The organism is Pedobacter sp. SYSU D00535 (genome assembly GCF_017355855.1).
Classification (GTDB): domain Bacteria; phylum Bacteroidota; class Bacteroidia; order Sphingobacteriales; family Sphingobacteriaceae; genus Desertivirga.
Genome location: NZ_JAFEWD010000019.1, coordinates 1 through 48105, shown reverse-complemented (window position 1 = coordinate 48105; position 48105 = coordinate 1). Strand labels below are relative to the sequence as shown.

37 protein-coding genes are annotated in these 48105 nt (G+C 47.0%); 18 read left to right on the top strand and 19 right to left on the bottom strand.

The annotated features are described in order from the left end of the window. Window positions 1-934: 934 nt before the first annotated feature. Together J4N23_RS20810 and J4N23_RS20805 are read right to left on the bottom strand one after the other, a co-directional pair. Window positions 935-1189, bottom strand: coding sequence for an endonuclease domain-containing protein (locus J4N23_RS20810; protein WP_242689316.1), 255 nt, complete (start codon window positions 1187-1189; stop codon window positions 935-937). A 425-nt stretch (window positions 1190-1614) separates the two neighbouring features. Then, window positions 1615-4860, bottom strand: a complete 3246-nt coding sequence (locus tag J4N23_RS20805) for an amidohydrolase family protein (protein WP_207429782.1) — start codon at window positions 4858-4860, stop codon at window positions 1615-1617. Between the two features lie 95 nt (window positions 4861-4955). On the opposite strand from J4N23_RS20805, the gene J4N23_RS20800 reads away from it, so the two are divergent. Next, the gene (locus J4N23_RS20800) at window positions 4956-6848 is read left to right on the top strand and encodes an ATP-dependent DNA helicase RecQ (RefSeq protein WP_207429781.1); all 1893 of its coding nucleotides are present in this window, start codon (window positions 4956-4958) and stop codon (window positions 6846-6848) included. Window positions 6849-6871: 23 nt separating this feature from the next. On the opposite strand, the gene J4N23_RS20795 is transcribed toward J4N23_RS20800, so the two are convergent. Next, the gene (locus J4N23_RS20795; protein ID WP_207429780.1) at window positions 6872-7090 is read right to left on the bottom strand and encodes a hypothetical protein; all 219 of its coding nucleotides are present in this window, start codon (window positions 7088-7090) and stop codon (window positions 6872-6874) included. Window positions 7091-7115: 25 nt separating this feature from the next. Then, on the bottom strand, window positions 7116-7244 hold the full coding sequence (locus J4N23_RS21160; RefSeq protein ID WP_255534872.1) for a hypothetical protein: 129 nt from the start codon (window positions 7242-7244) through the stop codon (window positions 7116-7118). 196 nt (window positions 7245-7440) lie between these two features. Here J4N23_RS21160 and J4N23_RS20790 point away from each other — a divergent pair, with 196 nt between their 5' ends. From J4N23_RS20790 to J4N23_RS20765, 6 genes are all read left to right on the top strand, one after another. Then, window positions 7441-8778 (top strand): deoxyguanosinetriphosphate triphosphohydrolase, encoded by a 1338-nt coding sequence (locus tag J4N23_RS20790; RefSeq protein ID WP_207429779.1) that lies wholly within the window; start codon window positions 7441-7443, stop codon window positions 8776-8778. Between the two features lie 72 nt (window positions 8779-8850). Further along, window positions 8851-9600, top strand: a complete 750-nt coding sequence (locus tag J4N23_RS20785; protein ID WP_207429778.1) for a hypothetical protein — start codon at window positions 8851-8853, stop codon at window positions 9598-9600. A gap of 1 nt (window position 9601) precedes the next feature. Then, window positions 9602-12370, top strand: coding sequence for a TonB-dependent receptor (locus J4N23_RS20780; RefSeq protein ID WP_207429777.1), 2769 nt, complete (start codon window positions 9602-9604; stop codon window positions 12368-12370). Continuing rightward, entirely contained in the window at window positions 12371-13498 is a 1128-nt protein-coding gene (locus J4N23_RS20775) for a DUF4249 domain-containing protein (protein WP_207429776.1), read from the top strand. Window positions 13499-13507: 9 nt separating this feature from the next. Beyond that, window positions 13508-15874, top strand: coding sequence for a hypothetical protein (locus J4N23_RS20770; protein ID WP_207429775.1), 2367 nt, complete (start codon window positions 13508-13510; stop codon window positions 15872-15874). 95 nt (window positions 15875-15969) lie between these two features. Further along, entirely contained in the window at window positions 15970-16359 is a 390-nt protein-coding gene (locus tag J4N23_RS20765; RefSeq protein ID WP_207429774.1) for a hypothetical protein, read from the top strand. A gap of 4 nt (window positions 16360-16363) precedes the next feature. Here J4N23_RS20765 and J4N23_RS20760 read toward each other — a convergent pair whose 3' ends face one another. The 3 genes from J4N23_RS20760 to J4N23_RS20750 all read right to left on the bottom strand — a co-directional run bounded on the left by J4N23_RS20760 (window position 16364) and on the right by J4N23_RS20750 (window position 18614). Continuing rightward, window positions 16364-16879, bottom strand: a complete 516-nt coding sequence (locus J4N23_RS20760) for an alpha/beta hydrolase-fold protein (RefSeq protein WP_242689315.1) — start codon at window positions 16877-16879, stop codon at window positions 16364-16366. A 277-nt stretch (window positions 16880-17156) separates the two neighbouring features. Next, entirely contained in the window at window positions 17157-17843 is a 687-nt protein-coding gene (locus J4N23_RS20755) for a hypothetical protein (protein ID WP_207429773.1), read from the bottom strand. A 219-nt stretch (window positions 17844-18062) separates the two neighbouring features. After that, entirely contained in the window at window positions 18063-18614 is a 552-nt protein-coding gene (locus J4N23_RS20750) for a sugar O-acetyltransferase (protein ID WP_207429772.1), read from the bottom strand. Window positions 18615-18793: 179 nt separating this feature from the next. Between J4N23_RS20750 and J4N23_RS20745 the strand changes: the two genes are divergently transcribed. From J4N23_RS20745 to J4N23_RS20735, 3 genes are all read left to right on the top strand, one after another. Beyond that, window positions 18794-19348 carry a carboxymuconolactone decarboxylase family protein gene (locus tag J4N23_RS20745; RefSeq protein WP_207429771.1) on the top strand — a complete coding sequence of 185 codons (555 nt, stop codon included), beginning with the start codon at window positions 18794-18796 and terminating at the stop codon, window positions 19346-19348. 61 nt (window positions 19349-19409) lie between these two features. Next, window positions 19410-19820: a nuclear transport factor 2 family protein gene (locus J4N23_RS20740; RefSeq protein ID WP_207429770.1), complete on the top strand. Its 411-nt coding sequence runs from the start codon at window positions 19410-19412 to the stop codon at window positions 19818-19820. 42 nt (window positions 19821-19862) lie between these two features. Beyond that, window positions 19863-20741, top strand: coding sequence for a helix-turn-helix domain-containing protein (locus J4N23_RS20735; protein ID WP_207429769.1), 879 nt, complete (start codon window positions 19863-19865; stop codon window positions 20739-20741). A 5-nt stretch (window positions 20742-20746) separates the two neighbouring features. Here the strand turns inward: J4N23_RS20735 and J4N23_RS20730 are convergent, their stop codons facing one another. From J4N23_RS20730 to J4N23_RS20695, 8 genes are read right to left on the bottom strand one after another with little or no spacing between them, the layout of a single operon-like run. Next, window positions 20747-22039: a PAS domain-containing sensor histidine kinase gene (locus J4N23_RS20730; RefSeq protein WP_207429768.1), complete on the bottom strand. Its 1293-nt coding sequence runs from the start codon at window positions 22037-22039 to the stop codon at window positions 20747-20749. Beyond that, complete coding sequence (locus J4N23_RS20725; RefSeq protein WP_207429767.1) at window positions 22023-23396, bottom strand: sigma-54 dependent transcriptional regulator; 1374 nt, start codon at window positions 23394-23396, stop codon at window positions 22023-22025. The genes J4N23_RS20730 and J4N23_RS20725 overlap by 17 nt, the downstream gene beginning before the upstream one ends. A gap of 6 nt (window positions 23397-23402) precedes the next feature. Then, a complete protein-coding gene (locus J4N23_RS20720; protein WP_207429766.1) occupies window positions 23403-24569 on the bottom strand; it encodes an ABC transporter permease in 1167 nt (388 codons plus the stop codon). Further along, entirely contained in the window at window positions 24562-25818 is a 1257-nt protein-coding gene (locus J4N23_RS20715; protein WP_207429765.1) for an ABC transporter permease, read from the bottom strand. Before J4N23_RS20715 ends, J4N23_RS20720 begins: the two co-directional genes overlap by 8 nt. A gap of 18 nt (window positions 25819-25836) precedes the next feature. After that, window positions 25837-26505: an ABC transporter ATP-binding protein gene (locus J4N23_RS20710; protein WP_207429764.1), complete on the bottom strand. Its 669-nt coding sequence runs from the start codon at window positions 26503-26505 to the stop codon at window positions 25837-25839. A gap of 11 nt (window positions 26506-26516) precedes the next feature. Then, a complete protein-coding gene (locus J4N23_RS20705; protein WP_207429763.1) occupies window positions 26517-26933 on the bottom strand; it encodes a hypothetical protein in 417 nt (138 codons plus the stop codon). Window positions 26934-26951: 18 nt separating this feature from the next. Continuing rightward, window positions 26952-28406 carry a TolC family protein gene (locus J4N23_RS20700; protein ID WP_207429762.1) on the bottom strand — a complete coding sequence of 485 codons (1455 nt, stop codon included), beginning with the start codon at window positions 28404-28406 and terminating at the stop codon, window positions 26952-26954. Window positions 28407-28430: 24 nt separating this feature from the next. Beyond that, a complete protein-coding gene (locus J4N23_RS20695) occupies window positions 28431-29675 on the bottom strand; it encodes an efflux RND transporter periplasmic adaptor subunit (RefSeq protein ID WP_207429761.1) in 1245 nt (414 codons plus the stop codon). A gap of 252 nt (window positions 29676-29927) precedes the next feature. On the opposite strand from J4N23_RS20695, the gene J4N23_RS20690 reads away from it, so the two are divergent. The 3 genes from J4N23_RS20690 (at window position 29928) to J4N23_RS20680 (ending at window position 33105) form a co-directional block, all read left to right on the top strand. Then, window positions 29928-30881: a tartrate-resistant acid phosphatase type 5 family protein gene (locus J4N23_RS20690; RefSeq protein ID WP_207429760.1), complete on the top strand. Its 954-nt coding sequence runs from the start codon at window positions 29928-29930 to the stop codon at window positions 30879-30881. Window positions 30882-31043: 162 nt separating this feature from the next. Further along, entirely contained in the window at window positions 31044-31760 is a 717-nt protein-coding gene (locus tag J4N23_RS20685) for a GDSL-type esterase/lipase family protein (RefSeq protein WP_207429759.1), read from the top strand. 40 nt (window positions 31761-31800) lie between these two features. Beyond that, the gene (locus J4N23_RS20680) at window positions 31801-33105 is read left to right on the top strand and encodes an acetylxylan esterase (RefSeq protein WP_207429758.1); all 1305 of its coding nucleotides are present in this window, start codon (window positions 31801-31803) and stop codon (window positions 33103-33105) included. 18 nt (window positions 33106-33123) lie between these two features. On the opposite strand, the gene J4N23_RS20675 is transcribed toward J4N23_RS20680, so the two are convergent. Further along, window positions 33124-34245 carry an acyltransferase family protein gene (locus J4N23_RS20675; RefSeq protein WP_207429757.1) on the bottom strand — a complete coding sequence of 374 codons (1122 nt, stop codon included), beginning with the start codon at window positions 34243-34245 and terminating at the stop codon, window positions 33124-33126. Between the two features lie 236 nt (window positions 34246-34481). Here J4N23_RS20675 and J4N23_RS20670 point away from each other — a divergent pair, with 236 nt between their 5' ends. After that, window positions 34482-35276, top strand: a complete 795-nt coding sequence (locus tag J4N23_RS20670) for a methyltransferase domain-containing protein (protein WP_207429756.1) — start codon at window positions 34482-34484, stop codon at window positions 35274-35276. A gap of 16 nt (window positions 35277-35292) precedes the next feature. Here J4N23_RS20670 and J4N23_RS20665 read toward each other — a convergent pair whose 3' ends face one another. Together J4N23_RS20665 and J4N23_RS20660 are read right to left on the bottom strand one after the other, a co-directional pair. Continuing rightward, window positions 35293-36354, bottom strand: coding sequence for an acyl-CoA desaturase (locus J4N23_RS20665; protein WP_207429755.1), 1062 nt, complete (start codon window positions 36352-36354; stop codon window positions 35293-35295). Window positions 36355-36525: 171 nt separating this feature from the next. Next, window positions 36526-36774 (bottom strand): hypothetical protein, encoded by a 249-nt coding sequence (locus J4N23_RS20660; protein WP_207429754.1) that lies wholly within the window; start codon window positions 36772-36774, stop codon window positions 36526-36528. Window positions 36775-36913: 139 nt separating this feature from the next. Here J4N23_RS20660 and J4N23_RS20655 point away from each other — a divergent pair, with 139 nt between their 5' ends. Genes J4N23_RS20655 through J4N23_RS20645 form a run of 3 tightly spaced genes read left to right on the top strand, consistent with a single transcriptional unit; the run spans window position 36914 to window position 39508 of the window. After that, window positions 36914-37777, top strand: coding sequence for a chromate resistance protein ChrB domain-containing protein (locus tag J4N23_RS20655; protein WP_207429753.1), 864 nt, complete (start codon window positions 36914-36916; stop codon window positions 37775-37777). A gap of 45 nt (window positions 37778-37822) precedes the next feature. Continuing rightward, on the top strand, window positions 37823-38332 hold the full coding sequence (locus J4N23_RS20650; protein ID WP_207429752.1) for a hypothetical protein: 510 nt from the start codon (window positions 37823-37825) through the stop codon (window positions 38330-38332). A 9-nt stretch (window positions 38333-38341) separates the two neighbouring features. Continuing rightward, a complete protein-coding gene (locus J4N23_RS20645; protein WP_207429751.1) occupies window positions 38342-39508 on the top strand; it encodes a chromate transporter in 1167 nt (388 codons plus the stop codon). A gap of 215 nt (window positions 39509-39723) precedes the next feature. On the opposite strand, the gene J4N23_RS20640 is transcribed toward J4N23_RS20645, so the two are convergent. Then, window positions 39724-41907 carry a histidine kinase N-terminal 7TM domain-containing protein gene (locus tag J4N23_RS20640; RefSeq protein WP_207429750.1) on the bottom strand — a complete coding sequence of 728 codons (2184 nt, stop codon included), beginning with the start codon at window positions 41905-41907 and terminating at the stop codon, window positions 39724-39726. A 263-nt stretch (window positions 41908-42170) separates the two neighbouring features. On the opposite strand from J4N23_RS20640, the gene J4N23_RS20635 reads away from it, so the two are divergent. After that, a partial coding sequence (locus J4N23_RS20635; RefSeq protein ID WP_207429749.1) for a SprB repeat-containing protein occupies window positions 42171-48105 on the top strand: 5935 nt, incomplete at its 3' end.

Here is a 48105-nt window from a genome sequence, read left to right as displayed (position 1 = left end):
ACATATGAGCAACGGTATGCTAACTCCTGCTGTAGTACATTCCGAAATGATCAGTACAAACAAACTATGGAAAAACTATTATCAGAAAAATCGTAAGCTTGTAAAGCTATCTTAGGACTAGTGGAAACCCGTAAAGCTATCCTAGGATTATATCTTTAACCTGTAAACTTTTTTTAGGACGAGACAACTCTTTTCGGGACGGTACAACTTGTACCCTCATCCCTAACCCTTCTCCCTCAGGAGAAGGGGACTATGAAGTGCAAGATCAGACTGTCTGAAGTAGTATACCCGGCTTTTTTAAAATAGCTCTGACTTGTAATAGCGGCCCAAAGTTCCAGTTTCGTTGATCCTGGGACATCCCCTCTCCTTGAGGAGAGGGTTAGGGTGAGGTGATCGCTTACCTTTGTATTGTCCTGAAATAGGTTTATACAAAATGTAGACAAATGGACAAACAGACATACAGTGAAACCTTCAAAAGAATGGTGGTGGAGCAGATAGCTCAGGGAAAAGTAACAAGGAGGAAGTCCGACGCTTTTCGAACATTAGAGCCCTAGTGCTATACAGCGCTGGCAGGAAAATTTGCTTAAGTATGGCAGATGTTCTTTACTCTTGGTAGCAGAAACACAAAGCAACGGTATGCTAACTCCCGCTGGAGCACATCCCGAAATGATCAGTGCAAACAAATTATGGAAAAACTATTAGCAGAAAAATCGCAAGCTTGTAAAGCTATCTTAGGACTACTGGAAACCCGTAAAGCTATCCTAGGATTATATCTTTAACCTGTAAACTTTTTTTAGGACGAGACAGACTGTCTGAAGTAGTATACCTCGCTTTTTTGAATTCGCTCTGACTTGCAATGGCGGCCAGACCTCCAGTTTCGTTGATCCTGGGATATCCCCTCTCCTTGAGGAGAGGGTTAGGGTGAGGAGATCGCTTACCTTCGCCTTAATGAATCCGTAGTTTCCTTTAGATTTTCCAACACCACGGGACAATAGTATATCACCGAATCATTATCCACCCTATACATAAAGTACCCCAACAACTTCAGATATTCATCTCTCTCATGATCATAATTCGCCTGGCCCAAATTCTCGTGAACGCTTCCGTCAACCTCTTTTATTAACTTAAGTTCATCGCAGTAAAAATCGACTATAAATTTTTCAATAGAATGTTGCCTTTTGAACTTCAGGCCGCAAAACTTTCGATCTCGCAGGTGAAACCATAAAAATTTTTCAGCTGTCGTAGCTTCGTAGCTTCTTTCCGGAGTAGGCGGCGAAATGGCTTAGGTTGCATTAGATAAAGTTAGAAATCTATCTGGTAAACACCTCATCCCTAACCCTGCTCCTCAAGGAGAAGGGAACCAGGACACTAGCATTATTCAACAATTGTGTTCTGATTTGCCTTTATACTCTTTATAGCGGCGGCAAAACTTCCACATTGTAAGCCTCTCAGAGTACTCGTCGCCTATTGATGAGCTTTTCTCCCCATCCTGATGAGGTAATTCACCTGCAGTAGGAGTAAGACTATTTTTTCTGTTTGTGTTATCGCCTATTTCTGGTTCATCCTTCATGTCTTAGCAGCTCCCTAAAGCTCTTTTTCGCGTGGACCTCAATATTAATCACACTCAGGATGTGTAAAGATATGCGTCTCTGCTTCGGTGTGCAGGTTGAAGCTCTCGGCCCGGCCGCTTTGCCACCAGAACTTGTCTCTTGGTTTTTCACGGCTTCCGAGTTCGTTCATGGTCTCAGCGTCGTAAAGGCGACCGTTTAACATCACGTACTTTATTTTCTCCGTATTGCGGATGTCATCCAAAGGGTTTTCATCCAGAACGATGAGGTCTGCCAGTTTTCCTACTTCCAATGATCCGATCTCTTTCGACATTCCCAGGTATTCTGCTCCGTTCAGGGTTGCCGAGCGGATCGCCTGCAGGTTGCTCATCCCTCCCTGTGCCAGCATCCAAAGCTCCCAATGTGCGCCCAGGCCCTGTAATTGCCCGTGTGCACCCAGGTTTACTTTTGTGCCTCCATCTGCCAGCGATTTTGCTGCCTTGGAGATCTCGATATGACCATAATCGCCGAACTCGGAAGTATTCCGGCGGCGGGAGCGGCTATCTACTACTGCACGGGGAGTGAAGTTTAGCAGTCGCTCATTTTCCCATACGTTGGTACGGTCGTACCAAAAGTTTTCGCCCGACTGGCTACCGTAGCTGACAATCAAGGTTGGCGTGTAGGCGGTTTTGCTGGCATTCCACAAGCTCTTCACATCCTTGTAGACAGGAACCACCGGGATGTTATGCTCAATACCCGTATGACCATCCAGGATCATCGACATGTTATGACAGAACGTCGATCCTCCCTCTGGCATCACCTCCATCTTCAATTCACGCGCTGCCTGAATGACCTGCTGGCGCTGCTCCCTGCGTGGCTGGTTGTAGGATTTCACAGAGAAGGCACCTACCGCTTTCATTCGTCTAAGATGTGACCGGGCGTCATCTAAGCTATTGATTACTGCTTTGAAATCACCTTCAGCTCCGTAAAGAATAGTTCCTGTCGAGTAGATACGCGGACCGACGGTAATACCAGCTTTCTGCATCTCGGCCTGACTGAAAACCATCTCTGTATTGCTGGATGGGTCGTGAGCGGTGGTAACCCCAAATGCGAGGTTCGTGTAATACGACCAGTCCTGCTGCGGCGAAACACCATCCGGACTGGTAGGCAGGTGGGCGTGAACATCCACAATCCCCGGCATGATGGTCTGGCCGTCGGCACTGATCACCTTCGCATCGTCCGGCACCTTTACCTGATCTGCCGGACCCACTGCCGTGATCTTATTTTCTTTAATTACAATCGTCCCATTTTCAATCACCTGGTCGCCCTTCATGGTAATAATGCGGGCGTTGGTGAGTGCAATGGTGGTATTGGGAACATCTGCTTTCAGCGTCAATCCCAAGTCCAGTCCGATACTATCGATTGCGGGAAGGGCGGATGGAGCTCCGTCTACAAAGCTGAAAGAGTTTTTGATCTCCCTCGCAAAGTACTCAGGGCCCGATGTCCAGTGCAGCTTTTTACTGTCCTTGCTCCAGTGTAAATAGTTCCCGGCATCGCGCGTTACTTTGGTAAGGGGCAGCGATTTGTTGGTCGAGGAAAGTTCCAGGTAATTATTGGTATTCACCAGTGGAGTGACATAGGCGTTAAACAGCTCAGTAAAGGCCAGCCATTTTCCATCAGGACTCGGTACAAACTGAGTAGCATACTGGGATACATAATGAGTCCTCACGTTCGCACCATTCAGATCCATGCTCTTCAAGGCTTTTTTATCTCCTTCACGTGTTTGAAAATAGATCCTGCTGTCGTTGTGGTTAAACATCGGCTTTATTCCGTTGTCGGACAGCTTGACTGCGTTGCCGCCATTACCGGACACCAAGTAGATACCCGGGTTTTTTCCGTAGCTAAAGCCCAGCATCGCATTTCCGGTACCTTTTCTATAGACGATCCGGTCTCCTTTGCGGGAAAACCTGGGCGAATAGTAAAAGCCTTTCTCGTCCGTAATAGTACTTACCCTGCCGCTGCTGATATCGTACTTTTTGATAGAACCCTTCGTGTCGTCAGTCCAGCTTACGTAGACCAGCGATTTTCCGTCGGGACTAAATTCCGGCTCAAACTCAAATTCTGTCCCCTTGGTGATGCGTTCCGGCTTACCGTTGGGCAGGTCCTTCAGGTAAATATAGCCGGCAGCGTTGAAGGCGACCTTTTTCCCGTCCGGCGAAGTGCTTAGCTGGCGGATCATCTTCGCCTGAAACTCTTCGTTGTAAACTTTCTGCTCGAAGCGCAGCGCATCGGTGATGGTATGAGATGAAGTTGCTTCAAATGGGATGACGGAAACTACCTGTGAATTCACGTCCAGATTTCTGATCTTTCCCTTGGCGTAGAAAATTAAATTTTTGCTGTCAGGCGTCCAGGCGAAGTTAGGGTACACGCCAAAGATGGCCCAGGTTTCTTGCTGGTCCCGGGAAAGGTCATCATAAACAGGCCATTCCTCACCAGTTGTCAGGTCGTGCAGGAACAGCACCGACTTAAGTCGTACCCTTCTCACAAATGCCAATAGTCTACCATCAGGAGAAACTTCGGGTCGCACCGCGCCACCCTGACCACCGGTTACCGTTTCGATCTCTCCGGTTTCCCGGTTTAGACGTTTGATGTTGTAGATTTCCCCATTGGGGTCTTTGTTGTATTGAAAATAAGGGCCGGGACTTACATCCTCGCTGTAGTATACATATTTTCCATCCGGAGATACTTCCGGCTCGCCAGCATCCTGCTGATCGTTTTTACGCTTCGTCAACTGCACGCCATCACCACCTCCGGCGATATGGTACATCCACATTTCTCCTGCTCCCAGTGAGCGGGTGCTGGTGAAGTGCTTCCTTGCAATAATGTATTGATTATCCGGCGTCCAGGAGGGATTGTTGAGCAGGCGGAAGCTTTCTTTGGAGATCGCACGCTTGCCGGAACCATCCGCATTCATGATCCAGATGTTGTCGCCTCCATCTTTATCGCTGGTATAAGCGATGTATTTTCCGTTCGGACTGAATCTTGGCTGTACTTCATAGGCCATTCCTCCGGCAAGGATCGTGGCCTTGCCTCCTCCGATGGGCATTTTATAAATATCTCCGAGCAGATCAAATACGATCTCTTTTCCGTTCGGACTTACATCCAAATTCATCCAGGTTCCTTCATCTGTCGTAAATGACACCGATTTTACAGGTCCTGTAGGTTTTTCAACGTTCCATTTGGGGCTCTCAGCTTTCTGAGCAAATACTAATTGAGATGAGAAAAGAAGTAGAAGCGGGAGAAATTTATTCATTATCTAAGTACGAATTGCGTGCAAATATACTTTGTGTTCAATCCCCTTAACTAATAATCCTGTGAAATATTACACTATTTGGTAGTTTTGACACGATGTCGATTTACGAGGTTTTAAACAAGTACTGGAATTATTCGTCGTTCAGGCCGCTGCAGGCAGACATTATCAATTCAGTACTTGAAGGAAAGGATACGCTGGCGTTGCTGCCAACAGGAGGGGGAAAGTCGATCTGTTTCCAGGTTCCGGCCATGGTGCAGCCAGGCATTTGTATCGTGGTATCTCCGCTCATCGCCTTGATGAAGGATCAGGTAGAGAACCTGCGGGCAAAGGGCATTGAAGCGGTTGCCATTATCTCAGGAATGAGTAAAAGGGAGGTCGACATTATGCTTGACAACTGTGTCTACGGCAAGATCAAGTTCTTGTATGTTTCTCCGGAAAGGTTGATGTCTGACCTGGTCCGGGAGCGCGTCAAATACATGAAGGTGAATCTCTTTGCTATCGATGAGGCACATTGTATTTCCCAGTGGGGCTACGACTTTCGGCCGCCCTACCTTCATCTCGCTGAGTTACGCGAACTACATCCCAAGGTTCCTTTTTTGGCGCTTACCGCCACTGCCACAGAACGGGTGGTTGAAGATATCCAGGATAAGCTGACCTTCAGGGAAAGAAATGTTTTCCGGAAAAGCTTCGAGCGGAAAAACCTGAGCTACGTGGTAGCCCATGAAGAAAATAAGTTCAGAAAGCTGCTGACGATCGCCCGGAATGTAAAAGGAACGGGTATTGTGTACGTGCGCAACCGCCGGGAGACACAGGAGGTAGCCCGCATGCTAAACAGGGAAGGGGTAAGCGCCGATTTTTACCATGCCGGTTTGCCCACCCCGTTGCGGAGTGAAAAGCAGGAGGCCTGGAAAAGCAATAAAATTAGGGTAGTGGTAGCAACAAATGCCTTCGGGATGGGTATCGATAAACCCGATGTGCGTTTTGTGGTACATCTGGACCTGCCCGAAAGTTTGGAAGCCTATTACCAGGAAGCGGGACGTGCCGGCCGGGATGAGAAGAAATCCTTTGGGGTGCTCTTATATAATCAATCGGATCGCTTGCAACTGGAGCGGAAGTTTGAACAGAGCTTTCCGGCACTGCAGGAGATCAAACAGCTCTATTATCATCTGGGAAATTACTATCAGCTGGCCTACGAAGCAGGCGAAGGGCTGACCTTCGAATTTGATATTGCAGATTTTTGTACCCGCTATAAGCTGGAGCCGCTGAAGACCCTTAACGCGCTGAAATTTCTGGAGCACGACGAGTATATTGCCGTTAGTGAAAGTGTGTACCTGCCCTCGCGGGTCAGAATTATTGTCTCCTCTGAAGACCTTTACCGGTTTCAGATAGAATACAGCAATTACGATTTCTTTATCAAAACTTTACTCCGCTCTTATGGCGGCCTGTTTGAAGGATACAGTTTGATTCGTGAAGCCGATATGGCCAAACGAACCAACATGCGTATGGAGGAGGTAGTGAAAGTGTTGGAGAAGCTGGAGGAACTGGAGTTGATCAGCTACCTGAAGCAGACCGATAAGCCTCAGCTGACCTTTCTGAAGGCACGGGCCGATTCCCAGCATCTGGTCATCGACTGGAAATTCATTGAGGAACGAAAGCGCGTGATGGAATCGCAAGTAAAGGCGGTAATCGCCTATGCGGAAGCAAAAACCTGCCGGAGCAAGCTTCTTTTAGCCTATTTTGACGAGCTGGAAGCGGAAAAGTGTGGGGTATGCGATGTCTGTATCGAAGAAAAGAAGGCCACATCCGGAAACGCAGTATTCGATAAAATTACCTTTGAGATCCTGCAGCTTCTCGCGGGGCAGCACCTCTCCGTCGATGAGTTAATTCTGGCCATCAAGGCAGGCACTGAAGCAGAACGGCTGGCGGCTTTACGTAATCTGCTGGATGCCGGCAAGATAAAGTCCGATGGAGTCAAATACTATCTCTAACAATCACCTAACCATCAGCACCTTTACTGGCTGCCATACTTGTCCAGCTCTTGTTGTGAATTAAATCCGAGTTTGTCCTGCAGGGTGATGTGATAATCTTTGAGTTTCGGCTGTCCGACCTTCAGGTTTTCGATGATATCCTCATCGGAGGGCATGTCGCCATCCCATTGCATGCTGGCATTACCCGAAAAGTTTTCCCCCTCCTGGTTCTCGGCAGTCCAGGTTACTAAATAATACTTCATACTTTTATTGTTTTAGATGTAGTTCTTAGTCGTCATCATCGTCGAGTTCGCTTTCGTCGGTGTCCAGGCTGTCATCATCCAGCAGCACCTGCTCTTCATTGCCCGCAATGTCGCTGTCCAGCTCCTCTTCGGGATCTATCGCATATAATTTCATAGGCTTAAAATTTTAAATGCTGACCGTTCTCTATTCTGCTGAACACGGAAAGTTAAAGGATGTTCGGAAAAAGTAATTTTTGTTATGGAGTAGTAGTGCTGATGGCTGCTGCAAAAGTTCTGAAGAGAATAGTTCTAATAATATAACTTTGGCCATTGCCTGAGACGGCACATTTGGTTTAGATAGATTTAACTTTATGGAGTGGAAGTACCTGCTTTCGAATAAGCGATTTGGACAAGAAGACAAGAAACTGGACAAGGATAAAGCCCGGACGGACTTTCAGCGGGATTATGACCGGCTAATCTTCTCATCGCCTTTCCGGCGCTTGCAAAATAAGACGCAGGTATTTCCGCTTCCCGGGAGTGTCTTTGTTCACAATCGTCTTACACATAGCCTGGAAGTGAGCAGCGTTGCCCGGTCGATGGGTAATATCTTTCTGAATCAGGTAGAAGATCAGCACCCGGAGCTCATTGAAGAGGTACCACTGATCTCGGAGGTGGGAAGTATAGTGGCTGCAGCTGCCCTTGCCCACGATCTCGGAAACCCCGCATTTGGCCATTCTGGGGAAGCGGCTATCTCCAGATATTTTACAGATGGTGATGGGAAAATCTACCAGAAAGACGTGAACAACGAGCAATGGCATGACCTGATCAATTTCGAGGGCAATGCCAATGCTATCCGGATTTTGACCCACCCCTTTCACGGCAAAGGAAACGATGCCTACGCCTTAACCTATTCTACGCTGGCGTCCATTGCCAAATACCCCTGTGCCTCTATCGCCAGGGAGAAGTCGGAAATAAACCGGAAGAAGTACGGGTTCTTTCAATCGGAACAGGAAACCTTCCGGAAGATCGCTAACGAACTGCAGCTGGCCAAGGTGCTGGAGAAGCCGCTGATTTACAAACGTCATCCGCTGGTTTATTTAGTGGAGGCGGCCGACGATATCTGCTACAGCATTATTGATCTCGAGGATGCGCACCGGCTAAAGATCCTTACGTACGAGCAGGTAAAGAGCTTTCTACTGCCCTTTGCCAACGATCCGAAAATAGAAGACAGGCTAAACAGCGGCTACGACGACGACGCGAAGGTGGGACTGCTTCGGGCAAAAGCGATTAACACATTAGCAGTCTCCTGTGCCCGGATCTTTTTCGATGAGCAGGAAGCAATACTAAAGGGCGATTTCAACAAAAGCTTAACGGATACCTTACCCGAGCCCTACGCGTCTGCCTGGAAAGCGGTAGGAAAAGTGTCGGTGGACAAGATCTATAATTACAGCTCAGTAATTCAGAAGGAAGTGGCTGGCTACAAGGTAATGGCTGGCTTGCTCGAAGAATTCGTTCCGGCAGTTATCTATAATAACACGCATTATTATAAAAAGCTGGTAAAGTTGATTCCGGGTCAGTTTTATACGGAGAAGGAAGATATTTACTCCCGAATACAAAGCGTACTCGACTTCGTTTCTGGTATGACTGACCTTTACGCAGTCGAGTTGTACAGTAAAGTCAAAGGGACATCCTTCCCGGCTATCACCTAACGAAGTAGGGGATTAGTTAGACTGAGGTTATATTAGAATTTTTTTTTATTATTGCTTCAGATCTAAACTGTTATGAATAAAGCTTTAAGGCTTGCCATGGGTACTGTTTTCCTTCTGGTTCCCTTTGTTAATGCCTTTTCACAAACCCAAACCGATAGTAGTTTCGTCCGGCAAGTTTCGAATCGAGCAGTATCGTACTATATAGGGGCTCTTAAACAGGAAGCACCGGTATTTAACGGCAGAATTTACCGGGCCTATCCATATCGTCTCGATAATGGTCACAGTTATTTCAGAGAGCAGGCGCTTGTCAATGGCACGCTGGTATATGAAGGAAAAATCTACCAGGACGTGCAATTGTTGTACGACCTGGTGCGGGATGAAGTAGCTCTCTCTAATTTCGATCACTCGTTTATGCTCATTGCTCAGGCCGCCAAGGTGGACGGTTTCCAGATACATGGGCACTACTTTACACATATCAAAAAACTGCCGCCCAAATCGGGATTGCCTTCCCCCGGCTATTACGACCAGCTATACAAGGGAAAAATAGAGTTGCTTGCCCGCCGGCGAAAATCAATTAAAGAATCGGCAGGGGCTACAAAAATCGAGAGAATGGTATCTGAAAGCACCCGCTATTACCTTTTAAAAGACTCGGTCTATCATCCTGTATCCAGCCGCAGAAGCCTTTTGAAAGTATTAAAGCAGCCGGGAAAGTCCGGCACCATAAACCAGCAATTCATCAAAACCAACCGATTGCAATTCAGAACGAACAAAGAGATGGCCTTGATCAATCTGGTGAAGTTTTACGATACCAGTAGCCAGTAGCATGAAAACATTATACCTATTGTTATTCTCTTTTTTGCTGATTGCAGGGCTGCAGTCGGTCCGGGCGCAAAGCGATGCGTTGGTAACGATCAATCAGCAGGATGGCTCCATGGAGGACTTTGTGCGGTCGCTGGAGCGCCAGAGCTCGCTGCGATTTTATTACGATCAGGCGGATTTTGACAGTCTAAAGATCTCCTTGTCAGCGACGAACAAGCCGGTCAGGGACGTGTTGGATGAAGTATTGAAGCCGTTGGACGCCTATTCAACCTTCTACGGTACCAACTCCGTTTTCATCACTAAAAATAAATCCATCGTCACCGAGCTGCCGTCTCAATATCTGCCCGACCGACCGAAAAAGGAGCCGGTCAGAGATTTTGCCCTGGCTGATCTCGAATCGGGACGAAAAGAAGCGGCCGCGGCGACCCTGGAAAATAAGGTTTATACCATCGGGAGTGCGGCCGGAGGTGAAAGGGGTAACGCGACTCTCGCTGGCTATATTCGGAGTGCCAAGACGGGCGAGCCCATATCTGGTGCCGCCATCTACATAGCCAGTCCGAGGATTGGCACCGCTACCAATCAGTTCGGCTTTTACTCATTAACCCTTCCCAAAGGCAAACATGAGCTGCTTATCCGGGCAATCGGTGTGCGGGATACCAGAAGACAGGTGCTCCTTTACGCAGACGGAAAGCTTGATATCAACGTGCAGGAGCAACTGCTCTCGTTGAAGGAAGTGGTAATATCAGCCGATAAGGCTTCTAACATCCGCAATGTGCAGATGGGCGTAGAAAAGTTGGATATCAAAACGATCAAACAGGTGCCAACGGTTTTTGGAGAGGCGGATGTGCTGCGGGTAGTACTTACCCTGCCGGGGGTAAAATCAGTTGGGGAGTCAAGCACCGGCTTCAATGTTAGGGGAGGTGCCGTAGATCAAAATCTCATCTTATTCAACGACGCTACTGTTTATAATCCCTCGCACTTCTTCGGCTTCTTCTCAGCCTTTAATCCTGAAGTGATCAAGGATGTGCAGCTGTACAAAAGCAGTATTCCCGCGAAGTTCGGCGGGCGATTGTCCTCTGTTTTGGAACTTACCAGCCGGGAAGGAAACAAAAAAGAAATTGCAGGTTCGGCAGGATTAGGACTGCTAACCAGCAGGGTAAATGTGGAGGGGCCGATCATTAAAGATAAAACCTCCTTTATCCTTGGCGGTCGGATGACTTACTCCAACTGGCTCCTTCGGATTCTTCCTGAGAAAGCAGGCTACAAAGATGCAAAAGCAGGTTTTTACGACTTAAATCTGAATGTTAGTCATGAGCAGAACACGAAAAACTCTTTTTACCTTACCGGATATTTGAGCAACGATAATTCGAACCTGGCCAGTGATACTTCTTATTCCTATCTGAACCAAAACCTTTCCCTGAAGTGGAAGCACGCGTATACTAACAAGCTGCACAGTGTTTTGACTACCGGTTTCGACAAGTATCAATATCAGAACTATAGTAATTACCAGGATGATATAGCCTACAAGTTACGCTTCCATATCAATCAGGCGAATTTTAAAGCAGACTTCAACTACTATTTAAGTCCCAAACACACCTTCGATTTCGGGCTACAATCCATATACTACCGGTCGCAGCCAGGGAATCTGCAGCCCTATCACGATCGCTCGCTGATTGTAGCTGACGTCATTGCAAAAGAACAAGCCCTGGAAACTGCTGCCTACTTCGGCGAGCGCTTTGATCTGTCTCCTTCCGTATCCTTCAATCTCGGTTTGCGCTACTCACTTTTCAATAATTTTGGTCCTGCTACCACTACGCTTTATGCAGCGGGACTGCCTAAAAATGAAGGCAATATCGTGGGAACAAAAACGGTTAAGAAAGGGGAGATAGCAAAGACCTATCATGGACCGGAATACCGATTAGCAGCGCGTTTTGCCTTAAGTCCTGATTTTTCGATCAAAACGAGTTATAACAGCCTTCGCCAGTATATCCATATGCTTTCCAACACCACTTCCATGTCCCCAACGGATGTCTGGAAGTTGAGTGATCTGAACGTGAAACCACAAAGAGGGGATCAATTCTCGCTGGGCTTGTATAAGAACTTCAAGTCAAACACCATCGAAACTTCTGTAGAGGGCTACTACAAACGCCTGAATGATTATCTGGACTATAAAAGCGGGGCCACGCTGGTGTTGAATCATCACATCGAGCAGGATGTGATCAACACCAGGGGAAAGGCCTACGGTGTGGAGTTTCTGGTAAAGAAGTTAACAGGCAAGGTGAACGGCTGGGTCAGCTATACCTACTCGCGCACTTTTCTGAAAACGGATGAAGTCTCGGGGAGCGAATCGGTAAACAGAGGTAATTTTTATCCTTCAAACCATGATAAACCGCACGACCTGACCCTGATCAGCAACTACCGCTTCTCGCACCGCTACAGTTTTTCTTTTAATGCTACTTACAGCACCGGTCGGCCTATTACGCTTCCGATTGGAAAATATACCTATATGGGAGGACAGCGGGTGCTGTATTCCGATCGTAATGCGTACCGGATACCGGACTATTTCAGAACAGATATCTCCCTGAATATAGAGGGCAATCACAAGGTGAAACAGCTGACCCATAATTCCTGGACTTTCGGTATTTATAATCTTACGGCCCGGAAGAATGCTTTCGCCAGTTATTTTGCTACTGAGAATGGTGCAATAAACGGCTATAAGCTATCGATCTTTGGTACCGCGATCCCTTTTGTTAACTACAATATCAGATTTTAGATGAAGAGTTTTACTTATGTTGTCCTGGTACTCCTGCTGTCTTTTACAGCCTGTAAGGAGCCTTTCAATCCGGAAGTAGTAGCAGGAAACAATAACTTCCTGGTGGTTGAAGGATGTATTAACACAGGAGGCGGATTCAGCAGGATTTCGGTTTCCCGGACCTTAAACCTGCAGGAATCAGTGCGCTTCAGGCCGGAAGGAGGTGCGATTTTAACTATAGAAGGAGAGGATAATTCAAAGGTCGAGGGTGTTAGTGACGCCAACGGTCAGGCTACCCTTGCCACTTTTAATCTGAACCCAGCCATGAAGTACAGACTGCGGATCAGGACTAGTGATGGTAAGGTGTACCTGTCGGATTTTGTAGAGAGCAAATTGTCTCCAGCTATAGATAAAATAGGATGGAAGATAGAAAACGGGGGCATGCAAATCTATGCAAATACCCACGATTCAGCAAACAATACCCGCTACTACGCCTGGACTTATGACGAAACGTATGAGGTCATCTCTCCCTATCCTTCTTATATTGAGCTCAGGAATAACAGGCTTGTGGAACGGGATCCGAGCATCAATATCAGTCGTTGCTGGATAAACGGAAGGTCCAGCGAAATCCTTATTGCATCCTCTGCTAAGCTGTCGAAGGATCAGATCACGGAAAGTCCGCTAGTATTTCTAAAAGGCAACTCAGCGAAAATTAGTGAACGCTATAGCATTAACGTCTACCAGCAGGCCCTAACAAAGGATGCATACGAATACCTGCTGAATATGAAAAAGAATACGGAGCAAATTGGAGGTATTTTCGATCCGCAACCATCCGAAATCTCCGGAAATCTCCATTGCGTTTCCGATCCGGCGGAAGTAGTGATCGGCTATATAAGTGCCGGCTCCATAAGTCAGAAGCGGATCTTCATAACTCGTAATGATAAGCCGTCTGGAGTAGAGTGGACCTACAATCAGGGCTGTCGTCAGGAAAATACTGCCAGGGATAGTGCAGCCCATTTTGCTAATGGCAACCTGTTTATTGAAGAATTTATGGATCTGCGAGGTTTCAGGGTCTCTTTTGCCGAGGCTCACTGTATTGATTGCCGTCTTCGCGGGTCTAATGTTAAACCTGCTTTCTGGCCCAATTAAGCAATGAGGATGATGAAAAAAACAAATGGGTTTTCCCTATCGATTTTGTTCCTGTTGCTAAGCGCAAACGTACTTTTAGCGCAGCCGGGTAGAACGATTAGTAACAGTTTCCATCAGTATCAACAGGCGACCCTGCAGGAGAAGATCTTTACACATACCGACAAAGACACTTATCTCGCAGGAGAAATCATCTGGTTTAAGATTTATAACCTTGATGCCGCTACTCACTTGTTTGCTGACGTAAGTAAGGTTGCTTATGTTGAAATGCTGGATGCTGCAAACAAAGCTGTATTGCAATCAAAAGTTTCATTGAAGGCTGGCAGGGGCGCTGGCTCACTGTATCTTCCTTCCGCCCTTCCTTCCGGAAGCTATACATTCAGGGTGTATACCCATTGGATGAAGAATTTTACAGCCGACTATTTCTTCCACAAAACGATCCGTGTATTGAACACCCTGCAGGAGGAGAAAGCTCCTGCGCCTGTAGCTGCAACAAACGCTATTCAGTTTTTTCCCGAGGGAGGAAGGTTGGTAAGCGGCTTGCCCTCAAAACTAGCTTTTCGGGCGGTTGACGGAACCGGGAAGGGATTGAAATTTAGAGGAGCAATAGTAAATCAGGATAACGACACTGTAGCACGGTTTGAACCGGGGCGGTTTGGAATCGGGGCGCACAGCTTTTTGCCGGAAAAGGGCGCAACTTACAGGGCCTTTATCCGTCCTGAACAAGGAAAGCCTTTTACGGCGCCAGTGCCGGAGATGCTGGACGAAGGATATGTTCTGTCCGTAACGCAGGAAGGTACAGGCTTGCGGGCGGTGGTCAGGACCAATATCCCCGGAAGGGATTCGTTGTATTTGTTTATTCACGGGGGAAGAAAAAGCCTTAGCCAGTCGGCAGCAGTGGTTGAAGGGCAGGCGGCATTTTTTATTGGAGCAGACAACCTTCCGGAAGGCATTTCTCATATTACGCTGTTCGACAGAAAGTGTCAACCTCTATGTGAACGACTCTATTTTAGAAAGCCTGTCAAAGGGATTAGCTTAACCGCTACTACCAACCAGCACCAATACCTGAACCGACAAAAGGTTAAACTGGAGATCGCAGGATTCGATGAAAACCGCCGGCCGGTATCTGCTGATTTTTCAGTGTCTGTGTTTAAAACAGATTCTCTAGCTCATGCGGAGGAAGATATTCGCAGTTACCTATGGCTAAGTTCTGAACTGAAGGGAAAAATTGAAAATCCGTCCTACTATCTTACATCAGGCGATGAGCAGGCAGCGGACCTGCTAATGCTCACTCATGGATGGCGAAGGTTCAAATGGAGGGCTTTGCTCGAAAATAAACCGGCGACTCATGCACACTTACCTGAGGTAGAGGGGCATGTTGTTTCCGCCCGGTTACTCGATCCTGTGACCTTGGCGCCCACAGCGAGAAGAACTGCTTATCTCTCAGTTCCCGGAAGAAGGGTCCAATTTTATTCGGCAGAAAGCGATACGAGCGGGTTGTTGAAGTTTTATACCCGCGACTTTTACGGTCCGAGCGAAGTGATACTCCAGACAGACCAGCGCTGGGACAGCCTGAAGGTGGAAGTTCTTAGCCCTTTTTCAACCGAAAGAAGCTCGTTTGCAAGCAGGCCGTTTGTTCAACAAACTGGTTCTACAGCTGATCTTTTGCAGTCGAGCATTGCCATGCAGCTGCGTAACATTTATGCCGGAAAGTTCCTGAACAGGGAGCTGTTGCCGCCCGTCGATTCCAGCAACTTTTTTCTGAAGGCAGACAAGACGTACCTACTGGACGATTATGTACGGTTTTCTACGATGGAGGAGGTGCTGCGGGAGTATGTCCCTGAAATATCGCTGGCTATCCGGCGTAAGTCGTACCAGCTAAAGATGCTTGATTACGAGATAAAGCAGTTCCTGCCAACTCCTCCTCTTATTTTGCTGGACGGCGTTCCTGTCTTTGATGATGGAAATAAAATTATCGCTTTTGACCCATTGAAGGTGCAGAAGCTCGAGGTAGTAAATACACCATATATCTATGGCTCCGCAGTGTTCGATGGGATTGCTTCCTTTACTACTTACAAAGGTGATTTAGGCGGTTTTGAAGTTCATCCCAAAGCGACGGTAGTAGACTATGAGGGTATGCAGCTGCAGCGGGAGTTTTATGCGCCGATGTACGAAGGGGATATAAATTTGAGCAGGATTCCCGACTACCGGAACACCCTCTACTGGTCGCCACTGAACCGTACAGACGGGGAAGGCAAAGCGAGCTTTGATTTTTATACCTCTGACATGTCTGGTAACTACACAATAGTTGTTCAGGGAATAGCCGAGGGTGGCAGGCCCGGAATGACAATAACAAGTTTTGACGTAAACAGCAAATAGGACAGGGGAGAAAGAAACTTACTGTGCACAGTTTTCCATATTACTACAATTTTTGCTGCTGAAGAGTCGTTCTAAATAGTCGATTCTGTTACATCATGAATATTTCTATTTCTGCGTTTAGGATGGGAAACTATGCGCTCTTCGAAGGAGCGCTTCAACGGATTGAGACGGTGGCTGGCCTCGAAAGTTCCTCCTATCTTGATCCCATGCCCATCAGCCAGCGTCATTTTGAGGAGCTGGGTTACCGTGTCTATCGTCAAAGCACTCATTTTACCATCTATCTTTTTGAAACCCTTCCTCAGGATGGGATTGCCGTAGTATTTATCGGGGAAGATGAATTTACGGTCCGGGAGTTCTCTTCACAGATTGAATACCCTTTTGTGCGCTGGGTACATGAGCTTCAGAACCTCGTAGAGGACAGAATTGCCAGACAGGGAGCAGGTAAGAGCTACAACGCGGCTACCCGTCAAATATCCATTCGCTAGTTGCTTACTGAAGGAACCAGCTGAGGGCGGCTTTTATGATTTGGTCGGGGATCTCGTGTCTGCCTTCAAATTCCAAATACTCGGGATGGTAATCGGCAGAAGTTAATTGCCGCATTATTCTCCGGCTGCAGGGGTTGATGGGCAAGATATCATCATCTATTCCATGTGAAATAAAAACTTTGGGTTTGCCCACCATCTCCTCGGTATGAATAAAACCGGGAGAAAAAGCGAGGACGTGCGTAAAAAGGTCTCCATTTCCGAGACCCAGGCTCAATGCGTAAGAAGCTCCGTCAGAAAAGCCACCGATCGTCAGCTGCTGCGTATTTATTTCATAATTTTCAAATAGATAGGCAAGTGATTGATCAATGTAGATAACGTCCGCACCAAAGCCTTCATCCGCAATGATATCCCATGAATAGTCTCTTGAGACAGGAGCAAGGAGAATTATATTCAGCTCATCGGCGTACTTGCGAAGGTAGGAGATGCCATGTTCGGCAGTACCTCCGGCGCCATGGAGCATGACTGCCAAGGCTGAGCTCTCGTTGGGACGGTAACTGGCAGGAATGTAAAAAAGGCCGTTTTTATATTTATCGAGCAGAAGGGGATGGAGGCTATTCTCCGGCTCCGTACTACTTTGTACAGCGCCCGGCTTTACCGAGAGCCGGCCTTTTTTGTATAAGTTACGGCTGGCAATCTTGGGGAAGATGGTGCAAGAGCCATACCAATAGCCTCCGTTTTTCTGTGGTTTTTCTACGTGTCTTTCGGCAAACCACCGGTCAGCAGTACCCTCAGCGGAATTAGAACCGGTTGATGCCCTCCAACCCGAAACGGTATTTCAAGGTAAGGGCCACAGTACCGTAAACATCGTTATGGCTGTTTTTGATGTGGTAAGCGTCCATGTTGTCGCCCTGTACGAAATAGAGCTGTCCCTTAATACCCGCTATAAGCCGGTTCTCAAAGCCAGAGCTATCCCAACCAATGCTAACGGGGAAAATATATTCGGCTGTACGGTCCAGGCCGAAAGTGCTTTCGTCTTTTGGATTTCTGAAAGCGCGGATATGCTTATGGACCATCACGCCAAATCCTGTCCCTACAAATCCACCCTTCAACATGTTGAACACAAATTCCCGCTTCGAGTTGTAGGTCGTTGTGTTGCGGTAAATGAATTCCCCCAAATGTAACTGGCCGGTAACGATGTACGAGTGATAGTGATTTCTGAATTTACGGAAGGGCTGCTGCAACTCGGAGCCTACCAGGGTTCCCCTTTGGAATTCGAATCCAACGGGGATATAAGGGGTAAGGTAATAGTCTGCTGTAGCCCCGAAATGTTTTTTTATGTCCACCACGGTGAGGTCTCCCCAATGATGTGTCGACCCTCCTTCTAATCCGATTGCCAGTTTCTTGAATGTCCGTTGGGCAGTTTGTGAGTATGCACAAAGGGAAAGGCAAAGCATAAAAAGAATACCAGGTAACTTTTTTCTCATACTAAGTGATGTAAGTAGTTTACAATAAGTAGCCGCTTGCCTATTCGCAAGAAGTTTACCAATTGGGCGCTTTGCAGGAACTCTTCTGTGCAGGTGAGCCGAGGTGCATTGAAAACCAATACATTAATCGCAGGGGTTCTAACAGCGATTTTTTCGAGAGAAAGTTGGGGGTGAACCGGGATCTGTAGTATTTTGTATACAGTTGGAGGGCGGAACTACTTAAAGTTGCCGGATAACGCGGCAGGGGTTTCCGGCGGCAAATACATTAGCCGGGATATCCCGGGTAACTACACTGCCGGCACCTATGGTGCTGTTCTCGCCGATGGTAACGCCCGGACAAATGATGGCCCCGCCGCCGATCCAGACATTGTCGCCGATGGTAATGGGGGACGCTAATTCCGGCCCCTTGATCCGTTCTGCTGCTATCAGCGGATGGTAGGCGGTGTAAATTTGAACATAAGGACCGCATTGAACATTATCCCCGATGGTAACACGGGCACAGTCGAGTATGACGCAGTTGAAGTTCATAAAGAAGTTTTTGCCTGCATAAATATTGCTGCCGTAGTCGCAGTAAAAAGGTGGTTGTATATCGATGCCGGAACAGCTACCAAGCAGCTCTTTCAAAACATTGGTTTTCTCTTCCTGAGGGGCAGCTATCAGCTGATTGTACCGACCTAAGAGTTCCCGCGCCTTTGCCCGCATTTGCGTTAACTCCTGGTCCCATGCTTCATAGAGCTCTCCATCGAGCATTTTTTGTAGTTCTGTTTTCATCCGTGCGTGTTGTGTTAAAGTATGGAATAATAACCCGCCTCTAAACTTTCTGTTTTACGAGTGAGACAGAGAACTTTCGTCTCAATTGTGCATGCCTTAACTCCTTTTGTCCATGTTGTAAAGCTCAGGTCGAATGCACCTTTGTGAAGTCAATGGTGACAACAAAAATTCATACAAATATGCAACGATTAATTGCACTGGAACCCGAAAAGACCACTGGAAAATCGAAAGATCTCTTCAACACTATTCAAAGTAAGTTAGGCATGGTACCTAACATGATGCGCACTATGGGAAATTCCCCGGCTGTACTAAATGGCTACCTCTCCTTAAGCGCGGCCCTTGGGGAGGGTAAACTTGGAGCGAGACTTGGCGAGCTGATCGCACTAACTGTGGCAAATGCAAATGCCTGCAGTTACTGCAACGCGGCCCACAGCTTCATTGCAGAAAAGCTCGTACATGTCGATGTGCCCGCTATCGATGCGGCCCGGGAGGGAAGATCTTCGGATGAGAAAATTCAGGCCGCACTAGGTTTTGCTCAGGCTCTTGTACAGCAAAAGGGCCAGACTAGTGATGAGGATATCCAGGCGCTCAAGGCAGTTGGATATACGGATGAAACGATTGCGGAAATCATCGCGCACGTTGGTTTAAACATCTTAACGAACTACTTCAATAATGCTGCAAAGGTGAGTGTAGATTTTCCCGAGGTAGCCCTGGTACAGCCTGCTGTAGTTTAAGTCGAATTTTAAATAGGGTGGATATCATGAAGTATCCGCCCTTTAAACATCAAAATTTAACATGGAAAAAAAATATCTCCTTCCCCCTTTTACCTTAGAAACCGCACTTCAAAAGGTGCAGTTAGCAGAAGATGCCTGGAACAGCAAAGACCCGGAAAGAGTGTGCCTGGCCTACACAATCGATACCGAATGGAGGAATCGTACCGATTTCATCAACGGCCGCGAAGAGGTTAAGGCATTTCTTGTGAAAAAATGGCAAAAGGAGCTGGACTATAAATTGAAAAAGGAATTGTGGGGCTTCCGGGAAAACCGTATGGCTGTACGGTTCGAGTACGAATGGCGGGATGAAAACGGGCAATGGTACCGCAGTTACGGGAACGAAAACTGGGAGTTTGATGAGCATGGTCTGATGCGGAAAAGGTTTGCCAGTATCAACGATCTGCCTATCGATGAAAAAGATCGGCGACTTTGAGGGTAGATTTCATCGAGCTTGATTATTTTCACCCCTAATTGCATGACAGCACAAACATCCTTTACATTAGTTAATCCTCAAAGTGGTAATCTGGCTTTCAGAATACATGAGTTTGAAGACGATAGCTATTTCAGAGAGCAAAAGAAGGCAGGCTATTATTCTATTGTGTTAGTGACGAAAGGGAGAGGTTTGCTGAAGGCAGACTTTTCAGAATACGATTTTAATGAAAATGCCTTGATGTGTTTTTCATTGTATCAGCCGTTCATCATCACTGCAGGTGCCGAGTTTCAAGGTATCCTGATTAATTTTCACCCCGATTTTTTCTGTATTTACAAGCATCAGAAGGAAATTACCTGCGACGGGGTGCTATTTAATAATATTTACGCGTCGCCCCTGATAGCTATCCAACACCAGGAAATGGTAGAGCTCCTCGCTTTGGTAGCAAAACTTAAAAGTGAAATGCTGTGCCCGGATCTTGCCCAGTATGAGCTTCTGGTGGCCTATCTTAAGATCTTTCTGATCAAGGCATCCAGGTATAAAACCGCCCAGCAGCCAACAGATGAAACTAAGTTGATGGACAAAGAACCTTTTATCCTGAAGAACTTACAAGATGCGATTGATGAGCACTATAAAACGAAACGTAGTCCCGCTGACTATGCGGACCTTTTAAACATTTCGATGAAGGCCCTAAATAGGTTGTCTAAAACGCATTTCAAGAGGACGGTTAGTAATCTGATAGCAGAACGCATTGTAATCGAAGCTAAAAGAGAACTGTATCTGACGTCCAAGCCTGTTAAAAGGATCGCGTATGAATTGGGCTTCAATGACGAGTTTTATTTCAGCCGCTTTTTCAAAACAAATGCGGAAGTGGCGCCTCAAGTCTTCAGGGAAACCGTAGGCTTTGCAAGAGGGGAGGAATAGCTTGATCAAATTAAATCAATCCGGAACTCCGTCCAGCGATTTTTACTTTCCAGCGAAAACCTGTAGCCGTGATTGGTCAGAATCTCCCTGGTCAGCATCAAACCTATTCCTTGTCCATTTTTCTTGGTGCTGAAGAAGGGCGAGAAAAGTTGGGAAGAGATTTCCGGTGGGATCCCCGGTCCGGTGTTTGACACGGACACAGAATCTTCTGCGGCACTTATTCTGATCAGACCTTTTATGGGACTAGCTTCAATGGCGTTTTTTAAGATGTTAATGAATACCTGCTCTAATTGCTGGCCATCAGCGAGCCTTAGCACTTGATCCAGCTGGGTTTCCCATTGCCACTCCAGCTCTTTTTTGCTGGCCTCCGGTTCCATCAACGTTGCTGCCGACTTAAGCAGGCGGAGCAGGTCGACTTGCTGTCTTACAGGCTCGGGTATTTTAATAACCCGCGCGAAATTGGACATCAGGCTGCTCAGGTTTTTGTTCCTGTCGATGGATATTTGTAGCGCGTTCTGGTAATCGTCCCGATCGTCTTTGTCCAGCTGTTCCTGGTAGTTGAGGCAGGAGTTTAAAATGGAATTAATGGCTCCGATAGAGTTGTTTACCTCGTGAGACATCATCTTGACTACCCTCTCGTAAGCCGCTTTCTCCCGGGCGTAGATCTCTTTGCTTAGTTCCTCTATGGTGTAGAAAGTTCTTGCGAAGCCCCGGTCGATGAAGCTGGATCTCTGGCACTTGAAGGACTGCATCCCGTTAAGGGTAATGATTTTAGCGACATGGGTATCCAGCAAGGCCAGTTCCTTCATTAGCGCCCCCGGAATGTCTTCTAACTTTCTTCCCCTGACATCCAACAAATCGATGCCCATCAGTTGCACAGCAGCAGGGTTTAAGGAACTTACTTTGCTGTCAAAATCCAGAATGAGGATGCCGGTAGGAGAGGCTTCGATCAACTTCTCCAGGAAGGAGTGTTTTTCCAGTTGCTGAAGGCGCTCTTCTCTCAGCCGGTCCATCATCATATTATAAACAGAAATCAGCTCGTCCATCTCCTGATGACCAACCAGTTTCAACTTGCTGCTGAAATCCCTGTCTTTAAGCGATTCAATTCCCGCCGAGATAATACCGAAGGGCTTGCTTATCGCGCGATACATCCAGATGGAGCATAGCAGGGAAATTAGCAGCAGGGCTTCTCCGATTAAAAACAGATCCCGGCTGTGGGAGTAGATCATCCACACCACGGCGATCAATAGGGCGTGCAGCACAATACTGAAAAGGATAAACTTAGTTTTGAGCTTCATAAGGGATATTATACTTTTCCAGTTTGCGATATAATGTCCCTCTGCTTAAGCCGAGTGCTTTGGCTACCCTGCTGATGTTATTCTGATGAAACTCCATAGCTCGTTTGATCATTGCCAACTCCATCTCGTCGATCGAAAAGCTGTCCAGGGGGATCCCAGACCCTTGGACTGATCGCTGCCTCTGCTCCATATGCTCCTCAAAATCCTTAATTTCAAGCAGGTCTCGTTCAGTAAGCAGAACGGTGCGTTCCACCAGATTTTTAAGCTCGCGGATATTCCCTGGTAGGGGTAGCGATTTTAGCCAGTTCAGGGCTTTCCGGTCGATTTCAAGCCGCGGCCGGTTATAGATCTCCTTCAGGTTTTTAAGAAAATAGTTAGCCAGCAGTGGAATATCCTCCGCCCGTTCCCGCAATGCAGGAAGCCGGATGATGATCAGGTTGATCCGGTAATAAAGGTCCTCCCGGAACTTTCCTTCTGCTACCATCGCTTTCAGATCCCGGTTGGTAGCACAAACTACCCGCGCATCCACGGTTCGTGTTCGGCTGTCGCCTAATACCTCGTAGGTCCTGTCTTGCAGTACCCGTAGTAATTTCACCTGACTGTTCAGGTCGAGGTCGCCTATTTCATCCAGGAAGATGGTGCCTTTATGAGCCATTTCGAAGCGGCCTACCCGGTCATTCCGTGCATCGGTAAAAGCACCGCGCTTATGTCCGAACATCTCACTTTCAAAAAGGGTCGAAGAAATCCCGCCAAGGTTAACCTTCACAAAGGCCCTGGTTTTTCGTGGGCTGTTGTTGTGGATCGCTTCCGCGATGAGCTCCTTGCCCGTTCCGCTTTCTCCCATAATCAGCACGGAGGCGTCGGTGCGACTAACACGGGCAATGGTTTGCAGCACTTCCAGCAGTTGCGGATCTTCTCCTACGATGTTTTCAAAACCGTATTTTTCGTTGAGCTTCCGGCGATTGAGTGTTGCCGGAGATTCCTCCTCGGTCGCCAAGTTTAAAGCAGTTTTAAGCGAGGTAATCAGGTGCTCATTCTCCCAGGGTTTATTGATGAAATCAGCAGCGCCGCGTTTCATGCCTTCTACAGCCAAACTAATAGATCCCCAGCCGGTCATCAGAATAACGGGCAAGTGGGGTTTCGACTTTTTGATTTGCTCCAGCATAGCCAGTCCATCTTCTCCACTCGTTTCCATCGAGAAGTTCATATCGAGCAATACCGCCTGGATCGGTTTTTCTGCGAGGTGTTTGTTTGCCTCCTCCGGATCTTCGGCCGTAACCGATTTAAAGCCTTCCTGCTTGAGAAGAAGGCTTAGTGAAGTGCGTACAGCAATATCGTCGTCAATAATTAGGATCATAATGGGTTAGTCTTCATGCAGCGCCGTGGCCGGCTGGATCCTGGAGGCTTTAAGGCTCGGATAAACAGCGCAGCTTAGCATTAATAAATATAGGAACACTGCCGAGATTATTATTCCCAGCACCCCGTAGTAGGTGTCCATATAGGGTGCAAAATACTGGATAATGATCAGATGCAGGGCAACAAGTATTCCGGGTGCAATTCCAAGCGTGGTCAGGATTACCGTTTCGCCTAGAAACTGCTTCAAAATATCCGATGGTTTTGCTCCCATGGCGACCCTTAATCCGACTTCCGCCCGTCGCTGGGAAATATTGTAGCTAAACATGCCCGATACGCCCAGGAAGACGTTGAGCACAAGGAAGCCCAATACAACAAAGGCTATCGTCAGCTGCAAGTAGTCCAGCTTGTGGGCATACTTTTTCAGCAGACTGAGAGAGATGTTCTGCCTGATCGGTAGCGCATCCGTGGAGATCGGCATCACCGCCTTCCGTACCTGCTCGTCCATCAACTGGATATCGCCGACCCTTGGAGATTTAAGGATAAATTGGCTGGCGTATCCCTGTAAAGGAAAGAAAAAGCCAGGTTCTGCGATGGCAGATACGTTCTCGCGGAAAGTATCAGAAACACCAACTACCACAGCCGGTTTACCGTTCAGCAGCAGCTTTTTGCCCAGCGGGTCCTGGTCCTTAAACTCCCGTTCGGCCATATCCCTGGTAACCACAATGGGCTGGGTATGCAGCGTAAAATCGCCGGCCTCGAACCATCTTCCTTTGATCAGTTTAAGCCCAAGCACCTCCTTATACCGCTCATCTACTCCGAACGCCCGTACTTTAGAAACCTGTTTGTTGTATTCGATCTTCTCTTCTTCGCCCCAATGATGAAAAGGGACTGTGTTTGTTCGGCTGACAGCTTCCACCTCCTTAATGTCTTGCAGCTTTTGCTGGATCAGCTTGCTCAGCTCCAAACGCCTTTCTTCAGGGACGCTTGCCATGTCTACATCTACCACCCAAATGTCTTCATGATCGTAGTTCAGTGGTTTAAAGTAGTAGCTGAACTTTTTGAGGTTCATCCCCACAAAGAAGAACAGGGCCAGGAACGATATGAAAAGTTGCAGCAACAAGAAGAAATTCTTTTTCTTACGGTTGGCTATCATTTTGAAAAGGTGCTTAATCATGATTTTGTCCTCCTTTCAAGGCGTATACCGGGTTCAGTTTTGACATTTTCCAGGCAGGATAAACGCCGCTTAATAAACCGAAGACCAAGCAGCTGAAGATACTGAGCGCCAACACCCGCCAATTGATTATAAAGCTATCGGCCGGCATTTTGAACAGCGGGTCGAACGTGTTAATGATGTGCACTAAAAGGCCTGTTGCGTAGGCAGCCAGTGCCAATCCAATGATTCCACCAACGAGCGTCAGGATCACGTTCTCCACTACCAGCTGCCCTACCAGCGTGGCGGAAGTGGCGCCAAACGACTTCCGTACGCCGATCTCCTCGGCCCGCTCACCGATACGGCTGAGGTTCAAATTGATAAGACTGATAGCAGGGATCAGCATAAATAACAACAGGATGATGAAAAAGGAAATAGCCGTTTTGCCGTATTCCGGCTCCTGATCGGTAAAGGAGCTTGATTTGGCAAATTGCTCCAGCGGAGTGAATGCATATGCTTTCAGCGAATCTGCCCCGGAGATCTTATTTGTTAGAAGGCGCATTTTTGCACGCAGTTCTGAACGCACTTGCTTCGGGTTGTCCGACCGGGCAAGGAGCATCGCGCTATAACTCCCCTGGATAGGCCCCTCTAGCCCCTGCAGGTTTTTATCCATGGAGTAGGGGAGGATCATATCCGCGTTGACCCGGCTGAAAGCAGCGCCGGAAGTAACAACTCCGATCACCTTAAACTTCTCACCGTACACCCGCAGTTCTTTCCCTGTCGCGGCCTGGTCTCCGAAAAAGTGTTCCCTGGTTCGCTTGTTTATGATGAGCACCCGGTCGCCATTTTCCACTTCCTTTCGGTTGAAAGAACGGCCCTCCAGAAACTCGAAGTCGGTGATTTCCCAGAAATGTTCATCGGTATACACGAGGTAGTGGCCCGTAGGCTTTCCTTTGGAGAAGGAAATGTAGCTTTTGTTGGTGATGAAGGAGATTACCTCAGTACTTTCCAGGTCGGATACATATTTTTTCAGGAAATGAATGCTGGGGAAACCATCCTCTTTTTTTCCCTGATTGTAAACTGAAACTTTGTCGAGGATCAGCGTACGGTTGCGCTCTGGTTCTGCCGAGTTTTCTCCTATCACCTGGTCAATGAAGGTAGCGAAAACGGTGATGATCATGATGGTGAAGCCGATGCCCGCCAGCGAAAGGATAGTATAGTATTTCTTCCGAAGCATCACCTTGAGGGCCAGCTTGATATAGTTCTTTAACATGACTAGCTTGTTTAGAGATTAATTAACCTGCTGACCATCGAAGAAGCGGATAATGCGCTCCGTTTTATTGGCCATGTTATCATCGTGGGTTACCATAATGATGGTCGTTCCATCGGTTTTGTTCAGCTCGAGCATAATGTTCATCACCTCTTCGCCCATCACGCTGTCCAGGTTCCCGGTAGGCTCATCGGCCAGGATCACTTCCGGACTTCCAACAATGGCCCGGGCAATGGCCACCCGTTGGCGTTGCCCCCCTGATAGCTGGCTGGGATAATGTTTGGTCCGGGTACTGAGGCCTACTTTCTCAAGGGCTTCCAAAGCTTTTTTCTTTCTTTCCGCTCCCGAAACTCCGCTCCGGTAAAGCAGAGGTAGTTCCACGTTATCAAGTACAGAAAGATCATTGATGAGGTGAAAACTTTGGAAGATAAACCCCAGCTTGAAGTTTCTGAAGGCCGCCAGCTTCCTGTTGCTGAAGGAGCTCACTTCCTGTCCGTCAATACTTATGCTTCCCGCGGTTGGAGAATCAAGCAGACCGATGATATTGAGCAGGGTGCTTTTTCCACATCCCGAAGGGCCCATAATGGCCACAAACTCCCCTTTATTTATCTGAAGGTTTACCTTGTTGAGCGCAATCGTTTCAATCGTTTTTGTACGATAGATCTTTTCGATGTTGATTAGCTGTATCATTGGATGAGTGCTTAGGGGTTGATAATAGTTTGGGTGATCTGAAACTGAAGTTCGGCGCTGGGAGGCCTGAAACTCACCTTTAGTTTGCCATCGGTTCCTTCCAAGACCAGCGTGGCTGCGTCTTTGGGAACATCGTTTCCTTTGCCCGAATACAGCTGATAAGTGCTTTTGCCCTCTTTCAAAAAAGAGGACCAGTCGCATTCGACGGATCTCACCTGGCTCGTGATCAGTTTCTCGCTACCGTTTATCAGGGCTTTGATGATGATCACGTTTTTGCTGAAGCTGATGGTGCCTTCAGATTTCATAGGCGAGCTGCTTGTGCCTCTAATTTCAGTGATTTCATTAAAATTCAAAAGAAAATTTTTGTCGCATTGTGCGTAGCTCAGCTGACTTACTGCAGCAAGAAGTAGGATGAATAGCGTTTTCATATTGATTTGATTTGTTAATTAGTTAGCGATCTTTTTTCCGGCTTCGAAGTCGTATAGCGTTAGTGCCCGAAGGTTATAGTAGGCCGTCCAGAAGCTTTTCAGCGATAGGATATAGTCGCGCCTTGCCTGATCTTTTTCCTGCAGGGCGATGTTCAGGTCGGTGATGCTCAGGTCGCCGAGCAGGTAGCGCTTGCGGGCGATTTCGAAGCGCTCGGCAGCCGTCTGGTCTGCTTCTATGTTGGTTTGCATTTGCTCCCTGATCACCTTCAGTTGTTTTACCTGGCTAAGGATTTCCTGATCAAAATTTACCTGTGCTTGCTGGATAGTGGCTTCCACCAGCTTTTTGTTGGCCTGCGCTGTTTTTACCCTCGAAGCGCCCCTTCCCCAATCCATGATAGGCAGCTGGAAGCCGAGCCGAACTACCTGCTGATCTTTTGCTCCGCGATAAATTCCGGCAGCGTCGCCGGCTGCATTGGTCAGACCGAAGGAACCAAAAAGATTCGCCTTCAACCCATTTTCTCCTTTTGCTTTCGCGATGTCTTTATCGGCTTCTAACAGTACTCTTTTGAATTCAATAGACTGCTGCCGATTTTCGCGGGCCTCCCGGAGAGCAAGCGATTCAGAGAGTTCGAAGCGGACAAGCTTATCGGGTAGTTCCAGTTTGATGGCCTCAGATGAGGACAAGCCGATGAAGGATTTCAGCTGCAGCACGCTTGTCTCTACATTAACATCTGCCTGCGCTACAAATTTCTTAGCATTCAGGAGTCCCAGTTTCAACCGGAGCAGCTCGTCTTTAGATAACCTGCCCAGCTGCGACTTCGCTTCACCGATCTTGTAAAGAGTTGCGTGGTTAGAAAGATTTTTTGTTGCGATGTCTGCATTAATCTGCGCGATAAGCAGATTGAAGAACAGCTCGGTAGCTTCTCTTCCGATAGCCTCCACGTCCTGCGCATACTTCCGGTGCGATTCCTCATAGCGCAGCGGTTCAATCTTTTTATCCCATGTAAATGGATTGAAAGCAAACAAAGGTTGATTAAACCCGATTACCAGCGGGTTCCCGTTGTAGCGGGTCTGATGGCGGTCGAAATCGCGGAAGCGCAACATATTGGAGCCAACAAAAAGTTGGCCGCCGGTAAGACCAATGTTTTGTGTAACGCCGAGATTAAGCTGCGAATTGTCGTTTGTCACCGGTTTAAACTCTACAGTACCTTCTGGCTGGGTCACCGGAATATTGGTTTTGCTGAACTGCGGCAAGGAGCCATCGAGGCCAAGTTGAGGACGGTAATTGGCCCTGAATGTTTTGTATTGCCAGTACTGATTTTCGCGAATAGTGCTAGCCTGTACGGCAGCGGTCGACTGCTTTTTTGCAATATCGACGACCTCTGTAAGGCTCAACTGCAGCGTGTCTGTTTTGCTTTGACCGAGGCAAAAAAAAGGAATAGCAAGAGCGGCGAGGAGAAGGGAGCGTTTCATGATTGCTGTTGTTGATGGTCGATTTTACTTTACTTCCAGGTTGTTCAGATGCATATATTCCTGCATGTCGGAGGTAATTACCTTTTCCCCCGGTTTAATGCCCGAGCGGATCTCCACGTACTCCGAGTTGCTTTCGCCTATTTTTACCTTGCGGGCTACCGCCGTTTTTCCTCTCATCACAAAGACCGTTTGTTCTTCCGATCCGTTGAATGCGGCGCCGTTCTGTACACGGGTAGTTTTGGTTTTGAAAGAAGTGACGACAAAAACATCGGCTTTTAAGTTAGGACGTAGTTGAGGGGCGTTCTTTTGGTCGAGGCTGATGGCAAATTCCACAATGCCGTTTTCAATAGTAGGCTGCACGTGGGTGATTTTTCCTCTCAGATCTGCATTGTTGATGCGAACAATGGCCACGTTGCCCACCTTAACTTCGTCGGCATAGTTATCAGAGATGCCGGCTTCTACCTTGTAGCTGCTGAGATCCGCTATCCTCACCAACTCATCACCTTCCCGCAATTCTGAGCCAATCTTGTCATTGATCCAGGTGATCACACCGTTGCGGGGAGAGGTGATGGCAGCCTTGCGTAGCTTATCGCTGATTTCATTAATGTCTTTATCGCGGATGTTGATCTCATAGCCCAGACTTCTCAAATCCGCCTGCATCATGGCCTTTTGGTTGACGATCTGGTTTTGAAGCTGCTTGAGCTCCAGTTGAGCAATCTTAAGGTTCAAGCGGGCCTGTTTGAGATTCTCTTCGGTGCCACCCCCGATACTTAGCAGCGACTGTTCATGAGCGACTGCCGTTTCCAGGCTTTTTATTCTGATTTCCTTAATGGAATACTGGGTCTTTAATTCGTTCAGACTCTTTTGCAGGCTGAGCTCCAGCTGATTGATCTTGTTGCGGTTTACCTGCTGTTCTTCAGTAAGCTTCTCGTAGGCGATGAGAGAGGATTCTTTGTTCAGCTGCAATAGCGATTCTCCCGCATTTACCCGCTCCCCGGCAGTGTGTAACACTTTTTCAATTTTGGCATCTACCGGACTGGTTATTAAAACCTCATATTCAGGAATAATTGTTCCCGAGGCTGCCACGCTGGCTTCCAGCGATCCTACTTCGGCTACGGCTATCGTGAGGGCTCCTGCATCTACTGAAGGCTTTACAAAACTTTTAAACTTGATAAAGCCCAGTGCCATACCTGCCACTGCCAGCGCTCCGATTAGGTACGTTTTAGCTTTCTGTTTGTTTAATTGCTGAGGTGATAGTACGCGATCCATGATGTTTTGATTTTACTCTATAGTTTCAATCAAAGTGCCATGGGTAAAGCACTGTTAGTTAGTCAATTAATTATTTGTGTCGAATTCGAACTGTTCAAAAATGGACAGGGTGTCTTAAAGTGGAACAGGAAAGAGCGGTAGCATTGAACGAAAACGATAAGCGCGGCTGACCTTTCTATTCCTTTTTCTGATTGAAGCTAAACTAATAGTAGCGCTAAGGGTTGGACAGTAGCGCAAAACATTGAACAACACATGAAACACAGAACATTTCCTGTATTCCTGCTTTTTCTCCTGTTTTCTTTTGGAGGCCTTGCCCAGGTTAAAAAAGAGCCGCAGAGTTTGAATTTTATTCTGATGGGCGATTGGGGTAGAAATGGAGAAGATCACCAACGGCAGGTCGCCGTGCAAATGGGCAAAACCGCTGCGGAGCTGAAAGCCGATTTCATCATTTCAACGGGAGATAACTTTTATCCAAGCGGTGTGGTGAGTGAGTACGATCCATTATGGAAGACTTCCTTTGAAGATATTTATACTGCATTTTCTTTGCAATGGGATTGGTATCCGATTTTAGGGAACCATGATTACAAAAGTAACCCTGACGCCCAGGTGGCTTATTCAAAGATCAGTCGCAGATGGAAGATGCCTGCACGGTATTATTCTAAAAAGTTTTACATCAACGGAGATTCCAGCAAACAAGTGCTTATCGCTTTTATTGATACCAACCCGCTGATCCCACAGTTCTATAAAAACCGGGAGTACGGTCCGAATGTAAGGAGCCAGGATAGCACTGCGCAGAAGAAATGGCTCGAAGGTGTATTGTCAGATCCTTCTCCAAATATCCTGTATAAGATCGTGGTAGGACATCACCCTTTGTACACGGCAGGCAGCCGAACGGACGGGTATGACACGAAAGCCGTAAGGAACTCCCTCAATTCCATACTTGAAAGACATCAGGTAGACCTATACCTGGCTGGCCACGAACACAGCCTCCAGCATTTAAAACCCGCGGGAACGACCCATCATTTTGTCTCGGGAGCAGCTTCTGAAGTGACCGGCGTTCATAAACTCGCAGAAGCACGATTCGCAGCTTCCCGTTATGGTTTCATGATTTTTTCTGTTACGGAACCGCACATCGTCGTTCAGGTAATCGATCAAAGGGGGAAGGTTCTCTACACATCTCAGATTGAGCGACAGAAAAGGAAGTAAATGTGAGGTGGTTATGCAGCGGGAGAATCAACGGCGATAGGAATTGGATTTCAACACACAGTGGAGGCGAAATCAAAGAAATGAGTGAGGAAAGTGCCCACCCATTCCTCAAAACTCCTTAACTTCGTGTTCATTCGTCTTGATCTTTTCGTCAGTATTTACATGTTTAAGCTAAAAACCTGGGCGGGTTTTCTGGGGCCCGCATTTCTGTTTCTTTTTCTACACCTGCTACCACTGGCCAGCTCGGCACAGGTCATATCCGACAAAGGGCTCCATATCCTCACACTGGGTGACAGCAACGGGAGCTACCCACACAGCTGGCCGCAACAGCTCCAACTTGCGCTTCCAAAGGCTACGATATTTAACATCAGCAAGTCGGGCCGGACGATTGGATTCCTTAATCTCGGCGACAGTACCCTGCACTCGCTTTTGATGATCGATCAGCATCTGAAGCAGGCGGCCGACTTTAGCAAAGATCGGTTGTTTGACTTTGTGGTGATAGAGTTGGGTACGAACGATGCCAAGGCTGTGTTCGCAGACCGGCAAAAAGAGGTGCCGCACAATTTGGAAGCCCTGGTCCGCAAGATCAAGACTTGTCCCTACCCAGCCATCCGTCAGGCAAAGATCATTATTATATCTCCACCGCCTTATGGCGATAAAGCGGAAGCGACTGAAAAGTATGCAGGAGGGGATGAACGCGTCAGGAGGATGAGTAAAACCTTTAAAAAGGTGGCCAAAAGGAATGATTGTCTCTTTGTGAATGGCTATAAAACTCCAGGCCTGAACATCAACACGATGACGGCAGATGGTCTGCACCTCGATCCTGTTGCCTCCCGAAAACTGATAGAACCCGTTGTTGCCCTGATGATTAGCAATTGATCCGGTCCCTTTAAAATCGCTTACACAAACAGTCACAGAAATGAATCTTGGATATAGTTACGTATTGTTCTTCTTTTTCATCGCTTTCCTTCAAACAGTTAAAGCTCAAAATTCTCCCGCTCCCCGCAAATACATCGAATTTGTATTAACTCCTGATTCAAAGGATTGGACCTACGATGTAAATAAGCCGGCATCTGTTCAAGTGACCGTTTTACAGAACGGCGTTCCGATGGAGAATGCCAACATCAGCTTTGAAGTTGGGCCCGAATTAATGCCGGTGGATAAAAAGGGAAGCCTGGTACTGAAAGACGGAGTAGGTAAAATTGATGCAGGCAGCAGTAGGGAACCCGGTTTTCGGCAGCTAACGGTGAGGACAGAATATAAGGGCCGAAGCTACAGCGAGATGGTGAAGCTCGGTTTTTCTCCCGAGAAGATAGCACCAACCGTTCCACTGCCCTCGGATTTTCTACAGTTCTGGGAGGCAGCAAAAGGGGAAGCGGCAAAGCTTCCCATGGATCCTATTTCAACTCATTTGCCACAGTATTCCACCCCCACGGTAGATGTTTATTTGCTCAATCTTCAAAATGCAAGCAGAGGTAAGCGACTTTACGGCTACTTATGCAAGCCCAAGGCAGCCGGCAAGTATCCTGTGCTTTTTACGCCTCCGGGGGCGGGCGTGAAGCCTGCGCTACCCTATACTGCCTTTGCCGAACAGGGGTACATCAGTTTGAGTATTGAAATACACGGTATATCGCCACTACTGGACAGCGAAACCTATAAAAATATCAGCAATGCTTTCGGCGATTATCCCCAGTATAAATTAGACGATCGCGACAATTACTATTACAAATCCGTCTACCTGGCTTGTGTGCGTAGTATCGACTATTTGTGCAGTTTGCCGGAGTGGGACGGAAAGAATGTGGTAGTGACTGGCGGAAGTCAGGGGGGAGCACTTGCTATCGTTACTGCAGCCTTGCAGCCACGGGTAACAGCTTTGGCAGCCTTTTATCCTGCTTTGTCCGATATGACCGGTTATCTTCATGGAAGGGCAGGAGGATGGCCTCATCTCTTGTCGCCCCGCCAGCAAGCCATTAATAACACACCTGAGAAACTAAGGACGATCAGCTACTACGATGTAGTGAATTTTGCCAGACACATTCGCGTACCTGGGTTTTACTCCTGGGGGTACAACGACAATACCTGCCCGCCCACTTCAGTTTATGCAGCGGTGAATGCGATCAAAGCACCAAAAACGCTTGCCATCACGCCGATCTCTGCTCACTGGCGGTTTGATGAAACCAACCAGGAATCGTTGGACTGGCTGAAAAAACAGCTGAAGAAGTAATTCAATGCCCTGTTGATGTCAGACACGGGGAAGCTTCTGGCTCAGCGTTTCTGTACTCAGGCTGCTTTTCACGCTCCTCATTTTTAAGCTGTAGTTGCCATTGATGATGAAAGCGATTACCGGCATTCGCAGGAGTACTTTCGAAAACTGGAGGGATAATACGAGAATGATCGCCCCATATATTACCTCGGCAGGCACAAAACTAATGGTATGCAAGGAATCAAAGGGGCCAAACGGGGCCAGCAATTGCGTGCCTATAAACAGGAAATAGGGGTGAATAAGGTAGATCAGAAACACCGATTTATCCTTGAAATAGCTGGCAAAACTCAAAGCTTTTCGGATTTGGAACAATACCACTAAAAAAAGTCCGCTGTAGATGATGTTGCTAGCCCTTAGTATATTGAATGGATCGGTGGTTGAAGTAGCCTGAATCGTGTATGTTTCAAAAGCAGCCATCCCAAAAAATAGCAGCAGAAGGACCGCAAAGCCTGTTTTGTGAAGAAAGCTTCTGGTATAGGTCTCAATGAGCGACTTTATCATCCCGTAATGGACCTGTAACAGGCGACCGGCAAAAAAGAAGCTGAAGTAGCCCAGAAGTGCACTGTTATGACGGCGAGGCACCCAATGCTGATAGATATTGAGTGAATAAAACAGGGTTACCAGCACAGCGGGAATAAACAGGTTTTTAAGCACTTTGGTATCCCTGATAAAAGAATTGACAATGAATATCAGGAAGAGGTTGATAGGAAACCAGTAAATCGATCGGAAGAAGATATTATAAACCTGTGCATATACGTACTCTTCCGTTACTTCCGTGGTTTTTTCACCTACAAAAGGCAAAATGGCAATATTCAGAATGAGCCATGGCAGCATAAAGAACAAAGAAGGAATTAAGACAGTTGTTACCTTCTTCGAAATCAGATCCGTTGGCTTGTATTTCAACACTGACTTCTGAAATAGAAAGCCGGAGATCACCATGAACAAGATGGAGCCGAATTTGGAAAACTGACTATAGATGATGTAGCCGGCGGAATACTCGGTATGCTCAGCTATCCCGATCTGGGCATGATTTAGAACAATCGCAGCTATTGCCAATACCCGTAAATTGGCAATAGAGTTATGGTGTGTGTGTACAGACATAGGTATTTATGTAGAACAACTGAACAGTTGGGAGAAGGGCTTGTTTGTCAAAATTTAAAGGAAAAGGCTATCGGTTGAGATAAAATTCAATAAAGAATCGCTTTTAATGCCAACTTATCAAGCTGGCGAATTCTCCCATCACAATTCTTACTGCCACATTTTGAGCATTTTACAAGTGTTTTAGCGGACGCAAAAAACAAAACGAATAGCTTTTTGTGCTTTTATAGATGGTAAGGATGAAGACGATTTTAAAATCAATACTAAAGGCAGGGAAGCAAGCATACGTAAAACATTCACAAGCATATTTTCGAATCACCGGACATAAGGTAGACTGTAATATCTGTCATTATAGGGCCAACCGGCTATTTAGCGATTGCTGGCATCGCTATGTCAGCTGCCCCTCCTGCGGTTCAGGTGTACGGCACCGGCTAGTATGGGCCACTTCAACACTTCTGCAAGAACACCGCCACCTGTTTCAAAATAAGCAGGTCTTACATTTCGCACCAAACGAGTGGCTGGGCAAGCGGATAAGAGCAGTAGCTTCGGAATATAAAACTGCCGATTTGCTGGCGGAGGGCTATGCCTACCCTCATATCGACTACAATATCGATATTTCCAAAATGACAATTTTGGAAGGCGAGCGCTTTGATTGTATTGTGGCCTGCGATGTATTGGAGCATGTACCCCAGCAACTAGCCGCTATTCAGGAAATGTTCCGGGTGTTGAAGCCCGGCGGCTTTGCGGTGCTTACTGTTCCTCAGCGGGATGATTTGGAATTCACGCTGGAAGATTTGAGTATCAGCGATCCGCAGCTACGAAAGAAGATGTTTGGGCAGGAAGATCACCTGCGCATTTACGGAAGAGATTTTCCTGACCTGCTTTCATCGCAGGGATTTCAAGTGCGGGTGGTAGATGCTATGAGTTTTGAGGAGCGTATACGGGAACGCTACGTTCTCTATCCTCCGGTGGCATCTCCCAACCCGCTGGCAACTAATAACAGAAAAGTATATCTGGCGATGAAAGCTGCCTGAGTACCTTCAGTGGAAATCAGGAAAGGCCTAATTTTCGAAGATGGACCAGGTGAGACATAAATGCTGTCGCCATGCTTTTATGTTCCAGGTAAGTAATGTTAAACTCCTTGCAGGTTTCTTTCACTATCTTGTTGATGTGGGGATAATGAATATGACTTATTCCAGGAAATAAATGATGCTCCACCTGAAAGTTGAGGCCGCCCAAAAACCAGGATGCCAATTTGCTTTTAGTAGCAAAATTTGCAGTGGTAGTGATTTGATGTATCGCCCATTCTTTTTCTATTTTGTTGGATGTTGCATCCGGTTCGGGGAAATGAGTTCCTTCGACGACGTGCGCCAGCTGAAAAACCATGCTTAAGGTAAAACCGCATACTAAAGCTGCAACGAGGAAGCCGAGAATGGCGCTCAACCAGCCCACCATCAAAATCGGGATGACCAGGTAGATGCCAACATATAAGAACTTCGTCCCCCAAAATATCAGATGCTCTTTCTGACTCAGTTTCTTTTGCGTGGGGTCGTTGTTGATCCTGAAATATTTCTCAAAATCCTGATAAAGGACCCACACGATATACGATAGACCATATAGCAACACCCAATACATGTGCTGAAAGCGATGATAGCTCGCCCGGGGCTGCTCCGGATGCATTCTCATGAACCGGATGTCAATGTCGTGGTCCAGTCCGTCAATATTGGTATAGGTGTGATGTTCTATGTTGTGTCGCTGTTTCCAGAAGAAGATGGTGCCGCCCAAAGCATTTAACGAGTAGGCGGAGATATCGTTCAACCACTTGTATTTTGAAAAACTGCCGTGGCCCCCTTCGTGCATAATATTGAATCCGATGAATGCAAGGTTGAAGCCGAATAAGGCACATAGCAGCAGGGAAACAAGCACGCCCGGAGTGAAAAATACAAGCGTGATGTAAATGGAAATGGCAGAAACCGTAAGGATTGAACTTTTTAGTAGTAGCTGAAACCCGCCCTTCTGCGAAACCTTAGTTTGACTGAAGTAGGTGTTCACCTTTTCCTTCAATGATCTGTAAAAGATAGGATCATTATTTCTGAATGTTATTTTTGACATGTAGGGTGTGTTTGACCTTTATTTATAACGCGATTTTTTGACATAATATCTCTGCTTCGGGAGTTTTTCTCCTGTCGCCGATGTTTTCGAACATAACTTTTTCTTTTTGAACTGCGAAATCGCACTGGATGGTAGCAGGAGCAAGATTAATAAGCGGGGATTTTATCAGTATTAAATTTCCTTGTTGTAGTAGTTCTCTATTTCTTCGCCCAGCGTTTCGGAGTCCTGCAACGTCAGGTTTCCTTCCAGGGATTCCCAGGTATCTTCGAATGTTTTATGAATGACACCAACCACTTCATTTTCTGTCAGAATTTTGAAGATCTGTTCTTCATTTACCTCTTTGGGTTCTACCAGAAAGTTATTCCTGGACCAGCCTTCCAGGTCGGCCCAAATAGTAAATGTCTCGGCGCTTGCATTCATATCCATTTTAATAGAACTACAGTGGGAGGCGAATTGTTGTAAAAAGTTGAATGGGTGAATTTGCGCTTGCAAGCTTATTTTTTTCCTGTAACCACTATTTTTAAGCAAGCATTTATATGTTTGCAGAGGAGAGAAACTCATGAAGTGGATTACAAGAGAGCGCCCGAAGATTGATCGGATTGCCTGCCCCTGGCTGATCAAGCGTTTTATTGATCCTGATGCGGAAATCATTTATGTTCCTTTTGAACAGGTTATTCAAAAGGCAGAAGAACTGGCGGCCACCCCCTTTGATATTCCGGATGTTGAATTCAGTCATTATAAAGACGAATGCACCTTCGACTATTTTCTGCGGAAGTACGAATTAAAAGATCCTGCTCTTCAGGTGCTGGCTCCTATCATAAGAGGGGCCGATACGGATGTACATCACCTTGCCCCTCAGGCGGCAGGACTATGGGCGATTTCTGCAGGTTTGGCATTTAACACTCCCGATGATGGTGAGTTGCTGGAAAAAGGTATGCTGATCTACGATGCTTTGTACAGCTGGGCGAAACACCTGCAGAAAGTAAAGCATACTCAGAGTCCTGTAGAGCATCTGCTACTGGAGGTGTTTAACAAGTATCTTAAACAGAAAAAAGGGGAGGAGAAGAAAGTTCCCTCCTGGGCACTTGAGCTGAAGGAGATCATTCAGGACCAGATCGACACGAATTTAACACTGAGCCTGAAAGATATTTCGGAAGAACTGAATGTCCATCCGGCTTACCTTTCCCGCGAGTTTTCCAAGCATTTTGATAACCTGTCCTTCGGTGACTATATTCGCAAGCTTCGTATTGAAAAGGCGATCCACTTACTGGAATCTTCACAGCATTCCCTTTCAGAAATTGCCTATTTAACGGGCTTCTCCGACCAAAGCCATTTTACCCGTATCTTCAAAAAATATACGGGGCAAAGTCCGTCTTTTTACAAAAAAATCATGCTCAAAAGTAAAAAGGATTCTAAAGGTTAAAAACGTTCTATCCTGCGTAAAAGCAAGAAGCTATCATTGTCCATTATGAAAGAACTTCTTACGCTTTTCACCACAGCTGGTCTTTTACTTTTTGCTGCTGCTGCTTTCCCCCAAACTACCCCAACTTTCCCGCGTGTCGCAGGGCATATGGGACTGGTTCATCCCATCGTCACTTTCGATGGAGATGGTTCACATACCAATTTTGATGGAGTTTACGTGGTGGGGGTACCTACAGCTATAAACATCTGGAAATCTCCTAAACTCGCTTTTTCTTTCGAAGCCGTTCCGTATATCCGGACCGAAAACAATGTGAGCAAAATGAGTAATTTCTTATTCCATCCCGGCGTAGTTACTCCCTTGGGCAAGGGGTTCAGCTTTATCGGAAGGGCCGCATTTGAAACTTCGGGACGTTTCGGTTTGACGCCGATAGTTAGCAAGGTGGTTAAAAAGAATGCGCACAGCAATTACTTTGTTTCAGTTCCTTTCCCTGTACGGTTTGGAAACGACAAAGCTACTTCCCTTGGGATTGCTGTTCAAGTGGCGGTTGGATTTTAAATACTGGAGATGAGAACAGTTACGTCATATACGCTGAAAGAGCTGGTGCTATATTTTCTAAAGTTGGGAACCTGGGGATTTGGGGGACCAGTAGCGCTGGTAGGATACATGCAGAGAGATTTGGTGGATACTCGCAAGTGGCTCACCGAGGAAGAATTTAAAGAGGGCATAGCGCTCGCACAGCTGGCGCCGGGACCGCTGGCTGCTCAGTTGGGAATCTATATTGGCTTTGTGCATTATCGCCTTCTGGGAGCTACCCTTGCAGGGCTCGCGTTTGTTTTGCCCTCCTTTATTATGGTGGTTTTACTGGGTGTTATTTACAAGATCTATAGCGGAATTCCCGCAATGCAGGCGGTGTTTTATGGTGTTGGCGCGGCGGTGATTGGGATTATCAGCATGAGTGCTTATAAACTCACGGTGAAGTCGATCAGCAAGTTTCAGCTCAGCGCTCTTCGACAAAATTGGTTGCTGTGGCTTTTTTACCTGCTTGGGGCAGTCCTGACGGTGATTACCCAACGGGAGGAGGTCCTGCTGTTTGTTGCTACCGGTCTGATTTACATGCTCGTGAAGGCACCGCCCACTTGGCTTCGAAAGCCTGCTGTATTGCCCGCTGTTTCTTTGGCAGCGATCGGATTTTGGGAGTTCAGTAGCGACGATCTGTTTAAGATCGCAGTCTTTTTCGCGAAAGCAGGTGCTTTTGTTTTCGGCAGCGGGCTCGCTATCGTTCCTTTTTTACATGCCGGGGTGGTACAGGAATACGGCTGGCTCACGGAACTGGAGTTTGTAGATTCAGTGGCTGTAGCTATGATCACGCCGGGACCTGTAGTGATCACGGTGGGATTTATAGGGTACCTGGTGGCCGGCTTTCCCGGAGCTTCGGTCGCCGCCTTGGCCACATTTTTACCTTGCTTTTTATTTACCGTGATATTAGCGCCATCCTTTCGAAAGATAGCGGCAAATAAGAGTATCAAGGCTTTTGTTGACGGAATTACGGCTTCGGTCGTTGGAGCGCTGGTAGGCTCGGTGATTATCATCGGAACACGTTCTATTATAGATATTCCAACGGGTTTAATTGCCATTGCTACCGTTTTGGCCTTGTTGTATGTAAAACGACTGCAGGAGCCTCAGCTTATCCTGATCGCGGCTGTTCTGGGCATGGTAATTAAAAGCCTCTGAAGCCTTATTGAATTTAAAACGTGCATAGCCTTCGGTTCTTAAGACTTCAGGGAGAGAGGAGCTTAATATGAGAGTCTATAAATTTCTATTTTTATGCACTTTCGATTATGCGTAAAGCAGTATTAAGCTTCATAGATTTCTTTCATGCAACGACCAGGGAGTGCTCATTGATTTGAAGCAGATGCTATTTTTATCCCCCCTTTCCAAGTTTATCCCTAAAGATTCGACCTCAACTTATCGAACAGGGTGTCGGGTGTAAATGGTTTTGTGAGGAAGTCGGTCATTCCGGCTTCGAATACCTTTTCCTGCACCTCCGCCAGGGCGGAGGCTGAAAGTGCGATGATCGGAAGCTCCCGGAACTTGCCATCTGGCAGGCGGCGTATTTCTCTGGTCGCCGTATAACCATCCATCTCCGGCATCTGGAGGTCCATCAACACCAGGTCATAGTCATTCGACTGTACTTCGTTCAAAGCCTCCAGACCATTTTTCGCAATTCCAAAGCGGATGTTCCACTTCTTCAAGAATTGTTTTGCAAGCAACACGTTCATCGCGTTGTCGTCCACGATAAGGACGTTCTTACCCACCAGGAGGTTTTCATCGGGCTTTGCAGCTACAATTTTTTGCTGCTGCTGATCTGCCGCGTTCTTCAATTCCAGCTGGAAGGAAAATACGGAGCCTTTGCCCGGCATACTACTTACGCTAACATCACTTTTCATCAAGCGCAGTAACTGTTTGGTTATCGTCAAGCCTAGTCCGGAGCCACCAAACCTACGGGTCGTATCGGCGCTTGCCTGCGTAAAACTTTCAAAGATCTGATCAATTTTATCCGGGTCGATTCCAATTCCGGTGTCGCTGATGCGGAACAGGACGGTCGTACGCTCGTGTTCTATCTTCAGGGCTTCCGCTGAAATTTCTACCCGGCCTTTTTCCGTAAATTTGATAGCATTGCCTGCCAGGTTCACAAAGATCTGGCTAAGTCGGACGGGATCGCCCAAGACGGTTGGGAGGCCCTCGGCCGGTAAGGTAAGCACCAGATCAATTCCCTTTTCTGCTGCCGCATTTTTAAGTGTGGCGTAGATATTCTGAAGCAGACTTGTAAAATCTACCGGTGTTTCTTCAATGTGAAGCTTTCCTGATTGTATTTTCGAGAAATCGAGAATATCGTTGATCAGTACCAGCAAGTTCTCTGCAGAAAAACGCTGAATTCCGAGGAATTCCTTCTGATCCTCCCGGGGATTATTCTGCAACAGGAGGTGGGTGAAGCCGAGGATGCTGTTCATCGGCGTTCTTATTTCGTGGCTCATGGTGGAGAGAAACTGATCTTTGGCGAGTGTTGCCAGCTCGGCGGCTTCCTTCGCCTTCAACAGCGCGATCTCCGATTCTTTTCGTTCGGTAACGTCTTTAAATAATAATATTTTACCCCTAATGCGACCTTTTTTATCATAAAGGTCACTGATCGTTAAGGCATAGGTTCTGCCCACAATACTCTTTCCAACGGTGATCTCTGTCTCGGAGGAAATACGCTCAATACATTCGAGATCAGGAAGCAATTGATACACGGATTGTCCAGCCAACTGGCTTGCATCAAGAGCGAGAATACTTGCCATTTTAGGATTAAAATCAATGATCCGCTCTTCATTGTCAATTACCAGCACGCCTTCCTGAAGCGCTTCAACGATCTGCTCCCTGGCAATTGGCAGGATATTAAATAGCTGATACTTTAACAGTGCAAAGGTGAAGCAAAAGGAGCTGATCATAAAGGCAAATGGAGTCAGGTCGATTCCGTTACTAGGGCGGATTCCCAACAGATACAGCATATTAAAAAACCAGGGAACGAGGGCACCTGCTACCAAAAAACGTTTTTGTTTTCTTAGGAGTACGTCACTGTCAACCTTACTCTTTAAAAGCAGGACTACGCTCAATAAAAGCACCAGATAGTAGTAGATCGTGAAGACAATGTACCAGGGGCCCTCCTGGAATTTGAACAGGTTGAAATTGCCATGTTCCTCCAGGTATACAATGGTATAATGCAGGCGGTGCCATTCATTCGACCATACCATAATGACGGTGACGAGCGGAACAAGGAAAAGAAGCGAGATGTATCGGATCCTTAAGTACGTTTCTTTACCGAGGAACTTTAACACGAAAAGCATCCAGAATGCGGGAAGGAAAGCGATACCAATATATTCTATCTTAACGATAGTGATCATCCGTGCCAGGTTGGTCTGCATCAATTCCAAGGCATAAGCAAAAGCCCAGAGCGCAGCAGCAAGCATTAAATAACCAAGGTACTTTCCAAGCGACCTAACCTTTGCAAATAGGTAAACCGGTAAAAGTGTAGTTAAAATGCTGCAGAGAAAAAGGAATATGGAGTAACCATTTATTTCTACAGGTAGCATATCGGTAGTTTACGGAAGATGCTGTCGTTAAGTTGTGTTTGTTGCAACTTTTTCCGGAGCTTTTTTTGCGAGCACTCACCTGTGCAATAGTCATTTACTATTGGTATCAGAAGTATTATAACCTTTGGTGAACGAAGGTAGTGTAACCGAAAAGGTACGAAACTCGTAAGAACCGCAATTACTGGTGCTGCTACACATTTTTATTTGCTTCCCTTGATGGTAGGGTTCAGAGAAGGGTCTAAGCCAGAACAAGATTTACTGAAATGACAAAAAACGCTTTTTTGAAAAAGGCATGGGAGGTTTTGGCCTCCACAAAACTGAAAAACCTAGGACTGGCAACATGTTCTTTAATGCTTCTGATGAATCTGGCCTGGGCGCAAACTCCTGGTTTAATTTACAAACCTTCTTCGACTGCCGCTGGAAGATCCGTCCTTGATCCCAACGGCGATGGTTACGTTTCTGCCACCAACGCAGGTTTTGGAGCTACTGATTATGGTGTAGTCAGCGAGCATCAGATGATTAACGTGCCGTTGATGATTTCCGAACCGTCGGCCGATTTAAGTACCGGCGCTTCCAATGGGCATACCGAGATCGTCAGTTTGAACGGAGGTAATTCTGTATTTGTACTAAAAAAGACCATTAGTGGTACCGACTATTTTATTGTTCGTTTCAGAATCAGTAAAGCTTCGACCGCCAGGAAAGGCTATTCTTTATTAATCGACACGGATAATCAATTTGGCAATATAACCAACTCTAATCCCGGCTTTGAGAAGGAAATTGTTTTAGAGACTGGTTTTGGAGTTAAAATATACACCCACAACGTATCCGCAGGAACTTCTACTTCATTAACGTATGACCTGGAGGAGCACCATCAGCGCTCAATTGCAGCAAGTACTAATGGTGGTGATGCGGATTATTTCTATGACTTTTATGTTCCCTACGCTGCGCTCGGTATTTCCGGGAATGTGCGCTTTGCAGCTACTACCATCACCAGTGCGCAAAGTGGCATCAGTGGAACAGCATCTGATATTAACGGGATTAACGACCAGACCTATGGCGGTAATCCTTTCGCCATTTACAATGCGGTTATCAATAGTTTTCCGCCGACCGACCTTTCTACCCTGACTACGGGTGGTTCTTTTGGTCCTTTAGTAACTACGGCGCCAACAATTACCAGTAGTTTGACAACCAGCAGCACTTCCGTTGCAGGGACGAGTGTAGAAGCGGATGGTACGATTATTACCGTTTATAAGAACGGCTTATCGATCGGTACCACAACCGTTTCCGGACATGCCTGGACGCTTGGTGGCGTCTCTGGTCTAACGGCAGGTAACCTGATTACTGCAAAAGCTACTGCAGCTTCGCGAACGCAATCTGCTGTTTCCAATTCGGTCGAAGTAACTGCTCCCCAGACCTGTTATACACCGATACCGGTAATGGGAGCAAAGGTGAACGGTTCGCAAAGTATGCCAGGTACATGGACCATGCCTGACGGATCTGCCATTGCTGCCAATACTGTCCAGATCAAATTATACCGCCAAACTCCCGGCTCGAACACGTTCACTGAAATAAGTTCAACAACTCCTGTTTATGTATCGGCAACTACTTCCGGAGCCGGCTCGTTTTCATTCCCCACAGGTCTGAGTCAGAGTGATTTCAATGGAGCCCGTTTGTTTGCTACCGCTACTTACAATGGTTGTGCAAGTGGTTATTCTGCGGCAAGTGAAGCAAACTCCGGATCTTCTTTAACTCCTGCTCCAACCATAACAACAGCTTCCGTGCTGGCTAGTACAGGAGCAAACACCATAACCGTACAAAGTAATTATACAGCATCGACACTGATCCTGTATAAAAACGGCATCGAGATAGGAAGGAGTGTTTCCACCTTCAATAATGCAGCCACTACGACCTTTTCAGTGTCCGGATTGCTTGAAGGAGATAAACTAACCGCAAGAGCACAAGGTAACGGAACCACCGACGTGCTTTCAAACGAATCGAATGTGCTGATCGTGTCAGGTACAAGTGCGGCGAGTACCGCGCCCATTATCAGCAATACCTATATCGCCGGTTCAGGTAAAACTGTGACGGGAACATCGACAGAAATACCCGGAACTACAATCTATTTATACAAGACGGTTAGTGGTACTACCACGTTAATTGGAACAGCCACCCTGAATGCCTTTGGTAACTGGGCCGTGAGCGGCCTTACTTTAGCCTCAGGCGATGTTCTAACAGCCAGGGCGGATGCAGTAGGGAAATCGTTAAGTCCGGCCTCTGCGCCGGTAACTGTACAGGCAAGTGCTCCAGCCGCCCCGGTGGTTACTTCTCCGATTCTTGCCGGAGCAAGCTCAGTTGTGGGAACCGCCGGAAATACCCTGGTAAAACTATACGTAGATGGAAGTCCTATAAGTACTACCTCCAATTTATCCAGTTGGACCATTGCCACTGGAACGGGCGAAATTTACAAGGGGGCTAAAGTAAAAGCTACCAATACCGTGAGTACTATTGAGAGTGCGTTCTCTAACGAAGTTACAGTAGCCGGTGTCGATAACTTTTTAATCGAAGCAGGTGCCGGTGGCAATATAGGAACTCAGGTTGCCGGAACACCCTTTGCAATTAAGATTTCAGCGAGGGATAACGCCAACGCTACTTACACAAATTATACCGGAAAAAACACGGTTGCCTCCGCCAGTAATATGTCTTCGGGAGCTGGTCCTACAGCAGCCTTTTCAGCAGGCGTTCTGTCTGGTCACAGTGTGACTCTTACAAAAGCAGGAACCTATACGCTGACAACGGTAAGCACCACCGATCCTACAATTACCGGAACGTCTAACTCCTTTGTAATAAATCCGGGAGCAGCCTCCAGTATGACGGTTTTTCAGCAGCCTTCAGCTACCGCCACTAGCGGAACTCCCTTTGCGCAGCAGCCGGTGATTTATTTGTATGACGCCTATGGGAATCATGTCAACACGGATAATAGTACGCAGGTGACAGTTAGTTTAGGATCCGGAACCGGAACGATTGGTGGTACCCTCACCAGAACCGCGGTAAACGGCGTGGTAAGTTTCAATAATCTTGCAATCACAGGAGGAGGTGCTTATACCCTTAGCTTCGCCTCTTCAGGCTTATCATCGGTCGCTTCGGGCACTGTTACGCTTGGAGCAGCGACGAGCCCCTCTGGCCTAAGTTATACTTCTCCGAACGTCTATACAGTAGGGGCAGCAATTACAGCACTTGATCCGACCGTAACCGGAAGCGTCACTTCCTACAGCATTAGTCCTGCTTTACCTGCAGGGTTAACCTTCAATACCACCAGCGGACAAATCTCCGGGACACCTACTGCTGCATCCGTTCAAACCACCTATACAGTAACGGCCAGCAACGGATCGGGAAGCACGACAGCGGAAATCGTCATTACCGTGAACGCTGAACTATCTGCAACCGTTACCTCCAAAACAGATGTAGCCGTAAAAGGCGCATCAACCGGAGCCATCGATATTACGGTAAGCGGCGGAACCGCTCCTTATATCTACAGCTGGAGCAACGGAGCTACCACAGAAGACCTGACAGGACTTGCTGCAGGAACATATACGGTTACAGTTACCGATGATAATGGCATTACTGCAACAACAAGTGCTACCATTACTGAACCTTCAGCATTACTGGCAGTAAGTGTTACCTCCCAAACAGATGTAGCCGTAAAAGGCGCATCCACCGGAGCAATCGATATTACCGTAAGCGGCGGTACCGCTCCTTATACTTACAGCTGGAGCAACGGAGCTACTACAGAAGACCTGGCAGGACTTGCTGCAGGGACGTATACGGTCACTGTAACTGATAAAAACAATATTACTGCTACCACTTCAGCTACCATTACTGAACCTTCAGCATTACTGGCAGTAAGTGTTACTTCCAAGACCGATGTGTTTGTAAGAGGAGCCTCCACCGGAGCGATCGATATTACGGTATCAGGGGGAACTGCTCCTTATACGTATGCCTGGAGTAAGGGTGCTACCACAGAAGATCTGACTGGTCTTGCTGCAGGCACGTATACGGTAACTGTGAGCGACAAGAATGGTATTACAGCTACTACTTCAGCAACTATCACAGAACCTTCTGCACTGCTTGCGGCTAATGTTACCTCTCAAACGGATGTAACCGTAAAAGGCGCATCAACCGGAGCGATCGATATTACGGTAACTGGAGGAACTAGTCCTTATACGTATGCCTGGAGTAACGGTGCTACTACAGAAGACCTGACTGGTCTTGCAGCAGGCACGTATACGGTAACTGTGAGCGACAAGAATGGTATTACTGCTACCACTTCAGCTACTATCACAGAGCCATCAGCATTACTGGCAGTAAGTGTTACTTCCAAGACCGATGTGTTTGTAAAAGGCGCTTCCACGGGAGCGATCGATATTACGGTAACTGGAGGAACCAGTCCTTATACGTATGCCTGGAGCAATGAAGCTACTATAGAAGACCTGACTGGTCTTGCAGCAGGCACGTATACGGTCACCGTAACTGATAAAAACAATATTACTGCTACCACTTCAGCTACTATCACAGAGCCATCTGCATTACTGGCAGTAAGTGTTACTTCCCAAACGGATGTAAGCGTAAAAGGAGCTTCCACGGGAGCGATCGATATTACCGTAACAGGAGGGACTGCTCCTTATACGTATGCCTGGAGTAACGGGGCTACCACAGAAGACCTGACTGGTCTTGCAGCAGGCACGTATACGGTAACTGTGAGCGACAAGAATGGTATTACAGCTACTACTTCAGCAACTATCACAGAACCTTCTGCATTACTGGCAGTAAGTGTTACTTCCCAAACGGATGTGTTTGTAAAAGGTGCTTCTACAGGAGCAATCGATATTACGGTAACAGGAGGAACTGTTCCTTATACCTATGCCTGGAGTAACGGAGCTACTACAGAAGATCCTACTGGTCTTGCAGCAGGAACGTACACACTGACTGTGAGCGACAAGAATGGTATTACAGCTACCACTTCAGCGACCATTGCAGAGCCTTCCGGGTTACTGGCAGTAAGTGTTACTTCCCAAACGGATGTGTTTGTAAAAGGTGCTTCCACCGGAGCAATAGATATTACCGTAACTGGAGGAACTGCTCCTTATACGTATGCCTGGAGTAACGGAGCTACCACAGAAGATCTGACTGGTCTTGCTGCAGGAACATATACGGTTACTGTAACTGATAAAAACAATATTACAGCTACCACTTCAGCTACCATTACTGAACCTTCAGCATTACTGGCAGTAAGTGTTACTTCCAAGACCGATGTGTTTGTAAAAGGCGCTTCCACCGGAGCAATAGATATTACGGTAACAGGAGGAACCAGTCCTTATACGTATGCCTGGAGTAACGGTGCTACCACAGAAGATCTGACTGGTCTTGCTGCAGGCACGTACACTGTCACCGTAACTGATAAAAACAATATTACTGCTACTACTTCAGCTACCATTACTGAACCTTCAGCATTACTGGCAGTAAGTGTTACTTCCCAAACCGATGTGTTTGTAAAAGGAGCTTCCACGGGAGCGATCGATATTACCGTAACAGGAGGAACTAGTCCTTATACGTATGCCTGGAGCAATGGTGCTACTACAGAAGACCTGACTGGTCTTGCAGCAGGCACGTATATGGTCACCGTAACTGATAAAAACAATATTACTGCTACTACTTCAGCTACCATTACTGAACCTTCAGCATTACTGGCAGTAAGTGTTACTTCCCAAACGGATGTAAGCGTAAAGGGAGCTTCCACGGGAGCGATCGATATAACGGTAGCAGGAGGAACTGCTCCTTATACTTATGCCTGGAGCAATGGTGCTACTACAGAAGATCTGACTGGTCTTGCAGCAGGGACGTACACGGTGACTGTGAGCGACAAGAATGGTATTACAGCTACTACTTCAGCAACTATCACAGAACCTTCTGCACTGCTTGCGGCTAATGTTACCTCTCAAACGGATGTAACCGTAAAAGGAGCTTCCACGGGAGCAATCGATATTACCGTAACAGGAGGAACCAGTCCTTATACGTATGCCTGGAGTAACGGTGCTACCACAGAAGACCTGACAGGACTTGCTGCAGGCATGTACACGGTGACTGTGAGCGACAAGAATGGTATTACAGCTACTACTTCAGCTACTATCACAGAGCCATCTG

Bases quoted from the DNA above. Each gene is read 5' to 3' on its own strand.
- J4N23_RS20805 (WP_207429782.1), bottom strand. From the start codon at position 4,860: ATGAATAAATTTCTCCCGCTTCTACTTCTTTTCTCATCTCAATTAGTA.
- J4N23_RS20800 (WP_207429781.1), top strand. From the start codon at position 4,956: ATGTCGATTTACGAGGTTTTAAACAAGTACTGGAATTATTCGTCGTTC.
- J4N23_RS20795 (WP_207429780.1), bottom strand. From the start codon at position 7,090: ATGAAGTATTATTTAGTAACCTGGACTGCCGAGAACCAGGAGGGGGAA.
- J4N23_RS21160 (WP_255534872.1), bottom strand. From the start codon at position 7,244: ATGAAATTATATGCGATAGATCCCGAAGAGGAGCTGGACAGCGACATT.
- J4N23_RS20790 (WP_207429779.1), top strand. From the start codon at position 7,441: ATGGAGTGGAAGTACCTGCTTTCGAATAAGCGATTTGGACAAGAAGAC.
- J4N23_RS20785 (WP_207429778.1), top strand. From the start codon at position 8,851: ATGAATAAAGCTTTAAGGCTTGCCATGGGTACTGTTTTCCTTCTGGTT.
- J4N23_RS20780 (WP_207429777.1), top strand. From the start codon at position 9,602: ATGAAAACATTATACCTATTGTTATTCTCTTTTTTGCTGATTGCAGGG.
- J4N23_RS20775 (WP_207429776.1), top strand. From the start codon at position 12,371: ATGAAGAGTTTTACTTATGTTGTCCTGGTACTCCTGCTGTCTTTTACA.
- J4N23_RS20770 (WP_207429775.1), top strand. From the start codon at position 13,508: ATGATGAAAAAAACAAATGGGTTTTCCCTATCGATTTTGTTCCTGTTG.
- J4N23_RS20765 (WP_207429774.1), top strand. From the start codon at position 15,970: ATGAATATTTCTATTTCTGCGTTTAGGATGGGAAACTATGCGCTCTTC.
- J4N23_RS20760 (WP_242689315.1), bottom strand. From the start codon at position 16,879: ATGCTCCATGGCGCCGGAGGTACTGCCGAACATGGCATCTCCTACCTT.
- J4N23_RS20755 (WP_207429773.1), bottom strand. From the start codon at position 17,843: ATGAGAAAAAAGTTACCTGGTATTCTTTTTATGCTTTGCCTTTCCCTT.
- J4N23_RS20750 (WP_207429772.1), bottom strand. From the start codon at position 18,614: ATGAAAACAGAACTACAAAAAATGCTCGATGGAGAGCTCTATGAAGCA.
- J4N23_RS20745 (WP_207429771.1), top strand. From the start codon at position 18,794: ATGCAACGATTAATTGCACTGGAACCCGAAAAGACCACTGGAAAATCG.
- J4N23_RS20740 (WP_207429770.1), top strand. From the start codon at position 19,410: ATGGAAAAAAAATATCTCCTTCCCCCTTTTACCTTAGAAACCGCACTT.
- J4N23_RS20735 (WP_207429769.1), top strand. From the start codon at position 19,863: ATGACAGCACAAACATCCTTTACATTAGTTAATCCTCAAAGTGGTAAT.
- J4N23_RS20730 (WP_207429768.1), bottom strand. From the start codon at position 22,039: ATGAAGCTCAAAACTAAGTTTATCCTTTTCAGTATTGTGCTGCACGCC.
- J4N23_RS20725 (WP_207429767.1), bottom strand. From the start codon at position 23,396: ATGATCCTAATTATTGACGACGATATTGCTGTACGCACTTCACTAAGC.
- J4N23_RS20720 (WP_207429766.1), bottom strand. From the start codon at position 24,569: ATGATTAAGCACCTTTTCAAAATGATAGCCAACCGTAAGAAAAAGAAT.
- J4N23_RS20715 (WP_207429765.1), bottom strand. From the start codon at position 25,818: ATGTTAAAGAACTATATCAAGCTGGCCCTCAAGGTGATGCTTCGGAAG.
- J4N23_RS20710 (WP_207429764.1), bottom strand. From the start codon at position 26,505: ATGATACAGCTAATCAACATCGAAAAGATCTATCGTACAAAAACGATT.
- J4N23_RS20705 (WP_207429763.1), bottom strand. From the start codon at position 26,933: ATGAAAACGCTATTCATCCTACTTCTTGCTGCAGTAAGTCAGCTGAGC.
- J4N23_RS20700 (WP_207429762.1), bottom strand. From the start codon at position 28,406: ATGAAACGCTCCCTTCTCCTCGCCGCTCTTGCTATTCCTTTTTTTTGC.
- J4N23_RS20695 (WP_207429761.1), bottom strand. From the start codon at position 29,675: ATGGATCGCGTACTATCACCTCAGCAATTAAACAAACAGAAAGCTAAA.
- J4N23_RS20690 (WP_207429760.1), top strand. From the start codon at position 29,928: ATGAAACACAGAACATTTCCTGTATTCCTGCTTTTTCTCCTGTTTTCT.
- J4N23_RS20685 (WP_207429759.1), top strand. From the start codon at position 31,044: ATGTTTAAGCTAAAAACCTGGGCGGGTTTTCTGGGGCCCGCATTTCTG.
- J4N23_RS20680 (WP_207429758.1), top strand. From the start codon at position 31,801: ATGAATCTTGGATATAGTTACGTATTGTTCTTCTTTTTCATCGCTTTC.
- J4N23_RS20675 (WP_207429757.1), bottom strand. From the start codon at position 34,245: ATGTCTGTACACACACACCATAACTCTATTGCCAATTTACGGGTATTG.
- J4N23_RS20670 (WP_207429756.1), top strand. From the start codon at position 34,482: ATGAAGACGATTTTAAAATCAATACTAAAGGCAGGGAAGCAAGCATAC.
- J4N23_RS20665 (WP_207429755.1), bottom strand. From the start codon at position 36,354: ATGTCAAAAATAACATTCAGAAATAATGATCCTATCTTTTACAGATCA.
- J4N23_RS20660 (WP_207429754.1), bottom strand. From the start codon at position 36,774: ATGAATGCAAGCGCCGAGACATTTACTATTTGGGCCGACCTGGAAGGC.
- J4N23_RS20655 (WP_207429753.1), top strand. From the start codon at position 36,914: ATGAAGTGGATTACAAGAGAGCGCCCGAAGATTGATCGGATTGCCTGC.
- J4N23_RS20650 (WP_207429752.1), top strand. From the start codon at position 37,823: ATGAAAGAACTTCTTACGCTTTTCACCACAGCTGGTCTTTTACTTTTT.
- J4N23_RS20645 (WP_207429751.1), top strand. From the start codon at position 38,342: ATGAGAACAGTTACGTCATATACGCTGAAAGAGCTGGTGCTATATTTT.
- J4N23_RS20640 (WP_207429750.1), bottom strand. From the start codon at position 41,907: ATGCTACCTGTAGAAATAAATGGTTACTCCATATTCCTTTTTCTCTGC.